The organism is Pseudomonas sp. 20P_3.2_Bac5, assembly GCF_025466035.1.
Classification (GTDB): Bacteria; Pseudomonadota; Gammaproteobacteria; order Pseudomonadales; family Pseudomonadaceae; genus Aquipseudomonas.
This window is the reverse complement of the sequence record NZ_JANLOA010000105.1, coordinates 55822-111769: the sequence shown is the minus strand read 5'-3', so window position 1 is coordinate 111769 and position 55948 is coordinate 55822. Positions and strand designations below refer to the sequence as shown.

52 protein-coding genes (2 of these 52 running past the window's edge) are annotated in these 55948 nt (G+C 63.2%); 29 read left to right on the top strand and 23 right to left on the bottom strand.

Features of this window, described 5'->3' with window-relative positions; translation table 11 throughout:
- A protein-coding gene (gene lpxC, locus NTD88_RS19280; RefSeq protein WP_095154679.1) for a UDP-3-O-acyl-N-acetylglucosamine deacetylase crosses the window boundary here: on the top strand, positions 1 to 447 show its final stretch. 465 nt of this gene lie to the left of the window's left edge; 447 of the gene's 912 nt are visible here — the last part of the coding sequence; the start codon falls outside the window, past its left edge; its stop codon occupies positions 445 to 447.
- Positions 448 to 508: 61 nt separating this feature from the next.
- Here lpxC and NTD88_RS19275 read toward each other — a convergent pair whose 3' ends face one another.
- Complete coding sequence (locus tag NTD88_RS19275; protein WP_095154681.1) at positions 509 to 979, bottom strand: DUF721 domain-containing protein; 471 nt, start codon at positions 977 to 979, stop codon at positions 509 to 511.
- A gap of 281 nt (positions 980 to 1260) precedes the next feature.
- Here NTD88_RS19275 and secA point away from each other — a divergent pair, with 281 nt between their 5' ends.
- The 3 genes from secA to NTD88_RS19260 all read left to right on the top strand — a co-directional run bounded on the left by secA (position 1261) and on the right by NTD88_RS19260 (position 6379).
- Positions 1261 to 3996: a preprotein translocase subunit SecA gene (secA, locus tag NTD88_RS19270; RefSeq protein ID WP_095154683.1), complete on the top strand. Its 2736-nt coding sequence runs from the start codon at positions 1261 to 1263 to the stop codon at positions 3994 to 3996.
- A 126-nt stretch (positions 3997 to 4122) separates the two neighbouring features.
- Complete coding sequence (gene argJ / locus NTD88_RS19265; RefSeq protein ID WP_262128201.1) at positions 4123 to 5340, top strand: bifunctional glutamate N-acetyltransferase/amino-acid acetyltransferase ArgJ; 1218 nt, start codon at positions 4123 to 4125, stop codon at positions 5338 to 5340.
- Between the two features lie 94 nt (positions 5341 to 5434).
- Complete coding sequence (locus tag NTD88_RS19260; RefSeq protein ID WP_262154499.1) at positions 5435 to 6379, top strand: Nudix family hydrolase; 945 nt, start codon at positions 5435 to 5437, stop codon at positions 6377 to 6379.
- Between the two features lie 100 nt (positions 6380 to 6479).
- On the opposite strand, the gene NTD88_RS19255 is transcribed toward NTD88_RS19260, so the two are convergent.
- From NTD88_RS19255 to NTD88_RS19245, 3 genes are read right to left on the bottom strand one after another with little or no spacing between them, the layout of a single operon-like run.
- On the bottom strand, positions 6480 to 7040 hold the full coding sequence (locus NTD88_RS19255; RefSeq protein WP_262128203.1) for a cob(I)yrinic acid a,c-diamide adenosyltransferase: 561 nt from the start codon (positions 7038 to 7040) through the stop codon (positions 6480 to 6482).
- 3 nt (positions 7041 to 7043) lie between these two features.
- Positions 7044 to 9080, bottom strand: a complete 2037-nt coding sequence (locus NTD88_RS19250; protein WP_095154692.1) for an ATP-binding protein — start codon at positions 9078 to 9080, stop codon at positions 7044 to 7046.
- 46 nt (positions 9081 to 9126) lie between these two features.
- Complete coding sequence (locus tag NTD88_RS19245; protein ID WP_095154693.1) at positions 9127 to 10044, bottom strand: putative 2-dehydropantoate 2-reductase; 918 nt, start codon at positions 10042 to 10044, stop codon at positions 9127 to 9129.
- Between the two features lie 113 nt (positions 10045 to 10157).
- On the opposite strand from NTD88_RS19245, the gene NTD88_RS19240 reads away from it, so the two are divergent.
- From NTD88_RS19240 to NTD88_RS19230, 3 genes are all read left to right on the top strand, one after another.
- Positions 10158 to 10643, top strand: coding sequence for a YajQ family cyclic di-GMP-binding protein (locus tag NTD88_RS19240; protein WP_262128205.1), 486 nt, complete (start codon positions 10158 to 10160; stop codon positions 10641 to 10643).
- Positions 10644 to 10755: 112 nt separating this feature from the next.
- Positions 10756 to 11601 (top strand): mechanosensitive ion channel family protein, encoded by an 846-nt coding sequence (locus NTD88_RS19235; RefSeq protein ID WP_095154699.1) that lies wholly within the window; start codon positions 10756 to 10758, stop codon positions 11599 to 11601.
- Positions 11602 to 11759: 158 nt separating this feature from the next.
- Positions 11760 to 13004 carry an MFS transporter gene (locus NTD88_RS19230; RefSeq protein ID WP_095154701.1) on the top strand — a complete coding sequence of 415 codons (1245 nt, stop codon included), beginning with the start codon at positions 11760 to 11762 and terminating at the stop codon, positions 13002 to 13004.
- Between the two features lies 1 nt (position 13005).
- On the opposite strand, the gene NTD88_RS19225 is transcribed toward NTD88_RS19230, so the two are convergent.
- On the bottom strand, positions 13006 to 14568 hold the full coding sequence (locus tag NTD88_RS19225; protein WP_095154703.1) for an AmpG family muropeptide MFS transporter: 1563 nt from the start codon (positions 14566 to 14568) through the stop codon (positions 13006 to 13008).
- Between the two features lie 43 nt (positions 14569 to 14611).
- Positions 14612 to 14965 (bottom strand): MGMT family protein, encoded by a 354-nt coding sequence (locus NTD88_RS19220; RefSeq protein WP_262154498.1) that lies wholly within the window; start codon positions 14963 to 14965, stop codon positions 14612 to 14614.
- 144 nt (positions 14966 to 15109) lie between these two features.
- Here NTD88_RS19220 and NTD88_RS19215 point away from each other — a divergent pair, with 144 nt between their 5' ends.
- The 5 genes from NTD88_RS19215 to groL all read left to right on the top strand — a co-directional run bounded on the left by NTD88_RS19215 (position 15110) and on the right by groL (position 19740).
- On the top strand, positions 15110 to 16117 hold the full coding sequence (locus NTD88_RS19215; protein WP_262128300.1) for a DUF481 domain-containing protein: 1008 nt from the start codon (positions 15110 to 15112) through the stop codon (positions 16115 to 16117).
- A gap of 100 nt (positions 16118 to 16217) precedes the next feature.
- Complete coding sequence (locus tag NTD88_RS19210) at positions 16218 to 16949, top strand: HugZ family protein (RefSeq protein WP_095154710.1); 732 nt, start codon at positions 16218 to 16220, stop codon at positions 16947 to 16949.
- A 65-nt stretch (positions 16950 to 17014) separates the two neighbouring features.
- A complete protein-coding gene (locus NTD88_RS19205; protein ID WP_095154712.1) occupies positions 17015 to 17488 on the top strand; it encodes an FxsA family protein in 474 nt (157 codons plus the stop codon).
- A gap of 258 nt (positions 17489 to 17746) precedes the next feature.
- Positions 17747 to 18040, top strand: coding sequence for a co-chaperone GroES (locus NTD88_RS19200; protein ID WP_095154713.1), 294 nt, complete (start codon positions 17747 to 17749; stop codon positions 18038 to 18040).
- 47 nt (positions 18041 to 18087) lie between these two features.
- Positions 18088 to 19740, top strand: coding sequence for a chaperonin GroEL (groL, locus tag NTD88_RS19195; RefSeq protein WP_095154714.1), 1653 nt, complete (start codon positions 18088 to 18090; stop codon positions 19738 to 19740).
- Between the two features lie 181 nt (positions 19741 to 19921).
- On the opposite strand, the gene NTD88_RS19190 is transcribed toward groL, so the two are convergent.
- Complete coding sequence (locus NTD88_RS19190; protein ID WP_262154497.1) at positions 19922 to 20662, bottom strand: phosphatase PAP2 family protein; 741 nt, start codon at positions 20660 to 20662, stop codon at positions 19922 to 19924.
- Positions 20663 to 20845: 183 nt separating this feature from the next.
- On the opposite strand from NTD88_RS19190, the gene colR reads away from it, so the two are divergent.
- The 5 genes from colR to NTD88_RS19165 all read left to right on the top strand — a co-directional run bounded on the left by colR (position 20846) and on the right by NTD88_RS19165 (position 24564).
- Positions 20846 to 21529, top strand: coding sequence for a two-component system response regulator ColR (gene colR, locus NTD88_RS19185; RefSeq protein WP_095154716.1), 684 nt, complete (start codon positions 20846 to 20848; stop codon positions 21527 to 21529).
- Positions 21519 to 22811 carry a sensor histidine kinase gene (locus NTD88_RS19180; protein ID WP_095154717.1) on the top strand — a complete coding sequence of 431 codons (1293 nt, stop codon included), beginning with the start codon at positions 21519 to 21521 and terminating at the stop codon, positions 22809 to 22811. The genes colR and NTD88_RS19180 overlap by 11 nt, the downstream gene beginning before the upstream one ends.
- Positions 22812 to 22940: 129 nt before the next feature.
- Positions 22941 to 23621 carry a class I SAM-dependent methyltransferase gene (locus NTD88_RS19175; RefSeq protein ID WP_262154496.1) on the top strand — a complete coding sequence of 227 codons (681 nt, stop codon included), beginning with the start codon at positions 22941 to 22943 and terminating at the stop codon, positions 23619 to 23621.
- A gap of 5 nt (positions 23622 to 23626) precedes the next feature.
- Complete coding sequence (locus tag NTD88_RS19170) at positions 23627 to 24337, top strand: lipopolysaccharide kinase InaA family protein (RefSeq protein ID WP_262154495.1); 711 nt, start codon at positions 23627 to 23629, stop codon at positions 24335 to 24337.
- Positions 24337 to 24564, top strand: coding sequence for a hypothetical protein (locus NTD88_RS19165; protein ID WP_095154720.1), 228 nt, complete (start codon positions 24337 to 24339; stop codon positions 24562 to 24564). The genes NTD88_RS19170 and NTD88_RS19165 overlap by 1 nt, the downstream gene beginning before the upstream one ends.
- A 97-nt stretch (positions 24565 to 24661) precedes the next feature.
- Here NTD88_RS19165 and NTD88_RS19160 read toward each other — a convergent pair whose 3' ends face one another.
- The 9 genes from NTD88_RS19160 to NTD88_RS19120 form a co-directional block, all read right to left on the bottom strand.
- Positions 24662 to 27709 carry a multidrug efflux RND transporter permease subunit gene (locus NTD88_RS19160; RefSeq protein ID WP_262191748.1) on the bottom strand — a complete coding sequence of 1016 codons (3048 nt, stop codon included), beginning with the start codon at positions 27707 to 27709 and terminating at the stop codon, positions 24662 to 24664.
- 13 nt (positions 27710 to 27722) lie between these two features.
- Entirely contained in the window at positions 27723 to 28874 is a 1152-nt protein-coding gene (locus tag NTD88_RS19155) for an efflux RND transporter periplasmic adaptor subunit (protein ID WP_262154329.1), read from the bottom strand.
- Positions 28875 to 28940: 66 nt separating this feature from the next.
- Positions 28941 to 30038, bottom strand: coding sequence for a DUF1513 domain-containing protein (locus NTD88_RS19150; protein ID WP_262154328.1), 1098 nt, complete (start codon positions 30036 to 30038; stop codon positions 28941 to 28943).
- Positions 30039 to 30040: 2 nt separating this feature from the next.
- Positions 30041 to 31105 carry an imelysin family protein gene (locus NTD88_RS19145; protein WP_262154327.1) on the bottom strand — a complete coding sequence of 355 codons (1065 nt, stop codon included), beginning with the start codon at positions 31103 to 31105 and terminating at the stop codon, positions 30041 to 30043.
- Between the two features lie 14 nt (positions 31106 to 31119).
- A complete protein-coding gene (locus tag NTD88_RS19140; protein WP_262154326.1) occupies positions 31120 to 32547 on the bottom strand; it encodes a di-heme oxidoredictase family protein in 1428 nt (475 codons plus the stop codon).
- A gap of 183 nt (positions 32548 to 32730) precedes the next feature.
- Positions 32731 to 34071, bottom strand: coding sequence for an imelysin family protein (locus NTD88_RS19135; protein WP_095154726.1), 1341 nt, complete (start codon positions 34069 to 34071; stop codon positions 32731 to 32733).
- 144 nt (positions 34072 to 34215) lie between these two features.
- Positions 34216 to 36297, bottom strand: coding sequence for a putative bifunctional diguanylate cyclase/phosphodiesterase (locus NTD88_RS19130; RefSeq protein ID WP_410017295.1), 2082 nt, complete (start codon positions 36295 to 36297; stop codon positions 34216 to 34218).
- Positions 36298 to 37310: 1013 nt separating this feature from the next.
- Positions 37311 to 37907, bottom strand: coding sequence for a superoxide dismutase (locus NTD88_RS19125; RefSeq protein ID WP_095154728.1), 597 nt, complete (start codon positions 37905 to 37907; stop codon positions 37311 to 37313).
- 191 nt (positions 37908 to 38098) lie between these two features.
- A complete protein-coding gene (locus tag NTD88_RS19120; protein ID WP_110973117.1) occupies positions 38099 to 38698 on the bottom strand; it encodes a LysE/ArgO family amino acid transporter in 600 nt (199 codons plus the stop codon).
- A gap of 200 nt (positions 38699 to 38898) precedes the next feature.
- Here NTD88_RS19120 and NTD88_RS19115 point away from each other — a divergent pair, with 200 nt between their 5' ends.
- From NTD88_RS19115 to NTD88_RS19105, 3 genes are all read left to right on the top strand, one after another.
- Complete coding sequence (locus NTD88_RS19115; protein WP_095154731.1) at positions 38899 to 39825, top strand: LysR family transcriptional regulator ArgP; 927 nt, start codon at positions 38899 to 38901, stop codon at positions 39823 to 39825.
- 15 nt (positions 39826 to 39840) lie between these two features.
- On the top strand, positions 39841 to 40836 hold the full coding sequence (locus NTD88_RS19110; protein WP_095154732.1) for an NAD-dependent epimerase/dehydratase family protein: 996 nt from the start codon (positions 39841 to 39843) through the stop codon (positions 40834 to 40836).
- 90 nt (positions 40837 to 40926) lie between these two features.
- Positions 40927 to 41799: an ATPase gene (locus NTD88_RS19105; RefSeq protein ID WP_262128217.1), complete on the top strand. Its 873-nt coding sequence runs from the start codon at positions 40927 to 40929 to the stop codon at positions 41797 to 41799.
- Positions 41800 to 41861: 62 nt separating this feature from the next.
- Here the strand turns inward: NTD88_RS19105 and NTD88_RS19100 are convergent, their stop codons facing one another.
- From NTD88_RS19100 to NTD88_RS19090, 3 genes are read right to left on the bottom strand one after another with little or no spacing between them, the layout of a single operon-like run.
- Positions 41862 to 42911 carry an alkene reductase gene (locus tag NTD88_RS19100; RefSeq protein ID WP_262128218.1) on the bottom strand — a complete coding sequence of 350 codons (1050 nt, stop codon included), beginning with the start codon at positions 42909 to 42911 and terminating at the stop codon, positions 41862 to 41864.
- 19 nt (positions 42912 to 42930) lie between these two features.
- Positions 42931 to 44100: an MFS transporter gene (locus NTD88_RS19095; RefSeq protein WP_095154735.1), complete on the bottom strand. Its 1170-nt coding sequence runs from the start codon at positions 44098 to 44100 to the stop codon at positions 42931 to 42933.
- Positions 44101 to 44114: 14 nt separating this feature from the next.
- Positions 44115 to 44417, bottom strand: a complete 303-nt coding sequence (locus tag NTD88_RS19090) for an ArsR/SmtB family transcription factor (RefSeq protein ID WP_095154736.1) — start codon at positions 44415 to 44417, stop codon at positions 44115 to 44117.
- Between the two features lie 191 nt (positions 44418 to 44608).
- Between NTD88_RS19090 and NTD88_RS19085 the strand changes: the two genes are divergently transcribed.
- Positions 44609 to 45211, top strand: a complete 603-nt coding sequence (locus NTD88_RS19085) for an ACP phosphodiesterase (RefSeq protein ID WP_262128219.1) — start codon at positions 44609 to 44611, stop codon at positions 45209 to 45211.
- Here the strand turns inward: NTD88_RS19085 and NTD88_RS19080 are convergent.
- Both NTD88_RS19080 and olsB read right to left on the bottom strand, forming a co-directional pair.
- Positions 45187 to 45972 (bottom strand): lysophospholipid acyltransferase family protein, encoded by a 786-nt coding sequence (locus NTD88_RS19080; RefSeq protein WP_110973110.1) that lies wholly within the window; start codon positions 45970 to 45972, stop codon positions 45187 to 45189. The genes NTD88_RS19085 and NTD88_RS19080 overlap by 25 nt on opposite strands.
- A complete protein-coding gene (olsB, locus tag NTD88_RS19075; protein ID WP_262128220.1) occupies positions 45972 to 46727 on the bottom strand; it encodes an L-ornithine N(alpha)-acyltransferase in 756 nt (251 codons plus the stop codon). Before olsB ends, NTD88_RS19080 begins: the two co-directional genes overlap by 1 nt.
- Before the next feature lie 133 nt (positions 46728 to 46860).
- Here olsB and NTD88_RS19070 point away from each other — a divergent pair, with 133 nt between their 5' ends.
- The 7 genes from NTD88_RS19070 (at position 46861) to NTD88_RS19040 (ending at position 52248) form a co-directional block, all read left to right on the top strand.
- The gene (locus tag NTD88_RS19070; RefSeq protein WP_095154740.1) at positions 46861 to 47754 is read left to right on the top strand and encodes an acyl-CoA dehydrogenase; all 894 of its coding nucleotides are present in this window, start codon (positions 46861 to 46863) and stop codon (positions 47752 to 47754) included.
- Positions 47755 to 48132: 378 nt separating this feature from the next.
- Positions 48133 to 49185, top strand: a complete 1053-nt coding sequence (locus tag NTD88_RS19065; protein ID WP_262154325.1) for a serine hydrolase domain-containing protein — start codon at positions 48133 to 48135, stop codon at positions 49183 to 49185.
- Positions 49182 to 49478, top strand: coding sequence for an amidase (locus NTD88_RS19060; protein ID WP_175652183.1), 297 nt, complete (start codon positions 49182 to 49184; stop codon positions 49476 to 49478). The genes NTD88_RS19065 and NTD88_RS19060 overlap by 4 nt, the downstream gene beginning before the upstream one ends.
- Before the next feature lie 45 nt (positions 49479 to 49523).
- Complete coding sequence (locus NTD88_RS19055; protein WP_095154743.1) at positions 49524 to 50105, top strand: YceI family protein; 582 nt, start codon at positions 49524 to 49526, stop codon at positions 50103 to 50105.
- A gap of 1 nt (position 50106) precedes the next feature.
- Entirely contained in the window at positions 50107 to 51264 is a 1158-nt protein-coding gene (locus tag NTD88_RS19050) for a phospholipase D-like domain-containing protein (protein WP_262154324.1), read from the top strand.
- Positions 51265 to 51355: 91 nt separating this feature from the next.
- Positions 51356 to 51937 (top strand): DJ-1/PfpI family protein, encoded by a 582-nt coding sequence (locus NTD88_RS19045; RefSeq protein WP_262154323.1) that lies wholly within the window; start codon positions 51356 to 51358, stop codon positions 51935 to 51937.
- 11 nt (positions 51938 to 51948) lie between these two features.
- Entirely contained in the window at positions 51949 to 52248 is a 300-nt protein-coding gene (locus NTD88_RS19040) for a ribbon-helix-helix domain-containing protein (protein ID WP_095154746.1), read from the top strand.
- 399 nt (positions 52249 to 52647) lie between these two features.
- On the opposite strand, the gene NTD88_RS19035 is transcribed toward NTD88_RS19040, so the two are convergent.
- On the bottom strand, positions 52648 to 54171 hold the full coding sequence (locus NTD88_RS19035) for a fumarate hydratase (RefSeq protein WP_262154322.1): 1524 nt from the start codon (positions 54169 to 54171) through the stop codon (positions 52648 to 52650).
- 278 nt (positions 54172 to 54449) lie between these two features.
- On the opposite strand from NTD88_RS19035, the gene NTD88_RS19030 reads away from it, so the two are divergent.
- Positions 54450 to 55388, top strand: a complete 939-nt coding sequence (locus tag NTD88_RS19030) for an iron-sulfur-binding ferredoxin reductase (RefSeq protein ID WP_262154321.1) — start codon at positions 54450 to 54452, stop codon at positions 55386 to 55388.
- A 72-nt stretch (positions 55389 to 55460) separates the two neighbouring features.
- Here NTD88_RS19030 and pyk read toward each other — a convergent pair whose 3' ends face one another.
- Positions 55461 to 55948, bottom strand: the final stretch of a protein-coding gene (gene pyk, locus NTD88_RS19025) for a pyruvate kinase (protein WP_095154749.1). 964 nt of this gene lie beyond the right edge of the window; the window shows 488 of its 1452 coding nt (coding positions 965-1452); its start codon lies beyond the right edge, outside the window; it ends in the stop codon at positions 55461 to 55463.

The window sequence follows — 55948 nt, the reverse complement described above, 5'->3', positions numbered from 1 at the left end:
TTCGAGATCGATTTCGACCACCCGGTGTTCCGCAACCGGACTCAAAGTGCCAGCGTGGACTTTTCCAGCACCTCGTTCGTGAAGGAAGTCAGCCGCGCCCGTACCTTCGGGTTCATGAGCGACATCGAGTACCTGCGCAAGCATAACCTCGCACTCGGCGGTAGCGTGGAAAACGCCATCGTGGTGGACAAGGACGGCGTGTTGAACGAAGACGGCCTTCGCTATGAAGATGAATTCGTCAAACACAAGATCCTCGACGCCATCGGCGACCTCTACCTGCTGGGCAACAGCCTGATTGGCGAATTCCGTGGCTTCAAGTCCGGTCACGCGCTGAACAACCAGTTGTTGCGCAAGCTGATCGAGGAGAAAGACGCCTGGGAAGTGGTGATCTTCGAAGATGCCAGCACCGCACCGATCTCGTATATGCGCCCGGTAGCAGCTGTATAAGTTCGAACTCTCTCTCTAGTTTGAAGGCCACCTCCGGGTGGCCTTTTTTATTGCGCGGGATTCACTCGGTCGGCGGGTTCTTGTTGCCCTTGCCATGGCTGGCCAGGCGCTCCAGCGCCGCGCGCAGGTTCGGGTCGCTGATACCTTCCGCCGTGGCCTGGATGTTCTCCGCCGACTTGCTCGAAATATCCATTACATGACCGCCGGGGCGCGGGCTGCTGGCGGTCGGCTGGACCTTGAACTGGATGCGGTTGAGGCTGACGAACACGTCGAGTTGTTGCAGGGCGCGTTGCAGACGTTTCTGCTGGTAGCGCAGACGCGTTGCCCAGTGGCCATCGGTGACCACCAGCAACAACGTACCCTCGCGCCACGAAGCGACATGGCAGTGTTCGCGGGCTGCGGGCTGCAACTGGCTTTCTACCAGGCGCTGCAATTGCGCCAGACGCTGTGCATGGCTGAACAATGCCTTGAGGGGACGGGCTTCGCGCAGGAGTACGGCGGGGGCGCGAGCGGGAGAGGGGCGGTAGGCCATGAAGACACCTGCAATGACAGTGCTGGCAATCTTATCAGATCCCTCGCGGCACACCGGACGGATGCGATTGGCAGCAATCTTGCTGCTGACGGGTTGAAGTTGGCGAAAAAGCCCTTATTGTAAAAAAGCCCCGTCAAAGCGCTGTGCCAGCATCGTGGAATTCCACCACTTTCCTCACCATCGTTTCCGGGTAGAATGCTCGTTCGCATGCGGCCAATAAGGGCTGCACGGGCGACTCACGGGGCCGCCCTCCATCCCTATGTGTGGAAGATCCTGCCGATATGTTTGCGCCTTTGTTAAAAAAACTTTTTGGAAGCAAGAACGAGCGTGAAGTCAAACGCATGCTCAAGACGGTACAGATCGTCAATGCCTTCGAAGAGCAGATGGTGGCCCTCTCTGATGAACAGTTGCGGGCCAAGACCGCCGAGTTCAAAGAGCGCCTGGCCAAAGGCGAGACCCTCGACCAGCTCCTGCCTGAAGCCTTCGCCGTCACGCGTGAAGCGGGCAAGCGGATCATGGGCATGCGTCACTTCGATGTGCAGTTGATCGGCGGCATGACCTTGCACGAAGGCATGATCGCGGAAATGCGCACCGGTGAGGGCAAGACCCTGGTGGCAACCCTGGGCGTATACCTCAACGCACTGTCCGGCAAGGGCGTGCACGTGGTCACGGTCAACGACTACCTGGCCCGCCGCGACGCCAACTGGATGCGTCCTCTGTATGAATTCCTCGGCCTGACCGTCGGTGTCGTCACACCGTTCCAGCCGCCGGAAGAGAAGCGTATTGCCTACGCTGCCGACATCACCTACGGCACCAACAACGAATTCGGTTTCGACTACCTGCGCGACAACATGGCGTTCAGCATGGAAGAGAAATTCCAGCGCGAGCTGAATTTCGCCGTGATCGACGAAGTCGACTCCATCCTGATCGACGAAGCCCGTACCCCGCTGATCATTTCCGGTCAGGCTGAAGACAGCTCCAAGCTCTACATCGAGATCAACAAGCTGATCCCGCGCCTGAAGCAGCACATCGAAGAAGTCGAAGGCGAAGTCACCCAGGAAGGTCACTTCAAGGTTGACGAGAAGACTCGTCAGGTCGAACTCAACGAAGCCGGTCACCAGTTCATCGAAGAGATGCTCACCCAGGTCGGCCTGCTGGCCGAGGGCGAGAGCCTGTATTCCGCGCACAACCTGGGCCTGCTGACCCACGTCTATGCTGGTCTGCGTGCGCACAAGCTGTTCCACCGCAACGTCGAGTACATCGTCCAGGACGGTCAGGTTCTGCTGATCGACGAACACACCGGCCGTACCATGCCGGGTCGTCGTCTGTCCGAAGGCCTGCACCAGGCCATCGAAGCCAAGGAAAACCTGAACATCCAGGCCGAAAGCCAGACCTTGGCGTCGACCACCTTCCAGAACTACTTCCGCCTGTACAACAAGCTGTCCGGCATGACCGGTACCGCTGACACCGAGGCGTTCGAGTTCGCCCAGATCTACGCGCTGAACGTGATGGTGATTCCGCCGAACAAGCCATTGGCGCGTAAAGACTTCAACGACCTGGTGTACCTGACCGCCGAGGAGAAGTACGCGGCGATCATCACCGACATCAAGGAAAGCATGGCTTCCGGCCGTCCTGTCCTGGTTGGTACTGCGACCATCGAAACCTCCGAGCACATGTCCAACCTGCTCAAGAAAGAGGGTATCGATCACAAGGTCCTCAACGCCAAGTACCACGAAAAAGAAGCCGAGATCATTGCCCAGGCCGGTCGTCCGGGTGCGCTGACCATCGCCACCAACATGGCCGGTCGCGGTACCGACATCCTGCTGGGCGGCAACTGGGAAGTCGAAGTGGCTTCCATGGAAAACCCGACCCCTGAGCAGATCGCCCAGATCAAGGCTGACTGGCAGAAGCGCCACCAGCAGGTGATCGAGTCCGGTGGCCTGCACGTGATCGCTTCCGAGCGCCATGAATCCCGCCGTATCGACAACCAGTTGCGTGGTCGTTCCGGTCGTCAGGGCGACCCGGGCTCCAGCCGCTTCTACCTGTCGCTGGAAGACAGCCTGATGCGCATCTTCGCCTCTGACCGGGTGAAGAACTTCATGAAAGCCCTGGGCATGCAGTCCGGCGAGGCGATCGAACACCGCATGGTGACCAACGCCATCGAGAAGGCGCAGCGCAAGGTCGAGGGTCGCAACTTCGACATCCGCAAACAACTGCTCGAATTCGACGACGTGGCCAACGAGCAGCGCAAAGTGATCTACCACATGCGCAACAGCCTGCTGGCCGCCGAGAACGTTGGCGACACCATCGCCGAGTTCCGTCAGGAAGCCCTCGACGCGACCATCAGCCAGCACATTCCGCCACAATCGCTGCCCGAGCAGTGGGATGTGACCGGTCTGGAAGCGGCCCTGGCCAGCGACTTCGGCGTGAAGTTGCCGATCCAGCAGTGGCTCGACGAAGACGATCACCTGTACGAAGAAACCCTGCGCGAGAAGCTGCTGAACGAGCTGCTGACCGCCTACAACGAGAAAGAAGACAGCGCCGGTGCCGAAGCCCTGCGTACCTTCGAGAAGCAGATCCTGCTGCGCGTCCTCGACGACCTGTGGAAAGACCACCTGTCGATGATGGACCACCTGCGACACGGCATTCACCTGCGTGGCTACGCTCAGAAGAACCCGAAACAGGAGTACAAGCGCGAGTCGTTCACCCTGTTCCAGGAACTGCTGGACTCGATCAAGCGCGACACCATCCGCGTTCTGTCCCATGTCCAGGTTCGCCGCGAGGATCCGATCGAAGAAGAAGCCCGTCTGCGCCGCGAAGCCGAAGAACTGGCCCAGCGCATGCAGTTCCAGCATGCCGCCGCGCCTGGCCTGGAAGCTGCTGAGTTGCAGGAAGACGGTGCCGAAGTCGCCGTTGCCGCTGCGCCGGTACGCAACGACATCAAACTGGGCCGCAATGAGCCGTGCTGGTGTGGTTCGGGCAAGAAGTTCAAGCACTGCCATGGTCAGATCGACTGATCTGACCCGCCAGTGTCACGCTGAAACATGAACACCACGCCGCGACAGGCCTGACCCGTCGCGGCGTTGTTCCATCTCAAGCGCCGTCGATCAACGGCGGCATCTCAATGTTCTAGGAGCGCTTTCATGGCTGTTGGTCTTGGTCCTTTGCCAACGTTGCACCCGGTCCCCGGTTTCGAACTCGGTATCGCCTCGGCGGGCATCAAGCGTCCTGGGCGCAAGGATGTGGTGGTGATGCGCTGTGCCGAAGGCTCCAGCGTCGCTGGCGTTTTCACCCTGAACGCGTTCTGCGCTGCACCGGTGATCCTGGCCAAGCAGCGCGTGCAAGGCACCGTACGCTACCTGCTGACCAACACCGGTAACGCCAACGCCGGTACCGGCGCACCCGGCCTGGCCGCTGCCGAGCGCACCTGCGCCAAGCTGGCTGAGCTGACTGGCGTCGACGCCAGCGCCGTGCTGCCGTTCTCCACCGGCGTGATCGGTGAGCCGCTGCCGGTCGAGAAGATCGAAGGCGCGCTGCAGGCCGCTCTGGACAACCTGTCCGAAAACCACTGGGCTGAAGCCGCCACTGGCATCATGACCACCGACACCCTGCCCAAGGGCGCCAGCCGCCAGTTCCAGCACGAGGGTGTGACCATCACCGTGACTGGCATCAGCAAAGGCGCCGGGATGATCCGTCCGAACATGGCCACCATGCTCGGCTACATCGCCACCGACGCCAAAGTTGCGCCGGCGGTACTGAAAGACCTGATGCTGGACGGCGCCAACAAGTCGTTCAACCGCATCACCATCGATGGCGACACCTCGACCAACGACTGCTGCATGCTGATCGCCACCGGCAAGGCCGATGTCGCCGAAGTCACTGAAGCCAGCGGCCCGCTGTTCGAAGCCCTGAAAAAGGCCGTGTTCGAAGTCTGCATGGAAGTGGCCCAGGCCATCGTCCGTGACGGCGAAGGCGCGACCAAGTTCGTGACCGTTGAGGTCAACGGTGGTGGCAATCATCAGGAGTGCCTGGACGTCGGCTACGCCGTTGCCCACTCGCCGCTGATCAAGACCGCACTGTTCGCCTCCGACCCGAACTGGGGCCGCATCCTGGCGGCCGTTGGTCGTGCCGGCGTGCCGAACCTCGACGTCAGCCTGATCGACGTGTACCTGGGTAGCGTCTGCATCGCCAGCAAAGGCGGCCGCAGCGCGACCTACACCGAAGACCAGGGCTCCGCGGTCATGGCTCAGGAAGAGATCACCATCCGTATCGAGCTGGGCCGTGGTGATTGCAGTGAAACCATCTGGACCACCGACCTTTCTCACGAGTACGTGAAGATCAACGCCGAATACCGGACCTGATCGAACACGCGTCTCCGGCAAGCCCGCCAACCGCGGGCGGGCTTGCCGGTTCGGGTTATGTACCCAAGTGTGGATTTCTGGCGGAGAGTGAACGTTGAAACGAATTCATGTAGCAGCCGCGGTCATCCGCGGTGCGGACGGGCAAATCCTCATCGCCCGTCGCGACAAGACCCAGCATCAAGGCGGTCTCTGGGAGTTCCCCGGAGGCAAGGTTGAAGACGGCGAAACCGTGGATGCGGCCCTGGCGCGCGAACTGCGCGAAGAGCTGGGCATCGAAGTGACCGCAGCGCGGCCACTGATCAAGATCAAGCATGACTACCCGGATAAACAGATCTTGCTGGATGTCTGGGACGTCAGCGGTTTCACGGGTGAACCCCATGGCGCCGAAGGCCAGCCGCTGGCCTGGGTGTCGCCGAAGGACCTGGCGCAGTACGAATTCCCCGAAGCCAACCGGCCGATCGTCGCCGCTGCGCGTTTGCCTAGTGAGTACCTGATCACGCCGGATGACCTGGAAGTCCCGCATATGCTGCGCGGTATCCAGAAAGCCATCGCCGGCGGGATCAAGCTGGTGCAACTGCGTGCGCCGAACATGTACGACCCCAAGTACCGCGATGTTGCGGTGGATGCGGCTGGACTCTGTGCGGGCAAGGCGCAATTGATGCTCAAGGGACCCCTGGAATGGCTGGGCGATTTCCCGTCGGCCGGCTGGCACCTGACTTCCGAGCAACTGCGCAAGTACGCCGCCAATGGCCGACCGTTCCCCAAGGAGCGCTGGCTGGCTGCGTCCTGCCATAACGCCGAAGAACTGGCCCTGGCTGAGCAGATGGGCGTGGATTTCGTCACCTTGTCACCGGTGCAGGCCACCCAGACTCATCCAGAGGCACAGCCATTGGGTTGGGATGCAGCACAGCAACTGATCGAAGGCTTCAACCGGCCGGTGTTCCTGCTGGGCGGCGTGGGCGCCGCCGAGCGCGAGCGCGCCTGGCGAGTTGGTGCACAAGGTGTGGCGGGGATCCGGGCGTTCTGGCCCGAGGTCTGAGTCGAATCCATTGGGGCTGCTTTGCAGCCCTTCGCGACGGTCCAGTGTCCCGGCAATCGGTGCAACCGTAGGCGCGAGCTTGCTCGCGATGTGGCCTGGCTCAGGGTTTCGCCGAGGCCTGCCACAGCACTTCGCCGATACCCTGGCGCCGCCCGATCAGGCGTGCCGCGACGAACAGCAGATCCGACAGCCGATTGATGTAAGCCAGCCCGACACCCGCCAGCGGCTCGATCGCGTTGAGCTGCTGGCAGCGCCGCTCGGCGCTGCGGGCCAGACTGCGGCAGACATGGGCCTGGGCCACCAGCGCCGAACCGCCGGGCAGGATGAAGTTCTCCAGCGGACCCAGCTCTTCGTTCCAGCGATCAATGGCTGCTTCCAGCCGCTCCACTTCAACGGCGTTCAGCGCCTGATAGCTGGGCATCGCCAATTCGCCACCAAGGTCGAACAAGCGATGCTGACAGGACGCCAGCACCTCGATCACTTCCTCCAGCCCCTGTTCTGCCAGGCCAGCCAGCAGCAATCCCAGCTGACTGTTCAGCGTATCGACTTCGCCGATAGCTTCGATGCGCGGATGGTCCTTGGGCACGCGGCGGCCGTCACCGAGGCCGGTTTCGCCCTTGTCGCCGGTACGGGTGTAGATCTTCGACAGGCGAAAGCCCATGGTTCATGACTCCAGTTTGTTGGGCGCCGGGAGCGGCGCGAGGCTGGCGGCCAGCGGCAGGCGCAGGGTGAAGCAGGTGCCTTGGCCCGGCGCCGACTGCACTTCCATCTGGCCCTTGTGGTTGTTGGTGATGATGAAATACGACACCGACAGGCCGAGGCCCGTGCCCTGGCCGATTTCCTTGGTGGTGAAGAACGGTTCGAAGGTGCGTTTGCGCACCGCTTCGGGCATGCCGACGCCGTTGTCCTCGACCTGGATTTCCGCCCACGGCGGGTTGAGCCGGGTGCGCAGGGTGATCCGTCCGGGTTCGCGGTCGTCTTCGCGCAGGTGAATGGCCTGGGCGGCGTTCTTCAGCAGGTTGAGCAGCACCTGTTCCAGTTCGTTGGCGGTGCCGGGCACCGGGCCGAGGTCGGGGTCGAACTGGCGGACGATGGCCTGGCCCTTGAAGTCGAAACCGATGGTCAGGTCGAAGTCGTTGCCGGCGATTTCCACGGCCTGGTCGATCAGCGCCGGCAGGTCGCAGGGCGCCAATTGCCGGTTGCTGCGCCGGCTGAAGCTGAGCATGTGGGTCACGATCTTCGCCGCGCGGGCTCCGGCCTGCTGGATGCCGTCGAGCAGTTGCGGCACCTGGCGGCCTTCCAGGTAACGGTTGACGGTGGCCAGGTCGATCCCGGTCTCGTTGGCCTGTTCGAGGTTCTTCGGCAGATCGGGGGACAGGCGCCGGCGAATGTTCTGCACGTTGTGCAGGATGGCGCCCAACGGGTTGTTGATTTCGTGGGCCATGCCCGCCGCGAGGCCGCCGACCGAGAGCATTTTTTCCGACTGCACCATCATTTCCTCCAGCGACAGGCGCTGGGTGATGTCATCGATACGGATCACCACGCCACGGCCGCCGCCACCCATCAGTGGATAGAAGGTCAGGGCGTAGTGGCGGGCGTCGTCGTCTTTGGTCCAGGTCACGCGCTCGATCTTCGCCACCCGATGCTTCTCGACGCTCTCCTTGAGCTGCGGCAGGAACGGCTTGAGCGGTTCGAAGGCGAGGAAGATCGGCTGGTTCAGGGCTTCATCCAGCGGCGTTCCGGAAAGGGCGCTGGCCTCCTGGTTCCACTGGGTGACGTAGAGCTGTTCATCGAGGGCGATCAGCGCCGAGGGCATGGAGTCGATGATGCTGTTGAGGTAGTTCTGGAAGCCGGTGAGCTTGCGTTCGATCTTGCCGCGCACCTGGACTTCCAGCTCCAGCTTGCGGTTGGTGTGACGGGTTTCCTCGGCCAGCCCTTGCGCCTGGTCGAAGGCATGCTGGAACTCGTCGCGGGCGCGCTTGAGTTGCTGCTCGCGTGCTTCAATGCGCGACAGCATGGTGTTGAACGCCTCGGCCAGGCTGCCGATTTCATCGTGGTTGCCGGGGCTGGCGCGCAGGGCGTAGTTCTCTTCCCGGGTCACCTGGCGCGAGAGCTGTTCGAGTTGGTAGATCGGCTGGGTGATCAGGCGCTTGATCTGCCGGGCGATGATCATCCACAGCAGCACGCTGAAGACGAGGATGCCCAGGCTGGCGGTGAGGGTGCCGGTGTAGAAGGCCATCGGCAGTTCGCTGCTGGCCACCAGCAACAAGTGCCCCGGCGGGCTGCCGGGGCGGCCCAGGCTGACCAGTTGGGTGCTGCGGAATTCGGTCAGGCGCCAGCCTTCGATATTGCGGTAGCGCTTGGGCAGGGCGATCGGCTCGCCGTGCTGCAACTGCGCGAGCAGCTTGCCATCGGAACCGTACAGGGCGGCGGCGCGCAGCGGCGAGTAGGTGTCGAGCTCCTGCAGCAGTTTGTTGGCGGCTTCGGGAGAGTCGGTGGCCTGTTGGGCGATCTGCGGAGTGGAGACCAGTCGGCCGATCGTTTGCAGGGCCTGTGGCGCCATGGCTTCCTGGGATATCCAGTAGGCGGCGCTGATAAAGGTAAGGTTGGCCACCAGCAGGATGGTGATCAGCAGCACCAGCAGGGCGGCCAGCAGTTTCTGGCCGACCGGCAGGTTTTCCAGGCGTTCGCGCAAGGGCATGGGGAAGGCGTGGTCCTGTGGTGGGAAGGGCAGGGTAACGCTGCCCTCAGTCGCTGGGCAATCCGTGGTTGTTCAGGTGTTCGACCAGGCGCCGGTAGAGCCGTTCCAGGTGCGCCAGGGTGTGTCCGTGGCGGGTGGCGGTGCGGCAGGCGTGGCCGAGCAGGTAGTGGATCTCGGTGCGGCGCCGGTTTCGAACGTCCTGGTACATCGAAGAGTAGTTGGCGGCGGTGGCCTGGATGACCCGTTCGACTTCCGTGGCCAGATTTTCGGCAGCCTGCGGCTGACCGCAGACCTGCAACAGCTCGGCCAGCTCCGCGCACAGCGTCGCGACCTCGCAGTGGTGGTCGGTCAGGCCACCGTTGCGGCAATCGTGGAGCACGGTAAGTGGGTTGATCGCGCAATTGAGCGCCAGCTTGCGCCACAGGCGGGTGAGGATATCGGGCGTCCACTGATGGGGGATGCCAGCGTCGCTCAGGTCATCAAGCCAGTCTGGCGGCGGCGGGTTGGCCGGATCGCCCAACCAGTTGAAGCCATGCCCGGCAAAATTCACCTGCCAGTCGTGCTCGCGAAAGGCGCCTTCGGTGCTGGATGCAAAGATGCAGCGGGCCAGCGGCACGCGGGCGGCGACTTCGTCCTGGCTGCCCAGGCCGTTTTGCAGCAGGATGATTTCGGCATCCGCCGTCAGACGATGGGCGATGCTGGCGACGGCCTTTTCCGCGTCGTAGGCCTTGCAGGCCACCAGCAGCCGGCTGATCGGCCCGGGGGCGGTGGTGATTTCCGCTGGGATGGGGAAGGTCCGCGGTTGTCCTTGCTCGACCAGCGTCAGGCCGCCTGTCGCCTCGTAGGCGTGCAGCCGTTGTGCGTCGCGCAGAATCAGCCGGACCGGTTTGCCCGCCCGCGCCAGGCGGCAGGCCCAGAGGCTGCCGAGGCTGCCGGCGCCGAGAATATGCCAGGTGCTGCTCATCAGCGTTTCCCAAGCGTTTATAATGAGCCCGCATTTTAACCGTCAAACCCGGTGCGCTCCATCGCGCTCCCCTCACAGGGGCGCCAGCGCGCCTTTATTTTTTGGAGAAAGATATGCCGTCGTTCGACGTGGTATCGGAACTGGACAAGCACGAAGTCACCAACGCCGTGGAAAACGCCGTCAAGGAACTGGATCGCCGCTACGACCTCAAGGGCAAGGGCAGCTTCGAGTTCAAGGAAAAGGACCAGACCGTCACCCTGACCGCCGAAGCAGATTTCCAGCTCGAGGCGATGGTCGAAATCCTGCGCATGGCCCTGGTCAAGCGCAAGATCGACGTGCAATGCCTGGAAATCAAAGACGCCTATGCATCGGGCAAGGTGACCAAGCAGGACGCGGTGTTCAAAGAGGGCATCGATAAAGAACTGGCGAAGAAGATCGTTGCGCATATCAAGGACGCCAAGCTCAAGGTCCAGGCCGCCATCCAGGGCGAGCAGATCCGCGTGACCGGCAAGAAGCGCGACGACCTGCAGGAAGCCATCGCGGCCCTGCGTGCCAAAGAGTTCGGCATGCCGCTGCAGTTCAACAATTTCCGCGACTGACAGCCCGCCTGGCGGGAACCTTGGCGTTTTGATGGCGTCCGAGGTTCCTGTAGCGCTGAAACGTTTGCGGCGCGATATTTTCAGATTTTTGCCGCACGGCTAGGAGAACAGAATGGATTTGAATGCTGAGGTCGATCAACTGGTCAGGACTTCGCAGGCCTGGATTCCGTTGATCATGGAATACGGCAGCCGCGTGCTGCTGGCGCTGATCACGCTTGCAGTGGGCTGGTGGCTGGTCAACAAGCTCACCGCCAAGCTGGGCCGTCTGGTCGCGTTGCGTAACGGCGATCCTGCCCTGCAAGGCTTCATCAGCACCTTGGCCAATATCATCCTCAAGGTGCTGCTGTTCATCAGCGTCGCCTCGATGATCGGCGTGGAGACCACGTCCTTCGTGGCAGCCATCGGTGCCGCGGGTCTGGCTATCGGCCTGGCCCTGCAAGGCAGCCTGGCGAACTTCGCAGGCGGTGTGCTGATTCTGCTGTTCCGTCCGTTCCGCCTGGGCGACTGGATCGAGGCGCAGGGTGTCAGCGGTACCGTCGACAGCATCCAGATCTTCCACACCGTGCTGCGTACGGGCGACAACAAGACGGTGATCGTGCCCAACGGCAACCTGTCCAACGGCATCATCACCAACTACAACCGCCAGCCGACCCGCAAGGTGGTGTTCGATGTCGGCGTCGACTACGAAGCGGACCTGCAGAAGGCCCGCAACGTCCTGCTCGACCTGGCCAAGAATGACCCGCGGGTGCACGCGGATCCGGCGCCGCAAGCGGTGGTCGCGACCCTGGGCGACAGCGCCATCACCGTTTCCCTGCGCGTCTGGGTCAACACCGGTGATTACTGGGACGTGATGTTCATGCTCAACGAGCGTGCGCGTGATCGTCTGAAAAGCGAGGGTATCGACATTCCCTTTCCGCAGCGCGTGATCCGCGTGGTTCAGGAAACCGCCGCTCAGTAAACGCAGCCGTTGCAGCCATCGCCGGCACAGGCCTCTCCGGGGCATGTGCCGGCGATGTCGTTTGTGGCCGGGCATTACACTTATTCACCTCTTCTCGCTACCGGCGTCCGGGCTTTTCTGGCATACAGGCCGGTCTGATATCCAATGCTGGCCGAATCATGACACCGCTTCTCAAGATCACCCCGTTCAGGGCCTTCTGCTTCGCCATGACCCTGGCGCTGTTCGAACTCCTCACCTACCTCGCCAGTGACGTGGTGATGCCGGCCATGCCGCAGGTGGTGACAGACCTGCAGGCCAGTCCCGAATTCATCCCCCATGCGCTGAACCTGTACCTGCTCGGCGGCGTGCTGTTGCAATGGCTGATCGGCCCGCTGGCCGACCGCTATGGCCGACGTCCGTTGCTGTTGGGCGGTTGCGCGTTCTTCTGCCTCGCGTGCCTGGCGACCTTCTGGGTCGACGGTATCGAAGTGTTCAACCTGCTGCGCCTGTTGCAGGGCATTGGCCTGGGCTTCGTGGTCACCGTCAGCTATCCGGCCTTGAACGAAGCGTTCAGCGAAGCCGACGCGGTACGGATGATGGCGTTGCTGGCGAACATCGCCCTGTTGTCGCCGTTGCTGGGGCCGTTGGTGGGCACGCTGATGCTGGAGTGGGTGTCCTGGCGCTGGCTGTTCGTGCTGTTTGGCGGCGCTGCCGTACTGGCCTGGTTCGCCCTGTACCGCTTCATGCCGGAAACCCTGGGGGTGGAGCGCCGCGACGGCACCCGCCTGGAGTTCCAGCCCATTCACCTGTTGCCGCTCCTGGCCGGCTATGGCCAGTTGCTCGGTAACCGACGCTTCGTCGCCGGCAGCGCGGCGCTGGGCCTGATCGGCCTGCCGCTGATTGGCTGGATCGGCTTGTCGCCGGTGTTGCTGATCCACGACGAGGGCCTCAGCACAATGCAGTACGCGCTGTGGCAACTGCCGGTGTTCGGCGGGCTGATCCTCGGCAACCTGATCATCAACCGGATCGCCGATCGCTATCCGCTGACCACCCTGGTGCGCGGCGCGCTGTGGCCGTTCCTGGCGGGGCTGCTGGCGGCGGTGCTGGCGACCTGGATTTATCCGAGCGTGCCGAGCCTGGTGGTCGGGCTGTCCGTCTACGCGTTGGGGCTGGGCGTGGCCAATGCGGTGCTGTACCGCATGACCCTGTTCAGCAGCGAACAGAGCAAGGGACTGGTGTCGGCCATGCTGGGGATGATCACCATCGCCCTGCTCGGTTTCGGCGGGGCGCTGATGGCGATGCTCGGGGCCGGTGCCGGACTGCTGGCATTCGCCCTGGCAGCGGGGCTGTCAGGGGTGCTGGCGCTGTGGCCATTGTGGGTGGTGCTGAGGGAAGGACGCGGGACGCTGGCGGTGCAGCCCTGATTCAGGGCTGCTGCTGCTCGCCGACCTGACCATTGCCGGGTTGCTCCGGCTCCTGCTTGCCGCGGCGCAGCTCCTGATGCCAGTGCAGGGCGATCAGGATCAGCGTCGGTACGCCCAGCAGCGCGGTAATCAGGAAGAAGTCGTGATAGCCGTACTTCTCCACCATCACGCCTGAGTAGCCACCGATCAGACGCGGCAGCAGCAGCATGATGGAGCTGAGCAGTGCGTATTGGGTGGCGGAGAACTTCAGGTTGGTCAGGCTCGACAGGTAGGCGACGAACGCCGACGTGGCCAGGCCCGAGCTGAAGTTGTCGAGGGAAATGGTCACCACCAGCATCTGCAGGTTGGGGCCCATGTCGGCCAGCATCAGGAACAGGATGTTGGTCGCCGCCGAGGCCGCGCCGCCGATGAACAGGATCGGCAGGATGCCGAAGCGCACGATCAGCAGCCCGCCGAAACCGGCGCCGACCAGGGTCATGATCAAACCGAAGATCTTGCTGACGCTGGCGATCTGGTCCTTGGTGAAGCCCTGGTCGATGTAGAACACGTTGGCCATCACGCCCATCACCGTGTCGGACATCCGGTAGGTCGCGATCAGCCCGAGCAGCAGCAGGGCCTGCCAGCGATAGCGCTGGATGAAGTCGTTGACCGGGGTCAGCACTGGCGCCAGGCCGCGGCGGCCCATGGCCGAGAGGCATAGGCAGGTCAGGGTGATGTAGAGGATGGCGCGCAGGAAGGCGCGGTCTTCCAGCAGCAGGTCGAGCAGGCTGACGCCTTCGAACAGCACGCTGGCGAAGTCGGTGTTGTAGAGCTGGGTGAACATGGCCGGCACGGACACCAGCAGCACGATCAGCACGAAGACCGAAATCAATTGATGGCTGAAGCCGTAGCGGGCCGCCTGCAACTGGGTGCGCAGCGATACCGGGGGTTCACGCATCAACAGCGAGGTGAGCAACGCTGGCAGCATCATCACGCCGAACAGCACGTAGGTGCCAGTCCAGGCCTTGTGCATGTAGCTGAAGCCGGTGGAGCCAAACCACTCGGCGAAGAACAGCGCGCCGGCGGTGGCGAGCAGGGCGGCGACCCGGTAGCCGGCCATGTAGCTGGCGGCGAGGGCAGCCTGGCGCTGGTCGTCGGCGATTTCCAGGCGGTAGGCGTCGACGGCTATGTCCTGGGTGGCCGAGGCGAACGCCACCAGCACCGCGAGGGCGATCAACCAGGACAGGTGTTTTTGCGGATCGCAGAAGCCCATGCCGACAAGGCCGACCACCACCAGTATCTGCGACAGGACCAGCCAGGAGCGGCGTCGACCCAGCTTGCCGAGCAATGGCAGGCGCCATTGGTCGAGCAGCGGGGACCACACCCATTTGAATGCGTAGGCCAGGCCGATCAGGCTGGCGTAGCCAATGGTTTCGCGAGCGACTCCGGCTTCGCGTAACCAGACCGACAGCGTCGAGAACACCAGCATATAAGGCAGGCCGGCGGCGAAGCCGAGCAGCAGGAGCACCACGGTCGACGGGCTGGCATAGGCAGCAAGCGCAGCGCGCCAGGTTTTACGGGGCATGGGCCAACATCTGCCTCAAGATTACGAACACAAAGCGCGCACTCTAACTGTTGTGATCCATCGGACGCCAGCCATGGCGCGACATATCGACGCGATTATTGCGCAGGCTGACACCTTCGGCGCGCAATCGCGCCCGTTGTTCATCCCCGGAGGGGGTGCCCTGGGCCAGGCTCAAGCGACCACCGGCGCCCAGCACCCGATGCCAGGGCAGGCGGGTGTCGGGGGGCAACTGGCTCAGGGTGCGTCCGACCCAACGTGCAGCGCGGCCCAGACCCGCCAGATCAGCCAGCTCGCCATAACTGACGACTTTGCCCTCTGGTACCTGGCCCAACACCATATAGAGCGCCGTCCGTCGGTCTTCGGCGCGCTGCTGGGTTACGTCGGCTGCGGCTTTCATCGGCTTCGACCCCGCGTGATGTGGGGGTGGCGACAACACATGGGAATTGAACTCATTGGCATTGGTCGGGTCTGTCCTTGCTCGGGGGCTGAGCATCTGGATAATGCCCCACTTTTTCAGCGAACCTTAATGTCCGTATTGCCTATGTATTCTAGAACCTTGTTGTGCCTTGCATTGGTCGGCGTTTGCGCACCGGCTGTAGCCGATACCGTCTGGATGAAGAACGGTGACCGCCTGAGCGGCAAGATCAAGGTGTTCGACGGCGGCAAGCTGTTGCTGGAAACACCTTATGGTGGCTCGATCCCGCTGGACTGGAAGCAGGTCAAGACCCTGGAAAGTGACCAGGAACTGCTGGTCAAGCAGGACGAGTACAACGGTGAGCGCGCCAAGTCGCTGCAAGCAGCCGATGCGGGCAAGGTGATCCTGGCCAACGGCGAGGCGCCGAAGACCGTGGAACTGGCCAGCATCCAGCAGATCATGAAGCCCAAACCGATGGTCGAAGACCTGGTCTGGAAGGGCAATGTCGACCTGGCGCTGGATTACAAACGCGCCGAGTCCAACACCGACGACTACGACGTCGACTTCAAGACCACCGCGCGTCACGGCCGCTGGCGGCACAATGCCGAAGGCGAATACAACCGCGACAGCAAGGACGACGTCACCACCACCAACAACTGGAGCGCCGAGTACGCACTCGACCGCTTCATCACCGACAAGTGGTTCTGGCAAGGCCGCCTCAACTACAAGCGCGACCATATCGAAGACCTCTCCCGCCAGCGCACCGTGGGTACTGGTCCGGGTTACCAGTTCTGGGATGACGAACTGGGCGCCTTCTCGCTCGGCTCGCTGCTCAACCGCACCGATTACGAATACTCCGACGGCGGCAAGGACAACTTCTATTCCGTGGGCGTGAAGTGGGATTACAACCGCTACCTGATCGGCAAGACCATCGAGGTGTTCACCAACGGCGAAGTGGGCAAGCCGCTGGGCAGCGTCGCCGACTACAGCCTGGATGCCGAAGTGGGCCTGCGCTACAAGGTCACCGAGTGGGCATCGCTCAATCTCAAGGCCGAGAAAGACATCATCAGCGGCACCAATGACAGCGACCTGGACAAGACCCGCTACACCGCAGGCTTCGGCGTGACCTGGTAAACCCGACCAAGCTGGCCCCTTGGCATTGCGCGGTGATAATGATTAGCTTGTCGCCATCACCGCCCGTGCCGGGCGGCCCGTTTTACCCAGGAGTCCAGACGTGAGCGCCAACGCTGCAAGGCAAGCCCGAGAACTGCTGCTCAAAGAGTACCGTGGGGTGCTCTCGACCCATTCCAAGTCGATGCCCGGCTTTCCTTTCGGCTCCGTGGTCCCGTATTGCCTGGACGCTGACGGCAATCCGCTGATCCTTATCAGCCGGATCGCCCAGCACACTCACAACCTGCAGAAAGATCCCAAGTGTTCGCTGCTGGTGGGTGAGCGCGGCGCTGAAGACGTGCAGGCGGTAGGCCGCCTGACCGTGCTGGCCGAGGCGCACAAGCTGGAACAGCCGGAGGCCATCGAGGCCGCAGCCGAGCGCTATTACCGCTACTTCCCCGAATCCCGTAATTACCACAGTGCCCACGATTTCGATTTCTGGGTGCTGCAGCCGGTGCGCCATCGCTATATCGGCGGTTTCGGCGCCATTCACTGGATCGATCAGGTCACGCTCGCCAATCCGTTCGCCGGCAAGGCGGAACTGAGCATGGTCGAACACATGAACAGCGACCACACTAACGCCATCGCCCACTACGTTGCCCTGAGCGGTTTGCCGGACACCGTGCCTGCGCAGTTGGCCGGTATCGACAGCGAGGGCATGCACCTGCGCATCGGTCAGGGCCTTCACTGGCTGGCCTTTGCCGAGCCTTGCAACAATCCGACACAAGTGCGCGAAGCCTTGGTTTCACTGGCTCACGCCGAGCAGTGGCCACAGGTGCAGCAGGCCGAGGCTTGAAATTTCGAGCTGAAGTTACCATTTGAGGTCTTATTGGAAGGATGTCTTCCGCAGAGGAACCCTCGATGCGTGCTTTTCTACTGCTTTTCCTGATTTTCCCGATCCTTGAGCTGTACGTCTTTTTCAAGGTGAGCAGCTCCATCGGCTTCTTCCCGGCGCTGCTGCTGATCTTCGCAGGTTCTGCGCTGGGTGTGCTGGTGGTGCGCGTGGCCGGGCTGGCCACGGCGTTGCGTGCGCGTGAAAGCCTGCAGCGCGGCGAGTTGCCCGCCGAAGACATGTTTCATGGCCTGATGCTGGCTTTGGCCGGCGGCCTGCTGTTGATCCCGGGGTTCATCTCCGATGTGGTCGGCCTGCTCCTGATGCTGCCGTTCGTTCGTCGCTTGTTCGTCAGCAAACTGCGCAGCCGTGCAGAAGCCCAGGCGATGCGCCAGCGGGCGTTCGCCGACGATCCGTTCGAGGGTGCCCGGCCCGGTCCACAAGGCCGTGTGCCGCGCGAGCCGAACGTGATCGAAGGTGAATACGAACACCGCGACAAGTGATTCACGCCTGCGCGCAAAAGAAACGGCCCCGAGTGGGCCGTTTTTCATTCCGTCCGGCTCATAGCAAAAAAATTCCTTTGTGAGCCTTGTAATCGCCTTGGCCGACCTTATGTATGGGTCACCGCAAGGTTTCTGGGCATCCGCACCAGACAAAGACAACCGTGACCCGCCCCGCGAGTCACGACCGGCAACGCCGGAAGCATCAACCCGCCGGTATTGATACCGGCCGATGAAAACCACTATCAGGAGAGATCGACAATGAAGCTTCGTCCTCTGCATGACCGCGTCGTTATCCGCCGCAGCGAAGAAGAATCGAAAACCGCTGGCGGTATCGTTCTGCCAGGCTCGGCTGCTGAAAAGCCAAACCGCGGCGAAATCGTCGCCGTCGGCACCGGTCGCATCCTGGACAACGGTGAAGTGCGTGCGCTGGCCGTGAAAGTGGGTGACAAAGTGGTTTTCGGCCCTTACTCGGGCAGCAACACTGTGAAAGTTGACGGCGAAGACCTGCTGGTAATGAGCGAGAACGAAATCCTCGCTGTTATCGAAGCTTGATTCCGCTGGTTTTCCGTTACTCCCAAGTATTCAAGGATTAAACGATCATGGCTGCTAAAGAAGTAAAATTCGGCGATTCCGCCCGCAAGAAAATGCTGGTTGGTGTCAACGTTCTGGCTGACGCAGTAAAAGCGACCCTGGGCCCGAAAGGCCGTAACGTGGTTCTGGCCAAGAGCTTCGGCGCTCCGACCATCACCAAGGACGGCGTTTCCGTCGCCAAGGAAATCGAGCTGAAAGACGCCTTCGAGAACATGGGCGCCCAGCTGGTCAAGGAAGTTGCTTCCAAGGCCAACGATGCTGCCGGTGACGGCACCACCACTGCTACCGTTCTGGCTCAAGCCATCGTCAACGAAGGCCTGAAAGCCGTCGCTGCCGGCATGAACCCGATGGACCTGAAGCGCGGTATCGACAAGGCCACCGCCGCTGTCGTCGCCGAGCTGAAAAACCTGGCCAAGCCATGCGCCGATTCCAAGGCCATCGCCCAGGTAGGCACCATCTCCGCCAACTCCGACAACTCCATCGGTGACATCATCGCCGAAGCCATGGAAAAGGTCGGTAAAGAAGGCGTGATCACCGTTGAAGAAGGCTCGGGCCTGGAAAACGAACTGTCCGTCGTCGAAGGCATGCAGTTCGACCGTGGCTACCTGTCCCCGTACTTCATCAACAAGCCGGACACCATGGTTGCCGAGCTGGAAGGCCCGCTGCTGCTGCTGGTGGACAAAAAAGTCTCCAACATCCGCGAACTGCTGCCCGTTCTGGAATCCGTTGCCAAAGCCGGCCGTCCGCTGCTGATCGTGGCTGAAGACGTCGAAGGCGAAGCGCTGGCTACCCTGGTAGTCAACAACATGCGCGGCATCGTCAAGGTTGCTGCCGTCAAGGCACCTGGCTTCGGCGACCGCCGCAAGGCCATGCTGCAGGACATCGCTGTCCTGACCGGCGGCACCGTGATCTCCGAAGAAATCGGCCTGAGCCTGGAATCCGCTACCCTGGAACACCTGGGCAACGCCAAGCGCGTCACCCTGTCGAAAGAAAACACCACCATCATCGACGGTGCTGGCGTTGAAGACGACATCCAGGCTCGTGTCAAGCAGATCCGCGCCCAGATCGAAGAGACTTCTTCGGACTACGACCGTGAGAAGCTGCAAGAGCGTCTGGCCAAACTGGCTGGCGGTGTTGCCGTGATCAAGGTCGGTGCCGGCACCGAAGTTGAAATGAAAGAGAAGAAAGCCCGCGTTGAAGACGCCCTGCACGCTACCCGTGCAGCCGTTGAAGAAGGCGTGGTACCTGGCGGCGGTGTTGCCCTGGTACGTGCTCTGTCCGCCATTGTCGACCTCAAGGGCGACAACGAAGACCAGAACGTCGGTATCGCTCTGCTGCGTCGCGCTGTTGAAGCGCCGCTGCGTCAGATCACTGCCAACGCCGGCGACGAGCCAAGCGTTGTGGCCGACAAGGTCAAGCAGGGTTCGGGTAACTTTGGTTACAACGCTGCTACCGGCGAATACGGCGACATGATCGAGATGGGCATCCTTGACCCAGCCAAGGTCACTCGCTCGGCGCTGCAAGCCGCAGCTTCGATCGGCGGCCTGATGATCACCACCGAAGCCATGATCGCTGACGCTCCAGTTGAAGCTGGTGCTGGTGGCGGCATGCCTGACATGGGTGGTATGGGCGGCATGGGTGGCATGGGCGGCATGATGTAAGCCAGCCTCACCCGCTGCACCCAAAAGAGCCCCGCCTAGTGCGGGGCTTTTTTTTGGTTCTTTCTCCTGACGTCGCGAAGTTACGGGCGGCACCTGGACTGGCGCATCTTCGAAAGGAGGGCGCTATCGCCGGCAAGCCGGCTCCCACAGGGTTCGCGGCGCTTTTACCTGTCGTAATAACTCAGTTGGCCGGTATCACGACATCGTGTGTTCGGACCGGTACTTGCCGACGGTAAAGCACCAGGTAGTAACAACCTAGCGCGATCAGCCAGCAGAACACTGCAGTCCAGACGTTGTGCGAAAAGAAGTGCGCCCCTTGCAGCATGCGTCCGATGGAGAACAGTGTGCCAAGGCCAAAGGCCACGCCCAGCGCCACTTTCGCGAGGCGCGGTCGACGATCACGCAGGACGAAGAACAGCGCGAACAGGGTAAAACCGGTGGCCGCGTGACCGCCGGGCCAGCAACGCCCAGGTTTATCGGTATCAGGCCGTGCTTCAAGCAACTTGCTGTAGGTTTCATTACCGCCGAACTGGCTCAGGCTCCACGGGCACTGCACGGCGGTCACCGCTTTGAGCGGGGTGACGAAGGCCGTCGAGAGACCCATGGCCAGCACCAGGCAGCCCAATTCCCGGCGCACCGGTTTTAGCCGTTCAAGCGCAAAACTGGCGGCAAACCCACCGATCGCCAGCACGCCGAAAAGGATGACGAGCTGTTTGGCGCGGTCATGCAGGATGTCTTCTAAAAAGTAGCTGTGCCTGCCAATGAACTGGCCAGCGGCTGGATCGAACGCCATCCGGGCCAACATCATGTCGAGATCGGTCAGTTCGAGCAGGACGAGCACCACCGCCACCAGCAGTGGAATGCCCAGGGCCAGCCAGGGATTGAGTGGGCGCGAGGGAACGAAATCGGGTTGTGCGGGCATAACGAGTCCAGGCGATGAGGGAAGACGACCGGCGATTCTCCATCCCGGCGCATGCCTTGTTTGTGAATCCACCGTGAAAAAAACGTCAGGTGACAATATCGCCCGGTTGGCCTAGCGGCTTGTCTACTATGACCGTAAGCTGCGCCAGCCAGACGGCCACAGCAACAGAAACGAGAGGACGCCATGCGCATACTACTGGTTGAAGATAACCGCGATATCCTGGCCAACCTGGCCGACTACCTGGGCCTCAAGGGCTATACGGTCGATTGCGCACAGGATGGACTGTCGGGCCTGCACCTTGCCGCGACCGAACACTACGACCTGATCGTGCTGGACATCATGCTCCCCGGCATCGACGGCTACACCTTGTGCAAACGCCTGCGCGAGGATGCCCGCCGCGACACGCCGGTGATCATGCTCACCGCCCGCGACCAGCTCGACGATCGCCTGCAAGGCTTCCGTTCCGGCGCCGACGATTACCTGCTCAAGCCTTTCGCCCTTTCCGAGCTGGCCGCGCGCATCGAAGCGGTGCTGCGCCGTGCCCAGGGCGGCGGACGGCGCAGTCTGCAGGTGGGCGAGCTGAGCTATGACCTCGACACCCTCGAGGTTACCCGCCAGGGCCGCCTGCTCAAACTCAATCCGGTGGGCCTGAAGTTGCTGGCGGTGCTGATGCAGAAGAGCCCGCACGTGCTGCGTCGCGAGGTGCTGGAAGAGGCCCTGTGGGGCGATGATTGCCCGGACAGTGACAGCCTGCGCAGCCACGTCCACCAATTGCGCCAGGTCATCGACAAACCGTTCGAAAAACCGCTGCTGCACACCGTCCACGGCGTCGGCTACCGGCTGGCCGAGGGCCGTGATGGAGTTTAAGCAAAGCCTTGCCCAGCGGATCATTATCGCCTTCGCGCTGATGAGCGCGCTGGTGGCGGGGGCGTTCGCGTTCGGTATCGTCGCGACGGTGCACCTGGTGGAAGAGCGCTTGATCTCCACCGTGCTGGGTGGCGACTTGCAGCGCTTGCTGCTGATGGACAGCGTCAGTGAATGGAGCCACCGGCCGCGGCCCGACCAGCTGTTCTATTACAGTGGCGGACGTGATGACTTCGCCCTGCCGTCGGACCTGAAGCACCTGAATCCCGGTTTCCACGAAGTGTTCCGTGAGCACCTGTCGTACCACGCCATGGTTGAGGTGGTGGATGGCCGGCGCTATGTGCTGTTGCAGGACCAGAGCGATTTCGAAGAACGCGAGCGGGTGCTGTTCGCCGTGGTGGTAGTGGGGTTTGTCCTCAGCCTGGCGCTGGCGGTGTTCCTCGGTTGGGTGCTGGCGCGGCGGGTGATGGCGCCGGTTATTCGTCTGGCGCGGCAGGTTCGTCATCGCGACCAGCTGCTCGGCCTGGCGCCGCCCTTGGCACCGGATTATGCCGCCGACGAAGTGGGGCAGTTGGCCGTGGCCTTCGATGCCACGCTGGGTCGCTTGCGCGATGCGCTGACCCGCGAGCGGCTGTTTACCAGCGACGTCAGCCATGAGCTGCGCACACCGCTGATGGTCCTGGCCAGCTCCTGCGAACTGCTGATGGAATACCCCGGCCTCAATGACCGTGCTCGCTCCCAGGTAGAGCGGATTGCCCGCGCCACCGAAGAGATGCAGGAACTGGTCAAGACCTTCCTGATGCTCGCCCGCGCCCAGCGCGATGAAGGCGCTGTCGCGTCGCGGACGACCCTCAAGGAAGTCGGCGATGAACTGATTGGCGTGTGGCGCGACACCATCGAGCAGAAGGGCCTCTCGCTGAGCCTTGTGGTCAATGCGGTCTCGCCGCAGCTCTACAACGCGACGTTCCTGCAATCGGTGATGGGCAACCTGCTGCGCAATGCTGCGCATTACACCGACTCAGGTTTTATCCGCCTGACACTGGACGTGGACAGCTTCATGGTCGAGGACAGTGGCGTGGGGATTCCCGAGGAGCAGCGCGAGGCGATGTTCCAGCCGTTCGTGCGCGGCGGCGAGAAACGTGGCGATGGTCTTGGTTTGGGTTTGTCACTGGTTCAGCGTATTTGTGACGATCAGGGCTGGGTGGTCAGCCTCAGCGCAACCCAGCCGCACGGCTGCCGTTTCCACGTGAACCTGGGCGACAGAGGAGTGACTCCTGACGCCTGAGTACGTTTTGGATCCAGGTAATACTTTGTAAAGCTTGAGAATTTGCGTGACATTTTTTTCACACGCACATGACCTGACGGCAACGTTGTCCCGCGTAACGTGGCGCTCATTGCAGTCAGGAGATGTGCCATGTCCAGTCCTATCAAGCTCGATTTTTCCGAAAAGTACGATCAGAGCCACGCCCAGCAATACTACGAGAAGCACCAGGCCAGCTTTGCCCGTCGCTTGTCGCACCAGCGTGATGAGCAACTGGCCCGACGCGCCCTGATGCTGGCGGGAGAGCCGGGACTGGTGCTGGACCTGCCTTCTGGTGCCGGCCGCTTCTGGCCGCTGCTGGCGGAAAAGGCCAACCGCGTGATCATCGGGGCCGACAATTCCGCGGCCATGCTGGAGACCGCGTGTCGCTCGCAACCGGCTGAAGTGGTTAAACGGGTACGGCCCTTGCAGACCTCAGCTTTCGCAATCGATCTGCCCGACAACGCGGTAGACAGCATTTTCTGCATGCGGCTGTTCCACCACATTGGTGAAGCCGCTCACAGGATGACAATTCTCAAGGAATTTCAAAGAGTTAGCCGTGATAGCGTGATTGTTTCGCTATGGGTGGACGGCAATATCAAGGCATGGCGCCGGAAAAAACTCGAAGCCCGTCGTGGGGCCACAGGTGAGACTGGAAGTTACCAGAATCGCTTTGTGTTACCGGCTGCTACGGTCGAGGAGGAGTTCAAGGCTGCCGGCTTCCGGATTCAGGAACGAATGGACTTTTTGCCGTTCTACGCCATGTGGCGAGTCTATGTATTGCGCAAGGGTTGAAAAAAATGGATGTGACAGACGCGGGCCGGACCTCCGGCACTGACCGGTTCGACTATTTCTGGAAGCAGCAGGGCGAGTGGGTGGAAGAGCCCAACCAGCGCCGTGGCGGCGAGAGTGGTGTGCAGCGCTTGCGTGATGACCGCGGGCACATGCTGTATGCCAAGCGCCAGATTGGTCATATCTACCGCAGTCTGTTGCATCCTTTTGGCCGCCCTACGGTGTTGCGCGAGTACGAAGCGCTGCACAGTTTCGAGCAACTGGGCGTGCGTGTACCGAACATCGTCTATTGCGGTGTCGAGCGCGATGCCGATCACCAATGGCGTGCGCTGCTGGTCAGCGAGGCGCTGGACGGTTTCGAGGAGATTGATAACTGGTATGCCGCGGGTGGCCGTGAGCGCTATGGCGAGGTCCTGCACGACCGCGTGCTGGAAGACCTGGCACGTAACCTGGCGCGGATGCACCTGGGGCATTGGCAGCACGGTTGCCTGTATGCCAAGCATGTCTTCGTCAAGGTCGTGGGTGAGGGCACCGATGCCCGCGCCGAGATCGCACTGTTGGACCTGGAAAAATGCCGTCGGCGTCTCAGCCGGCACAAGGCCGCTGCCAATGACCTTCGCCAACTGCGCCGCCATTCGTCGTGGAATGATGCCGACTGGCAAAAGCTGCTCTACTTTTACCGAATGGCGTTTGGCAGCGCTGTCAAAGGTTTAGAGTGATGAAACTAGAAATAGCTCGAAGTTTGTTTCTCCTGGCTGCCCTGGCTACCGCGACCGTTGCGGTGGCGGCATGGGAGCAGCCTCGCCCGGGTGTGATCAGCGCCTCCGATGTTTCGGAGCGTTGCCCATTGCCGCGGGTGGCGAAACCGCAGGTCCAGGCCCAGCCCGACCATGATCTGCTGCTGTTTCTGTTTGGCATGAGCCAAGGGCTGCGCGCTCAGGGCTGATCCTGGGTGTATTTGGGGCTGCGACGCCCTTCGCGAGCAAGCTCGCTCCTACAAGGAGCGAGCTTGCTCGCGAAGGGCATGACAGCCCCAAATCATTTCAGGCGGTTTGCTCGACGGTACGCGGTTCATCCTTACGCGCCAGCAGGGTGTAGACGCAAGGCAGCACGAACAGGGTAAACAGCGTCCCCACCGACATCCCCGTCGCAATCACCGTACCGATATCGAACCGGCTGACCGCCCCGGCGCCGCTGGCGAAGATCAGCGGGACCATGCCGAAGACCATCGCCGCCGTGGTCATCAATACCGGCCGCAAACGAATTGCCGCCGCTTCCTCGATCGCTTCACGGGCTGTCAGGCCTTTCTGTTCGCGTAGCTGGTTGGCGAACTCGACGATCAGGATGCCGTGCTTGCTGATCAGGCCGATCAGGGTTACCAGCCCAACCTGGGTGTAGATGTTCAGGCTCGACAGCCCCAGGAACAGCGGAATCAGCGCCCCGCAAATCGACATCGGCACGGTCACCAGAATCACCAGTGGATCGCGGAAACTCTCGAACTGCGCCGCCAGCACCAGGAAGATGATCGCCAGCGCCAGGCCGAAGGTCACCCACAACGCGCTGCCTTCCTGCACGAACTGGCGCGCCGCGCCGCTGTAGTCGAAGGCGAAGCCCGCCGGGGCTTCTTCCTGGGCGATGGTGCGCACGGTGTCCAGCGCTTCGCCCATGCTGACGATCGGGAAGCCCTGGATGATCGCCGAGTTGAGTTGCTGGAACTGATTGAGCTGGCGCGGTCGCGCACGGTCGCTGACGGTGATCAGGGTCGACAGCGGCAGCATCTGCCCTGCCTGGTTCTTCACGTAGTAGTTGTTCAGCCAGTCCGGGTTGTCGCGGTAGGCCCGTTCGACCTGGGCGATCACCTTGTAGCTGCGTCCGTCGATGGTGAAACGGTTGATTTCCGCTTCGCCCAGCAGCGTCGCGAGGGTGCTGCCCAGCACATCCATGGACACGCCCATCTGCGCCGCCTTGGCGCGGTCGATATCGACCACCACTTCCGGCTTGTCGAAAGCCAGGTCGATATCGAGGAAGGCGAACTTGCCTGAAGCCTCGGCCCGCTCCTTGATCCGCTGGGCCACGTCCAGCAGCGATTCATAGTCGTTCGGCGTGTTGATCACGAAGGCGAAAGGCAGGCCCTCGCCGGTGCCCGGCAGCGATGGCAGGTTGAAGCCGAAGATCTGCAGGCCGGCGATGCCATTGAGTTTGGCCTGGACTTCCGGCAGCAACGCCATCTGCGAGCGCTTGCGGTCGTCCCACGGTTTGAGCAGGAAGCCGCCGATCCCCGACTGAACCCCATTGAATCCGTTGATCTGGAACGATGAGTAGTACTCCGGGAACTCTTTGAAGATCCGGGTGAACTCGTCGGTGTAGCTGTTCAGGTAGTCGAGGTTGGTCGGCTGCGGCGCGGTGGCCATCATGAAAATGATGCCCTGGTCCTCGTTCGGCGCCAGTTCCGAGGTGCTGAACTTGAGGAACACCGGAATCAGGCACAGCACGATGGCGCCGAACACCAGCACCACCGGGCGGGTATCGAGGGTGGCGTGGAGCAGCCGTTGGTAACGCTGCTTGAGCCGTTCGAAGAGCTTGTCCAGGCGGTGAGACAGGCCGGACGGGTTTTCTTCGTGGCGCAAGAGCATGGCGCACATCATCGGTGACAGTGTCAGGGCGACGATGCCGGAGATGACTACCGCGCCGGCGAGGGTCAGGGCGAACTCCTTGAACAGCGCGCCGGTGAGCCCTTCAAGGAAGCCGATCGGAGCGTAGACCGCCGCCAGGGTGATGGTCATCGAGACCACCGGCATGGCGATTTCCCGCGCACCTTCCAGCGCCGCGTTGAATGGGGTCTTGCCCTCTTCGATATGGCGGTGGATGTTTTCCACCACGACGATGGCGTCGTCCACCACCAGGCCGATGGCCAGCACCATGGCCAGCAAGGTCAGCAGGTTCAGCGAATAGCCCATCAACTGCATGAAAAACAGCACACCGATCATCGACAGCGGGATGGTGATGACCGGGATCAGCACGGAGCGGAAGGCGCCGAGGAACAGGAACACTACGACGATGACGATCAGCACGGCCTCGATCAGGGTTTTTACCACCTCATCGATGGACGCCTGGATGAACAGGGTGGCGTCGTAGGCGATGGAGGCCTTGAGGTTCGGCGGCAACTGGCTTTCCAGCTCCGGCATCAGCTTGCGCACTTCCTTGATGACGTCCAGCGGGTTGGCGCCCGGGGTGGCCTTGATGCCGATGTACACCGACGGCGTGCCGTCGAAAGAGCTGACCGTGTCGTAGTTTTCCGCGCCCATCTCCACCCGCGCCACATCGCCGAGCAGCACCCGGCTGTCGCCGCTGGTCTTGAGCGGGATGTTGGCGAAGGCTTCGGCGGACTTCAGTTCGGTGCTGGCGTTGATACTGGTGACCACGTACTCGCCTTTCACCTCACCGGCGGCGGACAGGAAGTTGTAGCGGCGCACCGCCTCGGTGACGTCGCTGGCGCTCAGCCCGTAGCCGGCGAGGCGCACCGGGTCGATCCACAGGCGCATGGCGAATAGCTGGTTGCCGAGGATTTCCGCTTCGGCCATGCCCGGCAAGGTGGCCAGCTTGGGCTGGATGACCCGCGACAGGTAATCGGTGATCTGCGGGTTGCTCAGTTCGCTGCTGTAGAAGCTGATGTACATCAGCGCCGAGGCATCGGCCGCTTCCTTGCTCAGCACCGGGTCTTCGGCGTCTTGCGGCAGCTTGTTCTTGACCTCGTTGGCCTTGGCCAGCAACTCGGTGAACAGGCGGTCGCTGTCCGAGCCGATGCGCGCGTAGATCGAGATCACCGAGAAATTCTGCCGGCTCACCGAGGTCATGTAATCGATGCCCTCGGCGCTCGCCAGGCTCTGTTGCATCGGTTGGGTGATGTAGCCCTGGATGGTTTCGGCGTTGGCGCCGGGGTAGGCGGTGGTCACCGTGATCAGGGCGTTTTCCATCTGCGGGTACTGGCGGATGGGCAACTTGCTCCAGGCCTGGAAACCGAGCAACACGATCAGCAGGCTGACCACGGTTGCCAGCACCGGACGGCGGATGAACGGATCGGTAAAAGCCATGACGGCTCCTTGTTCAGTCGGTGCCGGGCTGGCTGTTCGATTCGGCTTTCTGGGTCTTGTCGGGGCTGACGGCGATCGCCGCGCCCTGGGTCAGCTTGAGCTGCCCGGCGGTGACAACCTGTTCGCCCACCTTGAGCCCCTTGCTGATAACCACCAGGCCATCGCGGTGCTCGCCGGTGGTGACGAAGCGCCGTTCGGCGATCAGCACCGGCTTGCCTTCGGCATCGTGCTCCGGCTCGCCGTTCTCGGCTTTTTTCGGCACCGCGACATACACCGAGTTGCCGTACAGGGTGTAGGTGATCGCGCTTTGCGGCACCACCACTTCATTGCGCGGGTTGGGCAGCAGCACCTGCACACTGGCGAACATGCCGGGCAGCAGTTTGCCGTCGGGGTTGGCCAGCGTGGCGCGAATCTGCACGTTGCGGGTGGCGTCGTCGACCTTGGGGTTGATGGCGCTGATGGCGGCGGTGAAGGTCTCGCCGGGGAAGGCGGCGACGCTGATCAGCGCCTGCTGTTGCAGGCTGAGTTTCGGCAGGGCCTGCTCGGGCACGGAGAAGTCGACGTAGAGGCTGCTCAGGTCCTGAAGTGTGGCGATCACCGTGCCGCTGGGCAGGTATTGACCAACATCCACCTTGCGGATGCCGATGGTGCCGCTGAAGGGCGCGGTGATGCTTTTTTTGTTGAGCGAGGCCTTGAGTTGATCGACCACGGCCTTGTTGCGCAGGTACTGCGCGGTCAGGCGGTCGTATTCACCCTTGGAGATGGCCTGGCTGCCGACCAGTTGGCCGCCACGGTTGTAATCCACCTTGGCCAGGCCAAGGTCGGCCTGGGCGGTGCCGAGCAGGGCGTTTTCCACTTCGCTGTCCAGTTCGAGCAGCGGCTGGCCGCGCTTGACCTGTTGCCCGGACTCGAACAGCAGGGTTTTCACCGTGCCTTCGGTTTCCAGGCTCAGGTCGACACCTTGCAGCGCCTTCAGGCTGCCCACGGCGGGTAACCGGCTTTGCCAGGCGAGTTCCCGCGCCTCGGTCGCCGCCACGCTGACGGGCGGCTTGGGGGCGGAGAACACCTGGATCTGCTGATAGATGGCGAAGGCCTTGTAGCCCCCCAGAATCAGCACGATCAGCAGCACGATGCCCAACATGATCAGCATGCGACGGCGCAGCATATTCCAGTTCCTTGGATTCGGTATTGGCGAAGTCTACTCGCTTGCCCTACGCCCGGCGACCACGCTTCAGACCAGATGCAAGTGGTTGTCCCACAGGCCTGAAGGCAGTTGCAGCGGCTGTCCTACCAACTCGTCCTTGCGGCAATCGTACAGGCGGCAGCGACCCTGTCCGGAGGTGACCACGAAACCATCGGCCACCGCGCCAACGCCGGCGCAGTCTGGCATCGGCGCGTCCAGGCGCACGCTGGCGTCGTCGAGGTTCCAGATGAACAGGCGGTTGGCCCGTGGCGCGGTCATCGCCACCAGGCGCAGTTCGCTGTGCACGGCGACGCTGGCGGTGTACTGGGCCATGGATTGCAACTGATGCTCCGGCACCGGGAAGGCCGCGAACGGTTGGCCCGGACGCTTGATCGCCAACAGTTCGGCGGTCTCGTGGGCATCCCCCATGAACTGCTGGCAGGCGACCACGGTGCCATCGTTGCCGATGGCCAGGTGACGCACGCTGTTCATCTGTTGGCCGAGGGTTTCCTTGCTGATCAGGCTGCCATCGCGGTGCATCAGCACCAGGCTCGGCTCCATGGCGTTCAGGTTCATCTCGACCCGGCTTTCGGCCTCGGTACGGATACCGCCGTTGGCCACCACCAGCGTTTCCCCGTCCGGCATCCACGACACCTGATGCGGGCCGACGCCGTGGGTGGAAATTTCCCCGGTATGAACCAGGCGCTCGCCTTCGAAGCGGTACACGCCGAGCACGCCACGTCCAGGATCGGTGGTGTCGTTCTCGGTGGCATACAGCCACTCGCCGCCTTTGTGGATCACCGCGTGACCGTAGAAATGCCGGTTCGGTTGCGAGGCGATGGTCTGCAGCAAGGCGCCGTCGCGCAGGTCGATCAGGTAGCTTTCGGTACCCGGGCGACGTGCGACGAACAGGGCGATGGGCCGTTCGGGGTGATTGATGATGTCGTGGCAACGCTGGGCGACCCGGGTGGCGAACACCTGGGTGCCGTCCAGGCGATAGCCGACCGCGTAGTGCTGGCCGTCCGCGTCATCGCGGGCGGACAGCAACAGCGGCGGCCGCTCCTTTTGCCGCAGCAGGGTCCAGCCGCCCAGGGTGAGGGCGCTGAGCAGAACACTACCGAGTTTCAGGGCCTGGCGTCGCAGCATGATCAGTCACCGTCGTTGGCGTTGAAGCCGAGTTGGATGTTCAGCGCCTTGGCCAGTTCGCCTTCGTGCAGGCGGTGGACCACGTTCAGGCTGTCATAGATCGCGTTGAGCTGCTGGCGGCCGGCATCGTCCTGCAGCAGTTCGTCGAGGGTGCGCTGGTTGGCGTCCAGCAGCTTGATCGAGTCGGCGTAGGCGGCGTCGATCTTGTCGGCCAGGGCTTTCTGATCCTTGCCCAGCAGACCACGCAGGCCCTGGTTGTCGACGCCGACCCAGACGGTCTGCGACGCGGCCAGGCTGGCAGCGATGCTCTTGAGCGAGGATTGGCTGCGCCAGGCTTCGGCTTGCAGTGGCTGCGGGATGCCCTTGCTCAGGCGGCCCATTGGCGTGCCGAGCTTCTTCTTCAGGGTGTCCAGGGCGGTGACCTGGGCGCGCAGCAGGTCGGCGATGGCTTCGTGGGAGTCGGCGTAGCGCTGGTTGGGGAACTTGGTCAGTTGCGCGAGCATGCCGTCGTTGCTGTTCCAGCTCTTCAGGATGTCTTCGGCGAGGGTCTTCTGGTAGGCGGCGATGGCCACCAGCAGCGGGCAGTAGCGCGCTTTCTGCTCAGGGTTGGCGGCGTCCGGCTTGCTGTCGAAGAGGATGTATTCGTAGGCCGAGAGGCCGCGCACCACGACGCTGGACTTGGCCACGGTCTCGGCATCCACCGGCTTGTCACCGTTGACCAATTGCTCGACCTGACGGCCGACGAGGTTTTTCTTGTCTGGCCAGAACTGTACCTGCCAGGCGCGGTTGCCTTCGGTCAGTGGGCCGATCAGCAATGGTTGCAGCTCGGCCCAGGCTTTCTGCGCGTGGAGGTAATCGGCGCGGGCGGTGTCCAGGCTTGCCTTGCCTTCGCAGTAGGCGAGGGCGCTGACGGCCAACTGGCGGTCGGCTTCGACCCAGCGGCTGTAGGTCGGCATGATCACCTGCTTGGCGATGGCGGCGGAGGTCACGGCCTGCGGGTCTTGCGGCGAGCAGGCGCCCAGCGCGAGGGCGGCGAGGCTGGTGAACAACAGCTTGGGACGGAACATGTCCGGCTCCTTCTCTAGAGTGAGTTGAGGAACGCCAGCAACGCGGCGCGTTGCTCGGCATTGAAGGTCAAGACGTGACGCTGGGCGGCGTGTGCTTCGCCGCCGTGCCAGAGCACGGCTTCGAGCAGGTTGCGCGCGCGGCCGTCGTGGAGAAACTGGGTGTGGCCGCTGACGGTTTGGTTCAGGCCGATGCCCCACAGCGGCGCGGTGCGCCAGTCCTGGCCGCCGGCGGCGAATTCGCTGCGCTGGTCGGCGAGGCCGGGGCCCATGTCGTGCAGCAGCAGGTCGCTGTAGGGGCGGATCACCTGATTGGCCAGTTCCGGCTCGGCGGCATTCGCCGCGGTGGTGAACTGCGGGGTGTGGCAGCCCTGGCAGCCGGCCTGGAAGAACAGTTTTTTGCCGGCCAACACCTGCGCCGACTCGACGTCCTTGCGCACCGGCACCGCGAGGTTGCGGGTGTAGAAGAGGATCAGGCGCAGGATGTTGTCGCTGACTTCCTGTTCGCCGTTGGCGCCATTGCCGTTGGGCGCTTGCTTGCAGGCGGTCTGCGCCGGGGTGCAGTCGTCCATCGGCCGCAGGCTGCTGGTCAGGCCCATGTCGCCGGAAAGGGCGTGGACATTCTGCTGGTTGAGGTTCGGCTGCCCGGCTTTCCAGCCGAAGCGGCCCAGCACGGTTTCGTGGCGGGCGTCGTCCCAGACCCGGTTGGGCCGGCCGCGAATGCCGTCGCCGTTGCGGTCGTCCGGGTCGGCGTTGGCGAGGATGGCTTCCTCCGGGATCGCTTCGAGCAGGCCGAGGCCGATCATCGGCGGGGCGATGCGCGCGGAGAACAGCGTGTCGGGGTGCATCGGGCCATAGCCGAGCTGGGTGATGTTGAGCCGCGGCTGGCGCAGTTCGACCTGGGTGCCGTCCTTGAAGGTCACGGTGTGTGTCGTGTAATCGACCCGGACCTTGCCTTCCGGCGTCACGCCGGGGATTGCCATGTCCTGCAACTGTCCGCCGTAGACTGGTTCCGGGACGATGCCCAGTTGCTCGATGACCTTTACGTATTCGGGCTGGTTGGGGATCGACAGGCGTACCAGCATCGACACGGCGTTGCTGTCACCGGGCTCTGGCGGATGGCCGCGGCCATCGCGGATGTGGCAGTTCTGGCAGGCGTTGGTGTTGAACAGCGGGCCGAGGCCATCGCGGGCGGTGGTGGTCGACGGGGCGATCACCCACGGGTTGCGAAAGAAGCTGTTGCCGACATGAAAGTCCAGGCGCCGCGCCGCGCTCAGGTTGGCCGACGGCATCGAATAGGCGTTCTGGTCGCCGCGGTTCACCGTGGTATCGCCACCGGCACGGGCCTCGCCGGGCTCGGCCTGGGTGAAGCGCGGGGCTTCGTCGCAGGCGGCCAGGGGCAAGGCCAGCAAGAGGGGCAGACACAGGCGAAGCGGTGAGGGCATCCGACAATCCCGGGCGGTGTACGAAAAATAAGCCCGCAAGCTTAACAGGACGAGGCGGCGTGAATAAGAGGAGTTTGCGTTTGCTGGATGAAATCGGTGACTCGCTACACGTCTCGAGTTTCAGGCGGCTTAACGGAAAAAGGCGACCCGAAGGTCGCCTTTCTTGTCCGTTGCCGGCGCTGATCAGAATTCGTGATCGGCGGTGTCCGGGTTCAGGTCGGTGATGCCCAGTTTGCCCGCGGCCTGTTCGATGGCGCCGGTCTGCTTGACCAGCGACGCGATGGCGTCACGCACGATCTGGTTGCCGGCCGCATTGTCGGCGGCGATCAGTTGGTCGTAGTGCTCGCCTTTCAGGGCGTGGTCGACGATCACCTGGATCTTGGCTTCGGTGGCTTCCAGGTCGGCCTTCAGGGTGGCGTCGGTGGCCGGGTCGACCTTGGCAACCAGCGAGGACAGGCTCGGGCCGGTCAGCTTGGTGCCGTCAGGACGGGCGTACTCGCCCAGGTAGACGTTGCGGATGCCCTTGGCGTCGTAGAAGTGCGAGTAGTGAGTGTTGTCGCTGAAGCAGTCGTGTTCGTCTTCCGGCGAGTTGGCTTCCAGGGAAACCTTCATGCGCTCGCCCGCCAGTTCACCCAGTGACAGGCTACCCATGCCGAACAGCATTTTGCGCAGGCCGTTGGCCACAGGCTCGGCTTCCAGCGAGGCGCGGTAGTTGTCGGAAACGCCCGGAGCCCAGTTTTTGACCATTTCTTCCAGGTCGCTGACCAGCAGGTCGGTGACCGATTTCAGGTAAGCGCGACGACGGTCGTTGTGGCCGCCGGTGGCGCCCTGGCCTTCCAGGTAGTCCGACGCGGGACGGTTGCCGGCGCCCGGGCCGGTGCCGTTCAGGTCTTGGCCCCAGAGCAGGAATTCGATGGCGTGGTAGCCGGTGGCGACGTTGGCCTCGGAACCGCCCAGCTCGTTCAGGCTGGCCAGTTTCTCGGGGGTGATGTCTTTGACATCGACCTTGTCTTCGCCGACCTGGATCTCGGTGTTGGCGATGATGTTGGCGTTGGCGGCCGGGTTGCCCAGGGCGTGCTCGTAGCTCTTGTCGACGTAGTCGATCAGGCCTTCGTCCAGCGGCCAGGCGTTAACCTGACCTTCCCAGTCGTCGATGATGGTGTTGCCGAAGCGGAACACTTCGCTTTGCAGATACGGAACGCGCGCGGCGACCCAGGCGGCCTTGGCGGCGTTCAGGGTTTCGTCGTTCGGCTTGGCGAGGAAGGCGTCGATGGCGGTTTGCAGGGTTTTCGCGGTGCTCAGCGAGTCGCTGTAGACGGCATGGACGATCTCGGCGTAGTGCTTGACCACGGCCTGAGCGGCAGCCTCGTCCACCGCGCCGGCGGCGGCAGGTGCGGCTGGCGTGGCAGCCGCTGCCGGCGCCTGGGCTTGCGGTGCGGCAGCCTTGTCCTTGCTGTCGCCGCAGCCGGCGAGGGAGATGGCAATGGCCAGCAAACTGGCGGTGGCCAGAGGCATACGAATCATGGCGAATTCCTGCGTCGAAGGGTTGAACAGGCGTGCCGGGGCACGCAAAAGTGGCGACATAATGCGAAAGATTTGCATTTTGTGTAAAGAGGGCGCCGCGTAAATATTAGTGCGCTGTCGTCCTTGGGCAATTTTTGTGTCGTCTCAGAGTATCGACACGTGGTTGCGCTGCGATTGTTTGAGGAACGCCACCAGTTCCCGGGCGGGCAACGGCTTGCTGTAGTGATAGCCCTGACCTTCGTGGCAGCCCTGGGCAATGATGTAGGACTCTTGCTCGGCGGTTTCCACACCCTCGGCGATGACCTGCATGCCGAGGCTTTTGCCCAACTGGATGATGGCGCGCACGATGGTGGCGTCATCGTCGTCTTCCAGCAGGTCCTGGACGAAGCTCTTGTCGATCTTGATCTTGTCCAGCGGCAGCGATTTCAGGTAGCTGAGCGACGAGTAGCCGGTGCCGAAGTCATCGATGGCGATCAGCGCGCCGGAGCGACGCAGGCTCAGCAGTTGCTGGGCGGCGGTGCTGATGTCTTCCATCAGGCCGGTTTCGGTGACTTCCAGTTCCAGGCTGCGCGGCGGCAGGCGGTACATCTGCAGCAGGTTGTTGACCACCCGCGGCAATTCGCTGTGGTGCAGTTGCACGGTGGACAGGTTGACCGCCATGCGCAGTTCGCTGAAGCCTTGATCGTGCCATTCGCGCAGTTGTCGGCAGGCCTGGTCGAGCACCCATTCGCCGATGCTGACGATGTTGCCGTTCTGCTCCGCCAGCGGGATGAACTGGTCGGGCGGGACCATGCCCAGCTCCGGGTGCTGCCAGCGCAACAGCGCCTCGACGCCGACCACGCGTTGGTCGCGGTAGCTGATCTGGGGCTGGTAGACGAGGAACAACTGGTTGCGCGACAGGGCTTCGCGCAGGTCTTTTTCCAGCTCGCGGCGGCGGCGCATTTCGCTGTCGACGCTGGCGATATAGAACTGATAGCGGTTGCGCGAGCGGGACTTGGCCAGGGTCATGGTCTGCTCGGCTTTCTGCAGCAGCTTTTCGGTGCTGTCGCCATCTTCCGGGAACAGGGTGATACCGATGGTGGCGCGCAGACGGATTTCCTGATGATCGAGGGCGAAGGGCGCCTCCAGGTCGTCGAGAATGCTCTGGGCCAGCTCGGCCGCCTCGTAGGGTTGCTCGATATCGGCCTGGACCAGCGCGAACTGGTCGCCGCCCAGTCGCGCCAGGGCGCCGAGCCGGCCGCTGTGGGCGCGCAGGCGATCGGCGAGCGCCAGCAGCAACTGGTCGCCGGCCTGGTAGCTGAATTGTTCGTTGATGCCTTTGAAGTCATCGAGGCCGACGCAGATTACCGCCACCCGGCGTTGCAGGCGGCCGGCATCGATGAGGATCTTGTCCAGTTGCTGTTGCAATTGCTGGCGATTCGGCAGACCGGTGAGGAAATCGTACTGGGCCATGCGCAGCAGGCTGTTTTCCGCCTCGTGGCGCAGATGGGTGTTGCGCTCGATCGAGGCCAGCAACTGGTTGGCGGTATTGACCCACAGGCCCAGCTCGTTTTTCTCGTGACCCTTGAGCAGCGGCAACTGGTGCTGACTGGGGCGATCGGGATTGATCTGGGTGAGGTGTTCGATGATCCGCGAAAGCGGTTTGGTCAGCAGCCAGTGATAGATCAGATACAGCACCAGGCCCATGGCCAGGGCGCGCAGGACGCCGGAAATGAAGATGATCACCGAGCTGAAAATGAACCCTTCGCCGTAGGAGGCGGTGTCGAGGGTGATGTTCAGGTCGCCGTAATACTCGCTGTACGAACCGCGCCCGACCAACTGGGTGCTGAACGCACGCTCCTTGCCGAGGATCGGGTCGGTGAGCCAGCGGGTGCGCGTCTCCTGCAGCGGGCGGGATTTTTCCGCGAGCATGGTCTCGTTGGGATGGCCAATGGAAGCCATGCGCACCGCCCGGTCCTGGAACAGACCTTCGATGACCTGCATGCCCATTTCCCGGTCGAGGCTGTAGACGGCCTGGGTCGACGGGTCGCGGAACATGTCGAGGATGCGCTGGGCATCATTGGCGACGGCCTGCTGGGTCTTGTAGGCGTCGAACACGATCTGCGCACAGCTGAGCACCACTCCGACGATCAGCGCCGAGAGCAGGACAACCCTGAGCAACTTGACCGATAAGCTGTTCTTGAGTTCCAGCTTCAATGGGGTTTCCTTAATCCATGCGCATGGCATCATTTTGCCATCAAATGTGGCAATCCACTATCGGCCTTTGCAGCAGGCCGTGCGTGGTGGTTTTGCAGTGTTCCTGCTACCGGTCCGACCGTTGCGACGGTCGTTTAGGCACTGTATCGGTTGACCTGCCGCGCGACTTGAGTGCCGGAAGATGAAAGTTTCCAAGGTCTTGATGTTAGCGCGCCTTGCGCAAGCGGCAAGAGCAATGCTGCTGTGGAGAAGCGAAATAAAGGCTCTTCGCGGAGTTCCGGAGGCGGTGATGTTCGGGTTTGGGCTTTGGGGGCTTATCCATTCGATGTGGCGAGGCTGCCGGCCCCTTCCGCCTCTACGGCGGCCTACTTTTCTGCTTGGGAAAAGTAGGCAAAACCGCTCGCTCCCGCATCCGGCCCTACGCTGCGCTCCGGGTCCCCTCCCTCCGGTGCCTTTCGGGGCCACGCGGCCTACGACTTGCAAGCAAGTCTACATCTCGCGTCTTCGACTACGCCGAAGGTGCTGCGCACTGCCCCTTCAGGCACCTCCGCTCGGCCTCCTGAAGTCGCGAAGTTACGGGCGGCGCCTGGGCTGACGCATCTTCGAAATTACAGCTTGGTGAAACCACCGATTTGCTCTTTTTTGCTCTTGATCTTCGTGCGCGCAAGTTCAGACGCCACAAGGTGCGACGTCAGGAGGCCGAGTGGAGGTGCCTGTAGGGGCAGTGCGCAGCACCTTCGGCGTTAGCCGAAGACGCGAGATGTAGACTTGCTTGCAAGTCGTAGGCCGCGTGGCCCCGCAAGACACCGGAGGGAGGGGACCCGGAGCGCAGCGTAGGGCCGGATGCAGGAGCGAGCGGTTTTCGTCTATTTTGCCAAGACAAAATGGACCCGCCGTAGAGGCGGAAGGGGCCGGCAGCCTCGCCGCGTCGAATGGATAAACCCGCAACATAGACTCCTGAAAGCCCAAGCTCAAATATCATCGTCCTCGTCGAAGAACCAAAAAAAACCCGGCAAGGCCGGGTTTTTTCAGGAGTGCGTGACTCAGGCAGTGAAGGTCTTGCCTTCGAACTGCTCGGCGACGAACTTCCAGTTGACCAGGTTCCAGAACGCCTCGACGTACTTCGGACGGACGTTGCGGTAGTCGATGTAGTAGGCGTGTTCCCAAACGTCGCAGGTCAGCAGCGGGGTGTCGCCGTTGGTCAGCGGGTTGCCGGCGCCGATGGTGCTGGCCAGGGCCAGGGAACCGTCAGCTTTCTTCACCAGCCAGCCCCAGCCGGAGCCGAAGGTGCCGACGGAAGTCTTGGTGAACTCTTCCTTGAACTTGTCGAAGGAACCGAACGCAGCGTTGATGGCTTCAGCTAGGGCGCCGGTTGGTTGACCGCCGGCGTTTGGCGCCAGGCAGTTCCAGTAGAAGGTGTGGTTCCAGACCTGAGCGGCGTTGTTGAAGATGCCGCCGGAGGAGGTCTTGACGATTTCTTCCAGGGTCTTGCCTTCGAACTCGGTGCCTGGCACCAGGTTGTTCAGGTTCACGACGTAGGTGTTGTGGTGCTTGTCGTGGTGGAATTCCAGGGTTTCCTTGGAAATGTGCGGCTGCAGGGCATCGTGGGCGTAAGGCAGCGGCGGCAATTCAAAAGCCATGGTGAATCTCCTAATCAGGTCTGGTGCGGTGAACGCAAGGCCGATCACGGGCGGCCGGAAGAGCGTCGGCGAGTTTGTACTCTTTGCGACGCAGACCCGGGATCATAGCACCGGGCCCACGTCTAAACCACGCAACAAGTGTATGGACAAGAGGTTCCAGAGCCGTTTCAGCCGGCGGACAAGTGGCTGTTTCAGTTGAAGATCAGTTGCGCCGCCACCGCGAACATCATCACCGCGACCATCAGGTCGAGCAGCCGCCAGGTGCTGGGACGCGCCAGCCATGGTGCGAGCCAGGCCGCACCGAGTGCGAGGGTGAAAAACCACAGCAGCGAAGCGCTGGCGGCGCCGGCCACATAGGCGCCCGGCACGGTTTGCTGAGCACCGAGCGAGCCGATCAGCAACACGGTGTCGAGGTAGACGTGCGGGTTGAGCAGGGTCACCGCCAGGGCGCTGAGCAACACCGCGCGGCGCGAGCGCAGGCCCTGGCCCTCACCTTGTTCCAGGCTCTGCTTCGAACAGGCACGCTTCAGCGCCTTGGCGCCGTACCAGATCAGGAAGATCGCGCCACCCCAGCGCGCCACCGCGAGCAATGTCGGGTTCTGCGCCAGCACCGTGGCCAGGCCAAAGACGCCGAGTGCCACCAGCACCGCATCGCAGAACACACACAAGGCCGCCACCGGCAGGTGATGCTCGCGGCGCAGGCTCTGCGCGAGGACGAAGGCGTTTTGGGTGCCGATGGCCATGATCAGGCCAAAGGCGACGAGGAGGCCGTTGAGGTAGCTTTGCCACATGGGGATTTGACTCCGGATTGCAGGATTCAAGGGACCGCGTTGCGGTCCATCGCGACGGTTCGGCGCCCCGACAACACCAATCTCTGTAGGAGCGAGCTCGCTCGCGATGGACCGCCTGACGGCACTCTGTCGCTGGCAATACTGGCGATTCCTGCGCTATAAGAAAAACCAATAAACCTCATCCCGCATTAGGAAAAGTGATGTTCGACTACAAGCTGCTCTCAGCCTTGGCCGCGGTCATCGAACAGGCCGGTTTCGAGCGGGCCGCGCAAATGCTCGGGCTGTCGCAATCGGCCATCTCCCAGCGGATCAAACTTCTTGAAGCGCGGGTCGGACAGCCGGTGCTGGTGCGCGCGACGCCACCGACGCCGACCGAGATCGGCCGGCGCCTGCTCAACCATGTGCAGCAGGTGCGCCTGCTCGAACGGGACCTCCAGGGCCAGGTCCCGGCGCTGGATGAAGAAGGCTTGCCGGAGCGCCTGCGGATTGCGCTCAACGCCGACAGCCTGGCCACCTGGTGGGCGGAAGCGGCGGGCGATTTCTGCGCCCGCACTCAGGTGTTGCTGGACCTGGTGGTGGAAGACCAGGAAGTCGGCCTAAAACGCATGCGCGCCGGCGAAGTGGCCGGTTGCCTGTGCGCCAGTGAACGCCCGGTGGCCGGTGCGCGCAGCGTGCTGTTGGGTGCCATGCGGTATCGGGCGCTGGCCAGCCCGGCGTTCATGACCCGGCATTTCGCCGAAGGCGTCGAACCGCGTCGGCTGGCGCGGACCCCGGCGATCGTGTTCGGCCCGGACGATTTCCTGCAGCATCGCTACATGGCTTCATTAGGCATCAGTGATGGATTCCTGCATCATCTGTGCCCCTCGTCCGAAGGCTTTTTACGCCTGACCGAGGCGGGGCTGGGCTGGGGGCTGGTGCCGGAGTTACAGGCACGCGAACAACTGGCGAGCGGGCGGCTGGTGGAAATTCTCCCTGACCGTCCCATCGACGTGCCACTGTACTGGCATCATTGGCGCAATGGCGGGCAACTGCTGGGCCAACTCACGGATCATCTGCTGCGCAGTGCCGGCACCTGGCTGGTGCCGTGGAGCGAGTCGGCGGCGTCTGCAACATCTGGAAAAAAATAGTAGGCGGAGAGCTTCATGGGAATTCTGGTCACCGGCGCAAGCGGCTTCATCGGCGGGCGCTTCGCGCGCTTCGCGCTGGAGCAGGGCCTGGAGGTGCGGGTCAACGGCCGGCGCCCCGAGGGCGTCGAGCATCTGGTGCGGCGCGGGGCGCAGTTCATTCCCGGCGACCTGGCGGACCCGGAAGTGGCTCGGCGCCTGTGCCAGGGCATCGACACCGTGGTCCATTGCGCCGGCGCGGTGGGCAATTGGGGTCGTTATCAGGACTTCTATCAAGGCAATGTGGTGCTCACCGAAAACGTGGTCGAGGCCTGCCTGAAAGAACATGTGCGCCGGCTGGTGCACCTTTCGTCGCCGTCGATCTACTTCAATGGCCGCTCGCGCACCGGGATCACCGAAGATCAGGTGCCCAAGCGTTTCTACGACCATTACGGCAGCACCAAGCACCTGGCCGAACAGAAAGTCTTCGGCGCCCAGGAGTTCGGCCTGGAAGTCCTGGCCCTGCGCCCGCGCTTTGTCACCGGCGCCGGCGACATGAGTATTTTCCCGCGGCTGATGAAGATGCAGGCCAAGCGCCGCCTGGCGATCATCGGCAATGGCCTGAACAAGGTGGATTTCACCAGTGTGCAGAACCTCAACGAGGCGCTGTTCAGTGCGATCAACGCCGGCCCCGAGGCGCTCGGCCAGGCCTACAACATCAGTAACGGCCAGCCCGTGCCGGTCTGGGACGTGGTCAATTACGTGATGCGGCGGATGTCGCTGCCGCAGGTCACCCGTTATCGCTCCGTCGGCCTCGCGTACACCGCCGCCGCGCTGAACGAAGGCTTCTGCATGCTCTGGCCGGGACGCCCGCAACCGACCCTGACCCGCCTCGGCACCCAGGTGATGAGCAAGGATTTCACCCTGGACATCAGCCGCGCCCGGCACTACCTGGACTACCGCCCGCAGGTCAGTGTCTGGGCCGCTCTGGATGAATTCTGCAGTTGGTGGCAGGCGCAGCACGGCGGTCACTGAACCAGAACCGCTACTTATGGTCGATGAGGGCGCCGCGCAAGCGGTTTATACTGGCGCCCATTTTGCTATCACCGTGGTTGAAAACTATCCATGCGCAACGATGCTCGAGACGACTTTGATGACGTGCCCACCCTCAAGGCGGTGGAGCGCGATGACGACGAATTCGCCCCGCCGGCCCATCCGCGTGCGGTGCGCGCGAAAACCCCCAAGGCACCGCTGACCGGGCCGTTGTGGGCGTTGCTCGGCGCATCGTTCATCGCGTTGGGCGGGGTGGCCTGGTGGAGCTTCCAGCAGATTTCCCTGATGGAGCAACAACTGGTGGCGACCCAGGAGAGCTTCGCGCGCATCAGCGAAGAGGCGGCGGGGCGTTTGCAGGCGATTTCCGGCAAGGTCAGCGCTACCGAGACGTCGGTCAGCACCGAGAATGAAGCGCTGAAACTGCAAGTGCGTCAGTTGCAGAGCAGCCTCGTCGAACAGGGCAAGCAACAGGAAGGCGTTGCCGGCCAGGCGGGCGACCTGAGCAAGCGCCTGGAAGCGGCGATGGCCCAGGTCAGCCAGCAGCAGGCGGCCAATGCCCAGTTGCAGAGCGAATTGCAGACACAGTTGAAGACGGTGGCGACCGAGTTGGCGGCGTTGAAGGCGGCCCAGGTGGACGGCGGCAAGATCGACGCGCAGCTCAAGAGCGTGGCGGATGAAGTGGCGAGCCTGAAAGCCGCGCGGGTGGATGGCGGCAAGATCGATGCCCAGTTGAAAAGCCAGGCGGCCGCGACCCAGCGACTGGAGCAGGACCTGCTGGTGCTCAAGAGCGAGCAGGAAAACCGCCCGGCGGCCCCTGCGGGTGCGGCGGCTGGCGGAGCATCGACAGCCGAGTTCGATGCGTTTCGCGGGCAGGTGACCCGCAACCTCAATACGCTGCAGAGTCAGGTGCAGAATCTGCAGCAGCAGATCAATGCGCGGAACTGATGCTTTCTGAAAAGGCTGACGGCCTTATCGCCAAACCACAGCGATAAGGCCATCACCTCCTTTTACATCCGCGGATAGTCGATGTAGCCCACCGGTCCACCGCCATGGAAACTCTCCGGGCGCGGTTCATTCAGTGGTGCATCCGCCGCGAGACGAGCCGGCAGGTCCGGGTTGGCGATGAACGGCACGCCGAAGGCCACGGCATCGGCCCAGCCATCGGCCAGGGCTGTGTTGGCGCTCTGCTTGTCGAACTTCTCGTTGGCGATGTACAGGCCGCCGAAGGCTTCCTTGATCTGCCGGCCGAGGCTGTCGTCGGCTTCCTTCTCCCGCGAGCAGATGAAGGCGATTCCGCGCTTGCCCAGTTCCCGGGCGACATAGGTAAACGTCTCGGCCAGGTTGGCGTCGCCCATGTCATGGGCATCGGCCCGTGGCGCCAGGTGCACGCCCACGCGGTTGGCGCCCCACACTTCGATGACCGCATCGGTCACTTCCAGCAGCAGGCGGGCACGGTTTTCCAGCGAGCCGCCATAGCAGTCGGTGCGCTGGTTGGTGCTGGTTTGCAGGAACTGGTCGATCAGGTAACCGTTCGCGGCATGCACTTCAACGCCGTCGAAACCGGCCGCCTTGGCGTTTTCGGCGGCGGTGCGGTAGGCATCGACGATATCGGCCAGCTCGGCGGTTTCCAGCGCCCGTGGGGTCGGGAACTCGGTGATCGGGCGCACCAGGCTGACATGGCCTTTGGGCTGGATCGCGCTGGGCGCCACCGGCAGTTCGCCGTTCAGGTAGCTTGGATGCGAGATGCGGCCCACGTGCCAGAGCTGGACGAAGATCCGTCCGCCAGCGGCGTGCACCGACTTGGTGACGTTGGTCCAGCCGCGGACCTGGTCGTTGGACCAGATGCCCGGGGTATCCGGGTAGCCGACGCCCATCGGCATCACCGAGGTCGCTTCGCTGAGGATCAGGCCGGCGCTGGCGCGCTGCACGTAGTACTCGGCCATCAGCGCGTTGGGCACGCGGCCGGCGTCGGCGCGGCAGCGGGTCAGCGGCGCCATGATGATGCGGTTCGGCAGTTCGAGATCGCCGAGGGTGAGCGGATCAAACAGAGTTGTCATTGCACGGACCTCGTATCCATCAGTGGGTAGCGGGCGCCAGTTCGGCTTTATTGCCGCCCTGGCTGAAAGTGATGAGGGTGACGATCAGCGCCAGCACGGCCAGGGCCGCGGCGGCCAGCGGCACGCGGGTCAGGCCCAGGCCTTGTTCGATGACCACGCCACCGGTCCAGGCACCCAGGGCGTTGCCCAGGTTGAAGGCGCCGATGTTGAGGGTCGACACCAGGTTCGGCGCGGCCTTGCCGAAGTTCACCACGTTGATCTGCAACGCGGGAACGGCAGCGAAGGCGGCGGTGGCCCAGAGGAACAGGGTGATTTCCGCCGGGATCAGCGCGGTGCTGGTCCAGCTCAGTACGGTGGAGACCACCGCCATGCTGGCGAACACGCCCACCAGGGTGGCGCCCAGGCGCCGGTCGGCGAGTTTGCCGCCGAGGACGTTGCCCAGGGTCAGGCCGAGGCCGATCAGCAGCAGGGTCCAGGTCACGCCGCGCGGCGAAACGCCGGTGACATCGCCCAGCAGCGGCGCGACGTAGGTGAACAGGGCGAACATCGACGCCGAAAACAGCACCGTCATCGACAGCGACAGCCAGATCCCGGCGCCCTTGAGCGCGGCCAGTTCGGCGCGCATGTCGAGTTTTTCCTCGTCGTGGCGCAGTGGCAGGAAGCGGATCAGACCGATCAGCGCAATCACGCCAATCACCGTCACCGCCCAGAACGTCGAACGCCAGCCGGCAACCTGGCCCAGCGCCGTGCCCAGTGGCACGCCGAGGACGTTGGCCAGGGTCAGGCCGGTGAACATCAGGGCGACCGCCGACGCGCGGCGGTTGGCCGGCACCAGGCTGGCGGCGACCACCGAGCCGATACCGAAGAAGGCACCGTGGCACAACGCCGTGACGACGCGGGCGAACATCAGCACGTTGTAGTCGCTGGCGACCGCGCAGAGCAGGTTGCCGATGATGAACACGCCCATCAGCGACACCAGCGCCAGCTTGCGTGGCAGCCGCGAGGTGGCCATGGCCATGAACGGTGCGCCGATGGCCACGCCGAGGGCGTAGCCGGTCACCAGCCAGCCGGCGCCGGGGATCGACACACCGAGGTCCTGCGCCACTTCGGGCAGCAGGCCCATGATGACGAACTCGGTGGTGCCGATGGCGAAGGCGCTGAGCGCCAGTATCAGAAGTGAAAGGGGCATTGCGGTGTCCTTTGTCAGAGCTCGCGGCTCAGTTGCTGGAGGAACGCCTTGATGGTGTCCTCGTTGCGTTTGAAGAAGCTCCACTGACCGACCTTCTGGCTGCTGATCAGGCCTGCCCGTTGCAGGGTCGCCAGGTGCGCCGAGACGGTGGATTGCGACAGGCCGCAGCGCTGGTCGATCTGTCCGGCGCACACGCCGTTTTCCAGGCTGTGATGCTGCTCGGGGAAGTGCGCCTGCGGGTCTTTCAACCAGTTGAGGATTTCTCGTCGTACCGGGTGGGCCAGGGCTTTTATTATTTCGTCGAGATCAAGAGGCATGGTCGGGCTCGTGGGATGTGTAGCGGTATATCGCGATGGAGCGAAATATAAATCGGTATTTCGCGATATACAAATATGAAAAGGTTTGGGGTCAAGCGTGAATCGCTATATCGGGTTATATCGATATAGGAGGCGAAGGTTTTTCAGCCAAATCTCGCCGACTTTTCCCGCAGGCTTTAGACTCAATTCCCATGAACTACCTCGCACACCTCCATCTGGGCGGCGACCAGCCCGAACAATTGCTCGGCAGTCTCTACGGCGATTTCGTCAAGGGACCGCTGCAGGGCCACTATCCCCAGCCCCTCGAAGGGGCGATCCGCCTGCACCGGCGCATCGATGTGTTCACCGACAGCCATCCGCTGGTGCTGGCGTCCCTGGCGCGTTTTCCGTCCGCGCGGCGGCGCTATGCCGGGATCATTCTCGATGTGTTTTTCGATCATTGCCTGGCCCTGCACTGGAGCGACTACGCCGAGCAGTCGCTGGATGATTTCACCATGCGGGTCTATCAGGTGCTGGCCCAGCAACCGCAGCTGCCGGGGCGCCTGGCGGGGATCGCGCCGATGATGGCGGCGAATGACTGGTTGGGTTCCTACCGCGAGTTCGCGGTGCTGGAGCAGGTGTTCCGCGGCATCGCCCGGCGGTTGTCACGCCCGGAGGGCATGGCTGGGGCGATGGCGGAAGTGGAGGCGTTGTACCCGTTGTTGCTGGAAGACTTCCGCCAGTTCTACCCACAATTGCAGACGTTCGCCGGGCAGCAACTGGCGCAGGATCAGGCCGCCTTGGCGCGGCGCTGAGGCAGGGTTTCGGCTTCGCTGCCGAACAGCGTCAGGCTGATTGCCTGCTGAGCCTTGAAGGCCAGCGCGGCACGTTCCTCGCCTTGGCTGGCAATCGGCGCCAGCAGATGGATTTCCACCTCGCCACACGGCTGCCCGAACAGGCGCATCAGATGCGACAGCAGGTCGTCGTCGCCAATGAACGGCGCGATCGCATCCGCCTGGCCGTTGCGCAGGTAGCGCAGGGCGATCGGCTGCAGCGGCACTTCGGTGTCGATGGCGCTGGCCAGCAGGCGGCCGTGAAAGGTGCGCAGGCTGCGGCCATCGGTGGTGGTGCCTTCCGGGAAAATCAGCAAGGCGCAGTCTTGTTGCAGGTGCTGGCTGATCTGCCGGCGCAGCAACTGGCTGTCGCCACCGCCGCGACGGATGAACAGGGTGCCGGCCTTGTGCGCCAGCCAGCCGGCCACCGGCCAGGTGCGCACTTCGGCCTTGGACAGGAACGACAGTGGCGCCAGCATGCCCAGCAGCGGGATGTCGGTCCATGACACATGGTTGCTGACCCAGAGCATCGGTCGCGTCGGCAATTCGCCAATGACCCGGACGCGGAAGGGCAGGGCGTGGGCCAACCGCTTCATGAATACCTGCGACCAGCGCTGGCGCCGCTGCGCCGAGGCGTTGATGCCCAGGCGCTCGAACACGCCGAACAGGGTCGCCATGCCCAAGCCGAACGCCACCACCAGCAGCACCCGGACGATGCGTGCGTACACACGCAGGCGCTGCATCAGACGGCCGCCTTGAAGTGGCGGGCGTAACGCGGGCAAAGCTCGTCGCGCTTGAGCAGGATGAACACGTCGGCCACCTGGAAATCCTCGTCCCAGCACGGCTCGCCGCAGATCTTCGCGCCCAGGCGCATGTAGGCCTTGAGCAGCGGTGGCATCTGCGCGATCACGTTGCTCGGCAGGGCCAGGTTGGGCAGCGGGTTCTTCGGTTCGGCGCGCAGGTGTTCGGTGCACAGGTGCTGGTCGCGCAGGCGCTGCATGATCGCGTGGGCCTGCACGCCGCCGTCCTGCATCGGGATGCTGGCGCAGCCCATCAGGTAGCTGTAGCGGCCTTCGTTGAGGATTTCCGCCAGTTCGCTCCAGAGCACGGCGATGGTGCCGCCGTTGCGGTAGGCGGCATCGACGCAGGTGCGCCCCAGTTCCAGGATCGGGCCTTTCAGGTGGCCGAGGCCATGCAGGCTGAATTCTTCTTCACTGTAGAAACGCCCCAGGCTGCTGGCGGCGTGATGATCGAGCAGACGGGTGGTGGCGACCAGCCGACCGCTGTTGAGGTCGCGCACGCCGATGTGCAGGCAGTGATCGTCGTAATCGTCCATGTCCAGGCCCAGTTCGGCGCCTTTGAGCTTGGCCTTGAATTCACCACTGAAGACACTGAAACGCAGGGCCTGGGCCTCGCGCAATGCAGCCGGGCCCACCAGGCGTTCGGCTTGCAGACGGCGTTCAGTGCTGTTGTCGCCAGAGCGAGCGATCTGAGTCATTGCGAGTCTCCATAAGCCAGCCATGGGGTTGCGGCCGGTCGACTTTGTTGTGCAAGCTCAGGCTAGGTAGCGGCGGTGTCACCCCCATGAATGTTTGGTGATGCTTGTATGACAGCCCCCAAGGAGTACTTCGATGGCCTGGCTGGAACGACTCGATCAAGCGCATTCGCAACCCCTGCTGGAGAACCTTGGCGACACCTGGGCGAGCCTGCTGGAACGGCTCGGGCCGGTGTCACCGTTCGAACTGGCGGTGCTCGGCGGCCAGGCCATGCCGACCCCGGGGCTGGCCTTTCTCACCGGTTATCAGGCGGCGCTGCGGGTGCTCTGGCCCAGCGCGCCGGCCAGCCTTGGCGCACTCTGCGCCAGCGAGAAACGCAGCGTGCGCCCCGCCGACATGCACATGCGCCTCGACGTGGACGCGCTGCGCCTGAGCGGTGACAAAGACTTCGTCACCGGCGGCATGGACGCAGACTGGCTGCTGGTGGCGGCGCGTTGTGAAAGCATTTCCGAAGACCCGCGGCTGAGCCTGGCGGTGGTCTATCCCGGTGAGCCGGGCGTGCGCCTGGAGCCATTGCCGGCCCTGCCGCTGATGCCCGAGGTGGGGCATGCCCGGCTGCATCTGGATCAGGCGCTGTGCGAGCGCCTGGCCGGTGATGGTTGGGACGCCTACGTCAAACCCTTCCGCTCCCTCGAAGACTTGTATGTGCTCAGTGCGTTGACGGCATGGATGTATGGCATTGGCCGGGCCAACGGCTGGTCGCAGCGTCTGCTGCTGCGTTTGTTGGCGCTGCTTGCCGGTTGCGCGGAAGGCAGTCGGCAGAGCCCGGAAGTCTCCGCCAGTCATTTGTTGCTGGGCGGGCTGTTCGCCCAGTTCAGCGACCTGCGCGACGAACTCAACAAGGCGCTGGCCGACACCGAAGGCGAGTGGGCGAATGTGTGGATGCGTGATCAGGGCATCCTCGATATCGCCAGCGCGGCGCGGGCGAAGCGTTTGGAGAAGGCGTGGAGGTTGGCGGGGTTTTCGTGAGGGGATGTGGTGGCTGCTGTTTGCTAGCCGATAGGTTTTTAGCGCTCTCAAGATCGAGCGCCGCCCGCGCGGCGCATCGCGAGCGAGCTCGCTCCTACAGTGGTTGCAACGTGCCTATGTCTGTCAGGCCATAGTTGACCGCTTTGTTCGTACGACGCGGTATCGAGTCGGCCCCAACAGCCTCCCCGCGACTCATCGCCAAACTCAAAGAGCGGGCAACACAACTCATTGTAGGAGCGAGCTCGCTCGCGATGCGCCGCGCGAGCGGCGCCCGATCTCCGTGACACTGAAAATCCACCGGCTAACAAACGGCGCCCCCAACCATCCTGTCATGAACCCCTGCTACCCTTGCCCGATCACGCTCTCCGGGTAACGGCCATGCGCACCGCGCTCATCGGGTTTCTGTTGTGGACGATCTGCACCGTCGCCAGCGCCAGCGACGCGCCGGCACTGGCGGCCTTGCAGTCCTACACCTTCCCCCCACGCAACGATCAGACCCGCGACGGCGTGCGCACCGATGCGCTGTTGGTGATCCGCGACGGCCAGGTGGTCTTCGAGCGGTACGCCACCCCCAACACCGCAGACACCCCGCACCTGACCTGGTCGATCAGCAAGAGCGTGCTGGCGACGGTGCTCGGTGTCGCGCAGGGCGAGGGGCGTTTCACACTGGATGACCCGGTCGCCCGGTTCTACCCGCCAATGCAGGCCCATCCGAATGTGCGTATCGCCGACCTGCTGCACTGGGCCAGCGGTCTGGACTGGCAGGAAGACTATGAATACGCGCCGCTGAAGTCCTCGGTGGTGGCGATGCTCTATACCCGCGGCCGCAGCGACATGGCCGGCTTTTCCGCCGCGCACGGCGTGGCCGCGGCGCCGGGCGAGCGTTTTCTTTATTCCAGTGGCGACAGCAACCTGTTGGCCGCGGCGCTGCGGCAGATGGTCGGCCCCGAGGCGTACGCCGATTATCCGTGGCAGGCGCTCTTCGAGCCGCTGGGCATTCGGCAAGCGGTGTGGGAGCGGGACGCGCAGGGCACTTTCGTGGGCTCTTCCTACCTCTACATGACCGCTCGCGAGCTGGCGCGGATCGGCCAGTTGATGCTGGACGACGGTCGCTGGCAGGGCCGGCAACTGTTGCCGGCGAGCTGGGTGGCCTTCAATCGCGAGCCCTTCGACAAGGCTGCTGCCTCACCCGGCGAGGCGATGCCGGGCGGGCACTGGTGGCTCAACCGTGCCGCGTCGGGCCAGCCATTGCCCTGGCCGGATGCCCCGGCGCAGGCCTTCGCCGCCCTCGGCCACTGGGGGCAGGCGCTCTACGTGCTGCCGGAGCAGAAGCTGGTGGTGGTGCGCTACGCCGATGACCGCGACGGCAGCTTCCAGCACAACACGCTGCTGCGTCATGTGCTGGCAGCGTTCGGCGGAGAGCGGCCATGAAGCGCCTGTTGCTGGTGGTGGTCCTCGGCCTGCTGGTCTGGGGCTGGTCCGAGCGTGACGCGCTGACGGCGTTTCCCGGCATTCTCAGTGCCTACTCGGCGAAGGAATATTGTTCGTGCCGCTATGTCATGGGCTTCGATACAGGTTACTGCCGGGGCTATGTGAAGCAGTACCTGCCATTGAGCGAGCTGCGCGACGACCCGTCGAGTCGCCGGGTCGAGGCCGCGGGCCTTGGTCGTCGCAGCAGCGCGATGTGGCTGGGGCCGCGCGAGGGCTGTCGCTTGCTGCCATGAGGGCAGCCGGGTAAGGTTGACGACCAAAGTGTTTCAGGATTTCGCATGCCCAGCCCGCTTCGTCTCGCTCTCGCCTTGCTGGCGATCGTCTGCCTTCCCGCCCAGGCCAATTGGTACCTGGACAACGAGTCATCCCGCCTTTCCTTCATCACCAGCAAAAACGGCGACGTGTCGGAAGTGCATCGTTTCCTGGTCCTGCACGGCAAGGTCGACCGCAAGGGCGCGGCCGAGCTGGAGGTCGAGATGGAATCCGTCAGCAGCGGCATCCCGCTGCGTGACGAGCGCATGCGCAAGGAGCTGTTCAATGTCGAGACCTTCCCCGACGCGATCATCAACGCCCAGTTGAACCTGCGCCCGATCAACGACCTGGCCAACGGCGCGCAGCTCGAACTGCGTCTGCCGCTGACCGTCACCCTGCATGGCAAAAGCCACAGCTACAACGCCCAGTTGCTGGCGACACGGCTGGACGAGCGGCGCTTCCAGGTGGTGACGCTTGAACCGCTGGTGCTGCGCGCCGAGCATTTCGACCTGGCCCCCGGCCTGGAAACCCTGCGCAAGACGGCCGGGCTCAAGTCGATCAACCTGTCGGTGCCGGTGGGTGCGGTGCTGATCTTCACGGCCCGCTGACATGGCCGGGCCGGTCTTTCCCTGGCGTTCCGGCAATCAATTCGAACTGCTGATCGACGGTCCGGCCTTTTTCCCGAACATGCTCACCGCCATCGCCCGGGCCGAACTCCAGGTAGATCTGGAGCTGTACCTGGTGGAGGCGGGCGCTTGCGCGGACGCCATGGTTCAGGCCCTGGTCAGCGCCGCCGAGCGCGGCGTGCAGGTGCGTTGCCTGTTCGATGACTATGGCTCCATGGCCTTCACCCTGGGTTTGCGCCAGCGTTTGCAAGCGGCGGGCGTCGAGTTGCGTTGGTACAACCGCCTGCGCTGGCGCCGTGGCGTGCGAAACCTCTATCGCGATCACCGCAAGATTCTGCTGGTGGACCAGAGCATCGCCTGGGTCGGCGGTACTGGCGTCACCGATGAGTTCTGGCATCCCGGCAACGATGTCAGCGAATGGCATGAGGTGATGGTGGAAATACGGGGGCCGCTGGTGACCGACTGGCAGATGCTTTTCGACCGCCAGTGGCGTGCCAACCCACGTCGCGTCGCCTGGCGCCCGCCGACCCATTTCGGCCTGCCCCGTTTACCGCGAATACCGGCCAGCGGCGAGGGCATGGGCCGGGTTGCCTACGCCGACGCCCGGCAACACCGCGACATCCTGCAGTCGCTGGTGCGCGCATTGAACAGCGGCAAGCGGCGAATCTGGCTGGCGACCCCGTACTTTTTGCCGACCTGGAAAGTCCGCCGTTCCCTGCGCCGCGCCGCCTCGCTGGGCGTTGACGTGCGCCTGCTGCTCACCGGGCCGCGCACCGATCATCCGTCGGTGCGCTATGCCGGCCATCGCTATTACCCGCGCCTGCTGCGCGCCGGGGTGAAAATCTTCGAATTCCAGCCGTGTTTCCTGCACCTGAAAATGGTGCTGGTGGACGACTGGGTGAGCATCGGCTCATGCAACTTCGACCACTGGAACCTGCGCTTCAACCTAGAAGCCAACGTCGAAGCGATCGACCCGGCTTTGACCGCAGCGGTGGCCGAGAGCTTTATCCGCGATTTCAGCCAGAGCGTGCAGATCGACCTCGATGACTGGCGCGCCCGGCCCTTGTGGCGTCGCCTGCAACAGCGGGTATGGGGCTGGCTGGACCGGGTGGTGGTCAATCTGCTGGATCGCCGCGACTGACAGACGTAGTAGCGACCTATTACCCGCGAGTGTCCGGCTGGGTCTAACGTGTCTGGGTATCTTTTCCCCTGCACACGAAGGAGATCGAGAAATGGCGGCCAAGAAAATTCTGATGCTGGTGGGCGATTACGTCGAAGACTACGAAGTCATGGTGCCGTTCCAGGCCCTGCAGATGATCGGTCACACCGTGCATGCAGTGTGTCCGGGCAAGCAGGTGGGGCAGTCGGTGCGTACCGCGATCCATGACTTTGAAGGCGACCAGACCTACAGCGAAAAGCCTGGGCACAACTTCGGCCTCAATTTCGACTTTGCCAAGGTGAAGGCCGAGGATTACGACGCGCTGGTGATCCCCGGCGGTCGAGCCCCGGAATACCTGCGCCTGAACGAAGACGTGCTGGCGCTGGTGAAAGCCATCGACCAGGCCGGCAAGCCGATCGCCGCGGTGTGCCATGGCGCGCAACTGCTGGCCGCGGCGGGGGTGCTGGAGGGCCGCGAATGCAGCGCCTACCCGGCGTGCGCCCCGGAAGTGAAGCTGGCGGGCGGGCGCTATATCGATATCGAAGTGACGCAGGCCCACGTCGAGGGCAACCTCGCTACCGCGCCGGCATGGCCTGCGCATCCGGCGTGGCTGGCGGCGTTCCTCGGCCTGCTCGGCACCCGCATCACCCTGTAAAAGGAGGGCCCATGTGCGAGCTCTACGTCAAAGCCGATCCGATCCTCTATGAATCGCGCAGCCGCTCGCTGCGCATTCGCGGGGTGGTGACCACGCTGCGCCTGGAAAACCAGTTCTGGGATGTATTGCGGGAAATCGCCGAGGTCGACGGGATGACCACCAACCAACTGATTACCAAGCTCTATGACGAAGTGATGGAGTATCGCGGCGAGGTGGTCAACTTTGCCTCGTTCCTGCGGGTCAGTTGCATCCGTTACCTGAGCCAGCGGCGCAGCGCCGAGCCGATCCCGCTCAAGGCTGTGGCTCGCTGAAATCCGGGCAGAAAAAGGTTCTTCACGGAGTGGTGGGGGCGATGATCTTTGGGGTCGGGTCGGGTCGGGTCGGGTCGGGTCGGGTCGGGCTGGCTTGGGCTTTGGTGCTGTGAGCTTATCCGTTCGATTTGGCGAGGCTGCCGGCCCCTTCCGCCTCTACGGCGGGTCCATTTTGTCTTGGCAAAATAGACGAAAACCGCTCGCTCCTGCATCCGGGAGCGAGCGGTTTTGCCTACTTTTTCCAAGAAAAAAGTCGGCCGCCGTAAGGGCGGAAGGGGCCGGAAGCCTCGCCACATCAAATGGATAAGCCCACAGCACCCAAAGCCATAAAAAAAGCGGCAGGGAAAACCCCACCGCTTTTGCCTTTCACTTGAAACTTACCGCTTCAAGCTCGCAGCTTTATTTCACTTCTACCGCCAGGCTTTCGGCAATCTTGCTCTGCCAGATCGCCGGGCCGGTGATGTGCACCGACTCACCGTTGCTGTCGACCGCGACAGTCACCGGCATGTCCTTGACCTCGAACTCGTAGATCGCTTCCATGCCCAGTTCGGCGAACGCCAGCACCTGGGATTTCTTGATCGCTTGAGCCACGAGGTACGCAGCGCCGCCGACGGCCATCAGGTAAACGGCCTTGTTGTCCTTGATCGCGTCGATCGCGGTCGGGCCACGCTCGGACTTGCCGATCATGCCCAGCAGACCGGTCTGCTCGAGGATCTGGCGAGTGAACTTGTCCATACGGGTCGCGGTGGTCGGACCGGCTGGGCCGACGACTTCTTCACGCACTGGATCGACCGGGCCGACGTAGTAGATGAAGCGACCTTTCAGATCGACCGGCAGCTCTTCGCCACGGTTGAGCATCTCGACCATGCGCTTGTGCGCAGCGTCGCGGCCGGTGAGCATCTTGCCGTTGAGCAGGACGGTCTCGCCCGGCTTCCAGCTCTGCACGTCTTCCGGGGTCAGGGTGTCGAGGTTGACGCGACGCGCCGAAGGACCCGCTTCCCAGACGATTTCCGGGTAGGCGTCCAGCGACGGCGCTTCCAGCTCGGCAGGGCCCGAACCGTCGAGGACGAAGTGGGCGTGACGGGTGGCGGCGCAGTTCGGGATCATGCAGACCGGCAGGGACGCTGCGTGGGTCGGGTAGTCCATGATCTTCACGTCGAGCACGGTGGTCAGGCCGCCGAGGCCCTGGGCACCGATACCCAGCTGGTTGACCTTGTCGAACAGCTCGAGGCGGATTTCCTCGATGCGGTTCTGCGGGCCACGGGCTTTCAGTTCGTGGATGTCGATGGATTCCATCAACACTTCCTTGGCCATGACCGCAGCTTTCTCGGCGGTGCCGCCGATGCCGATGCCGAGCATGCCAGGTGGGCACCAGCCGGCGCCCATGGTCGGAACGGTCTTCAGCACCCAGTCGACGATCGAGTCGGACGGGTTGAGCATGGCCATTTTCGACTTGTTCTCGGAGCCGCCGCCTTTGGCCGCCACGTCCACTTCCACGGTGTTACCCGGGACGATGGAGTAGTGGATGACCGCCGGGGTGTTGTCCTTGGTGTTCTTGCGTGCACCGGCCGGGTCGGCCAGGATCGAGGCGCGCAGGACGTTTTCCGGCAGGTTGTAGGCGCGGCGCACGCCTTCGTTGATCATGTCGTCGACGCTCATGGTGGCGCCGTTCCAGCTCACATCCATGCCGACGCGGACGAACACGGTGACGATACCGGTGTCCTGGCAGATCGGGCGGTGGCCGGTGGCGCACATGCGCGAGTTGATCAGGATCTGGGCAATGGAATCGCGCGCAGCGGGCGACTCTTCACGCAGATAGGCTTCGTGCATCGCCTGGATGAAATCAACGGGGTGGTAGTACGAAATGAATTGCAGGGCATCGGCGACGCTCTGAATCAGGTCGTCTTGCTTGATCACGGTCATGCAGCGCGCTCCTCTTAAACACGGGAACATTCAATAAGGTATTCCGACGCGGACAGGCCGAGTTGTCGAAACGACCTTTCAGACGCGCCAGGACGGGGTGTCCGACGCAAAAAAGGCGCGGCAGTATAGCGCGGCTCGGCTTTTGGTACACGCGCCAGTGGTCCAACCATGGTCGGTTATCGCCCGGCATCGATCTTGCTGGTTTTGCTGCGAGCGCTGGCCTGACGTGAGTAACAGGCCTAGATTGGCCGGAGAACATTCCAGGGAGATGAACAGCAATGCCTGAACTGCGTGTAGGCGAGCGCCACTGGTCGGTGGCGGCCGGCAGCAACCTGCTCGACGCCCTCAATGAGGCGGGTTGTGCCGTGCCTTATAGCTGCCGCGCTGGCAGTTGCCATGCTTGTCTGGTGCGCTGTCTCGACGGTGAGCCGGCGGACGCGAGCCCCGAGGCGCTGAGCCTGGCACAGCGGGACGCGGGCTGGCGGTTGTCCTGCCAGTGTCGGGTCGAGACGGACCTGCGCGTGGCGCTGTTCGATCCGCACCGCGACGGTCAGCCGGCGCGGGTGCTGGCTGCCGACTGGCTGGGCGGCGAAGTGCTGCGCTTGCGCCTTCAACCGTTGAACGGCCTGCGTTATCAGGCGGGCCAGCATCTGCTGCTGTGGAATGCCGAGGGCGTGGCCCGGCCTTACTCGCTGGCCAGCGTTCCGGGCGAGGATCCGTTCCTGGAGTTTCATATCGATTGCCGTCATCACGGCGCGTTCTGTAGCTCGGCGCGGGCGTTTTCGGTGGGCACGGAACTGCGCCTGGGTGAACTGCGTGCCGGCGCGCTGCATTACGACCCGGACTGGCAGGAGCGGCCGCTCTGGCTGCTGGCGGCGGGCACCGGCCTGGCGCCGTTGTGGGGCATTTTGCGCGAGGCGTTGCGTCAGGAGCACCGTGGGCCGATTCGCCTGTTGCACTTGGCGCGGGACCGGGACAGCCATTATTTGGCGTCGGCATTGCAGGAGAGGGCGGCGCGGCACCCGCAGGTGCAGGTGGAACTGGTGACGCCGGATGAACTGCCGGCGGCCCTGGCTTCATTGAAGGTGCAGTCGCGGCAGACCGTGGCGCTGGTGTGCGGGGCGCCGGGGAGTGTGGAGCAGTTTTCGCGGCGGTTGTTTCTGGCGGGGGTGCCGAGGAATCAGGTGTATTCGGATCTGTTTGTCGGGCATGCGTGATTTTCGAGCCCCACTGGCCATAAACAAAAACGCCCGGCCTAAGGCCGGGCGTTTTCATTTACAGCAGCCAGATCAAACCAGCGGGTCACCGACGTGCAGGATCTTCATGCCGTTGGTGCCACCGATGGTGTGGTAGCTGTCGCCCTTGGTCAGGATCACCCAGTCACCCTGCTTGACCACGCCACGCTTCAGCAACTCGTCCACTGCTGCTTGGCTGACCTGCTCCGGCGCCAGTGCGGCCGGGTCGAACGGCACGGTGTAGACACCACGGAACATCGCCACGCGGGCCTGGGTCTCGCGGTGCGGAGAGAAGGCGAAGATCGGGATCGAGGAACGGATCCGCGACATGATCAGCGGGGTGTAGCCACTCTCGGTCAAGGCGATGATCGCCTTCACGCCCGGGAAGTGGTTGGCGGTGTACATGGCGGCCAGCGCGATGCTTTCGTCGCAGCGGCTGAACTGGGTGCCCATGCGGTGGCTGGAGGTCTTGCTGGTCGGGTGCTTTTCAGCGCCGAGGCAGATCCGCGCCATGGCCTGCACCGCTTCCAGCGGGTAGAGGC

Excerpts from the sequence above, each read along its gene's own strand:
- NTD88_RS19275 (WP_095154681.1), bottom strand. The coding sequence starts at position 979 with ATGGCCTACCGCCCCTCTCCCGCTCGCGCCCCCGCCGTACTCCTGCGC.
- secA (WP_095154683.1), top strand. The coding sequence starts at position 1,261 with ATGTTTGCGCCTTTGTTAAAAAAACTTTTTGGAAGCAAGAACGAGCGT.
- argJ (WP_262128201.1), top strand. The coding sequence starts at position 4,123 with ATGGCTGTTGGTCTTGGTCCTTTGCCAACGTTGCACCCGGTCCCCGGT.
- NTD88_RS19255 (WP_262128203.1), bottom strand. The coding sequence starts at position 7,040 with ATGGGCTTTCGCCTGTCGAAGATCTACACCCGTACCGGCGACAAGGGC.
- NTD88_RS19250 (WP_095154692.1), bottom strand. The coding sequence starts at position 9,080 with ATGCCCTTGCGCGAACGCCTGGAAAACCTGCCGGTCGGCCAGAAACTG.
- NTD88_RS19245 (WP_095154693.1), bottom strand. The coding sequence starts at position 10,044 with ATGAGCAGCACCTGGCATATTCTCGGCGCCGGCAGCCTCGGCAGCCTC.
- NTD88_RS19240 (WP_262128205.1), top strand. The coding sequence starts at position 10,158 with ATGCCGTCGTTCGACGTGGTATCGGAACTGGACAAGCACGAAGTCACC.
- NTD88_RS19235 (WP_095154699.1), top strand. The coding sequence starts at position 10,756 with ATGGATTTGAATGCTGAGGTCGATCAACTGGTCAGGACTTCGCAGGCC.
- NTD88_RS19230 (WP_095154701.1), top strand. The coding sequence starts at position 11,760 with ATGACACCGCTTCTCAAGATCACCCCGTTCAGGGCCTTCTGCTTCGCC.
- NTD88_RS19225 (WP_095154703.1), bottom strand. The coding sequence starts at position 14,568 with ATGCCCCGTAAAACCTGGCGCGCTGCGCTTGCTGCCTATGCCAGCCCG.
- NTD88_RS19220 (WP_262154498.1), bottom strand. The coding sequence starts at position 14,965 with ATGAAAGCCGCAGCCGACGTAACCCAGCAGCGCGCCGAAGACCGACGG.
- NTD88_RS19215 (WP_262128300.1), top strand. The coding sequence starts at position 15,110 with ATGTATTCTAGAACCTTGTTGTGCCTTGCATTGGTCGGCGTTTGCGCA.
- NTD88_RS19205 (WP_095154712.1), top strand. The coding sequence starts at position 17,015 with ATGCGTGCTTTTCTACTGCTTTTCCTGATTTTCCCGATCCTTGAGCTG.
- NTD88_RS19200 (WP_095154713.1), top strand. The coding sequence starts at position 17,747 with ATGAAGCTTCGTCCTCTGCATGACCGCGTCGTTATCCGCCGCAGCGAA.
- groL (WP_095154714.1), top strand. The coding sequence starts at position 18,088 with ATGGCTGCTAAAGAAGTAAAATTCGGCGATTCCGCCCGCAAGAAAATG.
- NTD88_RS19190 (WP_262154497.1), bottom strand. The coding sequence starts at position 20,662 with ATGCCCGCACAACCCGATTTCGTTCCCTCGCGCCCACTCAATCCCTGG.
- colR (WP_095154716.1), top strand. The coding sequence starts at position 20,846 with ATGCGCATACTACTGGTTGAAGATAACCGCGATATCCTGGCCAACCTG.
- NTD88_RS19180 (WP_095154717.1), top strand. The coding sequence starts at position 21,519 with ATGGAGTTTAAGCAAAGCCTTGCCCAGCGGATCATTATCGCCTTCGCG.
- NTD88_RS19175 (WP_262154496.1), top strand. The coding sequence starts at position 22,941 with ATGTCCAGTCCTATCAAGCTCGATTTTTCCGAAAAGTACGATCAGAGC.
- NTD88_RS19170 (WP_262154495.1), top strand. The coding sequence starts at position 23,627 with ATGGATGTGACAGACGCGGGCCGGACCTCCGGCACTGACCGGTTCGAC.
- NTD88_RS19165 (WP_095154720.1), top strand. The coding sequence starts at position 24,337 with ATGAAACTAGAAATAGCTCGAAGTTTGTTTCTCCTGGCTGCCCTGGCT.
- NTD88_RS19160 (WP_262191748.1), bottom strand. The coding sequence starts at position 27,709 with ATGGCTTTTACCGATCCGTTCATCCGCCGTCCGGTGCTGGCAACCGTG.
- NTD88_RS19155 (WP_262154329.1), bottom strand. The coding sequence starts at position 28,874 with ATGCTGCGCCGTCGCATGCTGATCATGTTGGGCATCGTGCTGCTGATC.
- NTD88_RS19150 (WP_262154328.1), bottom strand. The coding sequence starts at position 30,038 with ATGCTGCGACGCCAGGCCCTGAAACTCGGTAGTGTTCTGCTCAGCGCC.
- NTD88_RS19145 (WP_262154327.1), bottom strand. The coding sequence starts at position 31,105 with ATGTTCCGTCCCAAGCTGTTGTTCACCAGCCTCGCCGCCCTCGCGCTG.
- NTD88_RS19140 (WP_262154326.1), bottom strand. The coding sequence starts at position 32,547 with ATGCCCTCACCGCTTCGCCTGTGTCTGCCCCTCTTGCTGGCCTTGCCC.
- NTD88_RS19135 (WP_095154726.1), bottom strand. The coding sequence starts at position 34,071 with ATGATTCGTATGCCTCTGGCCACCGCCAGTTTGCTGGCCATTGCCATC.
- NTD88_RS19130 (WP_410017295.1), bottom strand. The coding sequence starts at position 36,297 with ATGCCATGCGCATGGATTAAGGAAACCCCATTGAAGCTGGAACTCAAG.
- NTD88_RS19125 (WP_095154728.1), bottom strand. The coding sequence starts at position 37,907 with ATGGCTTTTGAATTGCCGCCGCTGCCTTACGCCCACGATGCCCTGCAG.
- NTD88_RS19120 (WP_110973117.1), bottom strand. The coding sequence starts at position 38,698 with ATGTGGCAAAGCTACCTCAACGGCCTCCTCGTCGCCTTTGGCCTGATC.
- NTD88_RS19115 (WP_095154731.1), top strand. The coding sequence starts at position 38,899 with ATGTTCGACTACAAGCTGCTCTCAGCCTTGGCCGCGGTCATCGAACAG.
- NTD88_RS19110 (WP_095154732.1), top strand. The coding sequence starts at position 39,841 with ATGGGAATTCTGGTCACCGGCGCAAGCGGCTTCATCGGCGGGCGCTTC.
- NTD88_RS19105 (WP_262128217.1), top strand. The coding sequence starts at position 40,927 with ATGCGCAACGATGCTCGAGACGACTTTGATGACGTGCCCACCCTCAAG.
- NTD88_RS19100 (WP_262128218.1), bottom strand. The coding sequence starts at position 42,911 with ATGACAACTCTGTTTGATCCGCTCACCCTCGGCGATCTCGAACTGCCG.
- NTD88_RS19095 (WP_095154735.1), bottom strand. The coding sequence starts at position 44,100 with ATGCCCCTTTCACTTCTGATACTGGCGCTCAGCGCCTTCGCCATCGGC.
- NTD88_RS19090 (WP_095154736.1), bottom strand. The coding sequence starts at position 44,417 with ATGCCTCTTGATCTCGACGAAATAATAAAAGCCCTGGCCCACCCGGTA.
- NTD88_RS19085 (WP_262128219.1), top strand. The coding sequence starts at position 44,609 with ATGAACTACCTCGCACACCTCCATCTGGGCGGCGACCAGCCCGAACAA.
- NTD88_RS19080 (WP_110973110.1), bottom strand. The coding sequence starts at position 45,972 with ATGCAGCGCCTGCGTGTGTACGCACGCATCGTCCGGGTGCTGCTGGTG.
- olsB (WP_262128220.1), bottom strand. The coding sequence starts at position 46,727 with ATGACTCAGATCGCTCGCTCTGGCGACAACAGCACTGAACGCCGTCTG.
- NTD88_RS19070 (WP_095154740.1), top strand. The coding sequence starts at position 46,861 with ATGGCCTGGCTGGAACGACTCGATCAAGCGCATTCGCAACCCCTGCTG.
- NTD88_RS19065 (WP_262154325.1), top strand. The coding sequence starts at position 48,133 with ATGCGCACCGCGCTCATCGGGTTTCTGTTGTGGACGATCTGCACCGTC.
- NTD88_RS19060 (WP_175652183.1), top strand. The coding sequence starts at position 49,182 with ATGAAGCGCCTGTTGCTGGTGGTGGTCCTCGGCCTGCTGGTCTGGGGC.
- NTD88_RS19055 (WP_095154743.1), top strand. The coding sequence starts at position 49,524 with ATGCCCAGCCCGCTTCGTCTCGCTCTCGCCTTGCTGGCGATCGTCTGC.
- NTD88_RS19050 (WP_262154324.1), top strand. The coding sequence starts at position 50,107 with ATGGCCGGGCCGGTCTTTCCCTGGCGTTCCGGCAATCAATTCGAACTG.
- NTD88_RS19045 (WP_262154323.1), top strand. The coding sequence starts at position 51,356 with ATGGCGGCCAAGAAAATTCTGATGCTGGTGGGCGATTACGTCGAAGAC.
- NTD88_RS19040 (WP_095154746.1), top strand. The coding sequence starts at position 51,949 with ATGTGCGAGCTCTACGTCAAAGCCGATCCGATCCTCTATGAATCGCGC.
- NTD88_RS19035 (WP_262154322.1), bottom strand. The coding sequence starts at position 54,171 with ATGACCGTGATCAAGCAAGACGACCTGATTCAGAGCGTCGCCGATGCC.
- NTD88_RS19030 (WP_262154321.1), top strand. The coding sequence starts at position 54,450 with ATGCCTGAACTGCGTGTAGGCGAGCGCCACTGGTCGGTGGCGGCCGGC.